58 protein-coding genes and 1 pseudogene (2 of these 59 only partly in view) are annotated in these 57,671 nt (G+C 40.6%); 10 read left to right on the forward strand and 49 right to left on the reverse strand.

The genetic code is table 11. The features are described 5' to 3' along the window. Positions 1-181, reverse strand: partial view of a hemolysin family protein gene (locus HMPREF1519_RS08855; RefSeq protein WP_014632682.1) — the 5' end (the start) only. It extends 1,151 nt beyond the left edge of the window; the window shows 181 of its 1,332 coding nt (coding positions 1-181); the start codon lies at positions 179-181; its stop codon lies off the left edge, out of view. Between the two features lie 111 nt (positions 182-292). Between HMPREF1519_RS08855 and HMPREF1519_RS08860 the strand changes: the two genes are divergently transcribed. Continuing rightward, positions 293-1,075: an ABC transporter ATP-binding protein gene (locus HMPREF1519_RS08860; RefSeq protein ID WP_002884789.1), complete on the forward strand. Its 783-nt coding sequence runs from the start codon at positions 293-295 to the stop codon at positions 1,073-1,075. Between the two features lie 250 nt (positions 1,076-1,325). Here the strand turns inward: HMPREF1519_RS08860 and HMPREF1519_RS08865 are convergent, their stop codons facing one another. After that, positions 1,326-2,324 (reverse strand): hypothetical protein, encoded by a 999-nt coding sequence (locus HMPREF1519_RS08865; protein WP_022495912.1) that lies wholly within the window; start codon positions 2,322-2,324, stop codon positions 1,326-1,328. Positions 2,325-2,580: 256 nt separating this feature from the next. On the opposite strand from HMPREF1519_RS08865, the gene HMPREF1519_RS08870 reads away from it, so the two are divergent. Continuing rightward, positions 2,581-2,901, forward strand: coding sequence for a hypothetical protein (locus HMPREF1519_RS08870; protein WP_022495911.1), 321 nt, complete (start codon positions 2,581-2,583; stop codon positions 2,899-2,901). Positions 2,902-2,950: 49 nt separating this feature from the next. Here the strand turns inward: HMPREF1519_RS08870 and HMPREF1519_RS08875 are convergent, their stop codons facing one another. From HMPREF1519_RS08875 to dinB, 14 genes are all read right to left on the reverse strand, one after another. Next, positions 2,951-5,017, reverse strand: a complete 2,067-nt coding sequence (locus HMPREF1519_RS08875) for a cation:proton antiporter (RefSeq protein ID WP_022495910.1) — start codon at positions 5,015-5,017, stop codon at positions 2,951-2,953. An 8-nt stretch (positions 5,018-5,025) separates the two neighbouring features. Further along, complete coding sequence (locus HMPREF1519_RS08880; protein ID WP_022495909.1) at positions 5,026-5,268, reverse strand: hypothetical protein; 243 nt, start codon at positions 5,266-5,268, stop codon at positions 5,026-5,028. Continuing rightward, positions 5,265-5,813 (reverse strand): tRNA (mnm(5)s(2)U34)-methyltransferase, encoded by a 549-nt coding sequence (locus HMPREF1519_RS08885; RefSeq protein ID WP_022495908.1) that lies wholly within the window; start codon positions 5,811-5,813, stop codon positions 5,265-5,267. Before HMPREF1519_RS08885 ends, HMPREF1519_RS08880 begins: the two co-directional genes overlap by 4 nt. Next, positions 5,810-6,754: a TIGR01212 family radical SAM protein gene (locus HMPREF1519_RS08890; RefSeq protein WP_022495907.1), complete on the reverse strand. Its 945-nt coding sequence runs from the start codon at positions 6,752-6,754 to the stop codon at positions 5,810-5,812. Before HMPREF1519_RS08890 ends, HMPREF1519_RS08885 begins: the two co-directional genes overlap by 4 nt. Positions 6,755-6,837: 83 nt before the next feature. Next, the gene (locus tag HMPREF1519_RS08895; protein WP_004183329.1) at positions 6,838-7,914 is read right to left on the reverse strand and encodes a SepM family pheromone-processing serine protease; all 1,077 of its coding nucleotides are present in this window, start codon (positions 7,912-7,914) and stop codon (positions 6,838-6,840) included. Continuing rightward, the gene (gene coaD, locus HMPREF1519_RS08900) at positions 7,892-8,389 is read right to left on the reverse strand and encodes a pantetheine-phosphate adenylyltransferase (protein WP_022495906.1); all 498 of its coding nucleotides are present in this window, start codon (positions 8,387-8,389) and stop codon (positions 7,892-7,894) included. The genes HMPREF1519_RS08895 and coaD overlap by 23 nt, the downstream gene beginning before the upstream one ends. Positions 8,390-8,421: 32 nt before the next feature. Then, on the reverse strand, positions 8,422-9,021 hold the full coding sequence (gene rsmD / locus HMPREF1519_RS08905) for a 16S rRNA (guanine(966)-N(2))-methyltransferase RsmD (RefSeq protein WP_081721233.1): 600 nt from the start codon (positions 9,019-9,021) through the stop codon (positions 8,422-8,424). A gap of 90 nt (positions 9,022-9,111) precedes the next feature. Then, positions 9,112-10,065, reverse strand: coding sequence for a thioredoxin-disulfide reductase (gene trxB / locus HMPREF1519_RS08910; RefSeq protein WP_255296714.1), 954 nt, complete (start codon positions 10,063-10,065; stop codon positions 9,112-9,114). 32 nt (positions 10,066-10,097) lie between these two features. After that, on the reverse strand, positions 10,098-10,322 hold the full coding sequence (locus HMPREF1519_RS08915) for a DUF4059 family protein (protein WP_022495904.1): 225 nt from the start codon (positions 10,320-10,322) through the stop codon (positions 10,098-10,100). A 212-nt stretch (positions 10,323-10,534) separates the two neighbouring features. Next, positions 10,535-11,278, reverse strand: coding sequence for an amino acid ABC transporter ATP-binding protein (locus tag HMPREF1519_RS08920; protein ID WP_022495903.1), 744 nt, complete (start codon positions 11,276-11,278; stop codon positions 10,535-10,537). Then, positions 11,278-12,024, reverse strand: a complete 747-nt coding sequence (locus HMPREF1519_RS08925) for an amino acid ABC transporter permease (protein WP_118189357.1) — start codon at positions 12,022-12,024, stop codon at positions 11,278-11,280. The genes HMPREF1519_RS08920 and HMPREF1519_RS08925 overlap by 1 nt, the downstream gene beginning before the upstream one ends. 597 nt (positions 12,025-12,621) lie before the next feature. Beyond that, positions 12,622-13,452, reverse strand: a complete 831-nt coding sequence (locus HMPREF1519_RS08930) for a transporter substrate-binding domain-containing protein (RefSeq protein WP_014634974.1) — start codon at positions 13,450-13,452, stop codon at positions 12,622-12,624. Between the two features lie 214 nt (positions 13,453-13,666). Continuing rightward, a complete protein-coding gene (locus HMPREF1519_RS08935; protein WP_014634975.1) occupies positions 13,667-14,557 on the reverse strand; it encodes a hypothetical protein in 891 nt (296 codons plus the stop codon). Between the two features lie 100 nt (positions 14,558-14,657). Further along, a complete protein-coding gene (dinB, locus tag HMPREF1519_RS08940; RefSeq protein WP_014634976.1) occupies positions 14,658-15,767 on the reverse strand; it encodes a DNA polymerase IV in 1,110 nt (369 codons plus the stop codon). Between the two features lie 267 nt (positions 15,768-16,034). On the opposite strand from dinB, the gene pflB reads away from it, so the two are divergent. The 3 genes from pflB to HMPREF1519_RS08955 all read left to right on the forward strand — a co-directional run bounded on the left by pflB (position 16,035) and on the right by HMPREF1519_RS08955 (position 19,930). Then, entirely contained in the window at positions 16,035-18,347 is a 2,313-nt protein-coding gene (gene pflB / locus HMPREF1519_RS08945; protein WP_022495898.1) for a formate C-acetyltransferase, read from the forward strand. 262 nt (positions 18,348-18,609) lie between these two features. Then, positions 18,610-19,392 carry a carbonic anhydrase gene (locus tag HMPREF1519_RS08950; RefSeq protein WP_037611920.1) on the forward strand — a complete coding sequence of 261 codons (783 nt, stop codon included), beginning with the start codon at positions 18,610-18,612 and terminating at the stop codon, positions 19,390-19,392. Between the two features lie 85 nt (positions 19,393-19,477). Beyond that, complete coding sequence (locus tag HMPREF1519_RS08955; protein ID WP_037611921.1) at positions 19,478-19,930, forward strand: GNAT family N-acetyltransferase; 453 nt, start codon at positions 19,478-19,480, stop codon at positions 19,928-19,930. Positions 19,931-19,946: 16 nt separating this feature from the next. Here HMPREF1519_RS08955 and HMPREF1519_RS10605 read toward each other — a convergent pair whose 3' ends face one another. The 4 genes from HMPREF1519_RS10605 to HMPREF1519_RS08975 form a co-directional block, all read right to left on the reverse strand. Beyond that, positions 19,947-20,609 (reverse strand): hypothetical protein, encoded by a 663-nt coding sequence (locus tag HMPREF1519_RS10605; RefSeq protein WP_037611922.1) that lies wholly within the window; start codon positions 20,607-20,609, stop codon positions 19,947-19,949. Between the two features lie 87 nt (positions 20,610-20,696). Beyond that, a complete protein-coding gene (locus tag HMPREF1519_RS10135) occupies positions 20,697-21,209 on the reverse strand; it encodes a hypothetical protein (protein ID WP_156024878.1) in 513 nt (170 codons plus the stop codon). A gap of 94 nt (positions 21,210-21,303) precedes the next feature. After that, a complete protein-coding gene (locus HMPREF1519_RS08970; protein WP_037611923.1) occupies positions 21,304-22,248 on the reverse strand; it encodes a serine hydrolase domain-containing protein in 945 nt (314 codons plus the stop codon). Next, positions 22,248-23,003 (reverse strand): CppA family protein, encoded by a 756-nt coding sequence (locus HMPREF1519_RS08975; protein ID WP_037611924.1) that lies wholly within the window; start codon positions 23,001-23,003, stop codon positions 22,248-22,250. The genes HMPREF1519_RS08970 and HMPREF1519_RS08975 overlap by 1 nt, the downstream gene beginning before the upstream one ends. 173 nt (positions 23,004-23,176) lie before the next feature. Between HMPREF1519_RS08975 and HMPREF1519_RS10430 the strand changes: the two genes are divergently transcribed. After that, complete coding sequence (locus tag HMPREF1519_RS10430; RefSeq protein ID WP_081721234.1) at positions 23,177-23,848, forward strand: CPBP family intramembrane glutamic endopeptidase; 672 nt, start codon at positions 23,177-23,179, stop codon at positions 23,846-23,848. A gap of 89 nt (positions 23,849-23,937) precedes the next feature. Here the strand turns inward: HMPREF1519_RS10430 and gla are convergent, their stop codons facing one another. Next, entirely contained in the window at positions 23,938-24,801 is an 864-nt protein-coding gene (gene gla, locus HMPREF1519_RS08985) for an aquaglyceroporin Gla (protein ID WP_037611925.1), read from the reverse strand. Positions 24,802-24,921: 120 nt separating this feature from the next. On the opposite strand from gla, the gene HMPREF1519_RS08990 reads away from it, so the two are divergent. After that, positions 24,922-27,189: a Xaa-Pro dipeptidyl-peptidase gene (locus HMPREF1519_RS08990; protein ID WP_037611926.1), complete on the forward strand. Its 2,268-nt coding sequence runs from the start codon at positions 24,922-24,924 to the stop codon at positions 27,187-27,189. A 199-nt stretch (positions 27,190-27,388) separates the two neighbouring features. On the opposite strand, the gene HMPREF1519_RS08995 is transcribed toward HMPREF1519_RS08990, so the two are convergent. The 3 genes and pseudogenes from HMPREF1519_RS08995 to HMPREF1519_RS10435 form a co-directional block, all read right to left on the reverse strand. Continuing rightward, on the reverse strand, positions 27,389-27,685 hold the full coding sequence (locus HMPREF1519_RS08995) for a bacteriocin immunity protein (protein ID WP_014634985.1): 297 nt from the start codon (positions 27,683-27,685) through the stop codon (positions 27,389-27,391). 367 nt (positions 27,686-28,052) lie between these two features. Next, complete coding sequence (locus HMPREF1519_RS09000; protein WP_003094909.1) at positions 28,053-28,445, reverse strand: hypothetical protein; 393 nt, start codon at positions 28,443-28,445, stop codon at positions 28,053-28,055. Positions 28,446-28,480: 35 nt separating this feature from the next. Further along, positions 28,481-28,615, reverse strand: a pseudogene (locus HMPREF1519_RS10435) (Blp family class II bacteriocin); the annotation flags it as partial. A gap of 253 nt (positions 28,616-28,868) precedes the next feature. Between HMPREF1519_RS10435 and HMPREF1519_RS09010 the strand changes: the two are divergent. Continuing rightward, positions 28,869-29,609, forward strand: a complete 741-nt coding sequence (locus HMPREF1519_RS09010; protein ID WP_014634987.1) for a response regulator transcription factor — start codon at positions 28,869-28,871, stop codon at positions 29,607-29,609. 581 nt (positions 29,610-30,190) lie between these two features. Then, positions 30,191-30,940 (forward strand): sensor histidine kinase, encoded by a 750-nt coding sequence (locus tag HMPREF1519_RS10715; RefSeq protein WP_014634988.1) that lies wholly within the window; start codon positions 30,191-30,193, stop codon positions 30,938-30,940. 86 nt (positions 30,941-31,026) lie between these two features. Here the strand turns inward: HMPREF1519_RS10715 and HMPREF1519_RS10785 are convergent, their stop codons facing one another. The 24 genes from HMPREF1519_RS10785 to HMPREF1519_RS09150 all read right to left on the reverse strand — a co-directional run bounded on the left by HMPREF1519_RS10785 (position 31,027) and on the right by HMPREF1519_RS09150 (position 55,489). Continuing rightward, a complete protein-coding gene (locus HMPREF1519_RS10785; RefSeq protein ID WP_014634989.1) occupies positions 31,027-31,428 on the reverse strand; it encodes a hypothetical protein in 402 nt (133 codons plus the stop codon). Positions 31,429-32,402: 974 nt separating this feature from the next. Continuing rightward, positions 32,403-32,633 carry a bacteriocin class II family protein gene (locus HMPREF1519_RS09035; protein ID WP_037611928.1) on the reverse strand — a complete coding sequence of 77 codons (231 nt, stop codon included), beginning with the start codon at positions 32,631-32,633 and terminating at the stop codon, positions 32,403-32,405. Between the two features lie 160 nt (positions 32,634-32,793). After that, entirely contained in the window at positions 32,794-34,539 is a 1,746-nt protein-coding gene (locus tag HMPREF1519_RS09040; protein ID WP_037611929.1) for an ABC transporter ATP-binding protein, read from the reverse strand. Further along, entirely contained in the window at positions 34,532-36,289 is a 1,758-nt protein-coding gene (locus tag HMPREF1519_RS09045; protein ID WP_037611930.1) for an ABC transporter ATP-binding protein, read from the reverse strand. The genes HMPREF1519_RS09040 and HMPREF1519_RS09045 overlap by 8 nt, the downstream gene beginning before the upstream one ends. Positions 36,290-36,352: 63 nt before the next feature. After that, positions 36,353-36,799: a hypothetical protein gene (locus HMPREF1519_RS09050; protein ID WP_037611931.1), complete on the reverse strand. Its 447-nt coding sequence runs from the start codon at positions 36,797-36,799 to the stop codon at positions 36,353-36,355. Between the two features lie 102 nt (positions 36,800-36,901). Then, the gene (locus HMPREF1519_RS09055; RefSeq protein WP_022495882.1) at positions 36,902-37,429 is read right to left on the reverse strand and encodes a VanZ family protein; all 528 of its coding nucleotides are present in this window, start codon (positions 37,427-37,429) and stop codon (positions 36,902-36,904) included. A gap of 1 nt (position 37,430) precedes the next feature. Continuing rightward, complete coding sequence (gene rlmN, locus HMPREF1519_RS09060) at positions 37,431-38,540, reverse strand: 23S rRNA (adenine(2503)-C(2))-methyltransferase RlmN (RefSeq protein WP_096832658.1); 1,110 nt, start codon at positions 38,538-38,540, stop codon at positions 37,431-37,433. Between the two features lie 63 nt (positions 38,541-38,603). Further along, positions 38,604-39,326, reverse strand: coding sequence for a YutD family protein (locus tag HMPREF1519_RS09065; protein ID WP_037611933.1), 723 nt, complete (start codon positions 39,324-39,326; stop codon positions 38,604-38,606). A 54-nt stretch (positions 39,327-39,380) separates the two neighbouring features. After that, complete coding sequence (locus tag HMPREF1519_RS09070; RefSeq protein WP_022495881.1) at positions 39,381-40,736, reverse strand: bifunctional metallophosphatase/5'-nucleotidase; 1,356 nt, start codon at positions 40,734-40,736, stop codon at positions 39,381-39,383. Positions 40,737-41,009: 273 nt separating this feature from the next. Continuing rightward, complete coding sequence (locus HMPREF1519_RS09080) at positions 41,010-41,240, reverse strand: Blp family class II bacteriocin (RefSeq protein ID WP_002884558.1); 231 nt, start codon at positions 41,238-41,240, stop codon at positions 41,010-41,012. Positions 41,241-41,719: 479 nt separating this feature from the next. Further along, positions 41,720-43,063, reverse strand: coding sequence for a DEAD/DEAH box helicase (locus tag HMPREF1519_RS09085; RefSeq protein WP_002884262.1), 1,344 nt, complete (start codon positions 43,061-43,063; stop codon positions 41,720-41,722). Between the two features lie 73 nt (positions 43,064-43,136). Beyond that, a complete protein-coding gene (mraY, locus tag HMPREF1519_RS09090) occupies positions 43,137-44,159 on the reverse strand; it encodes a phospho-N-acetylmuramoyl-pentapeptide-transferase (RefSeq protein ID WP_014632644.1) in 1,023 nt (340 codons plus the stop codon). A gap of 1 nt (position 44,160) precedes the next feature. Then, positions 44,161-46,428 (reverse strand): penicillin-binding protein PBP2X, encoded by a 2,268-nt coding sequence (gene pbp2x, locus HMPREF1519_RS09095; RefSeq protein ID WP_037611934.1) that lies wholly within the window; start codon positions 46,426-46,428, stop codon positions 44,161-44,163. A gap of 3 nt (positions 46,429-46,431) precedes the next feature. Next, positions 46,432-46,752, reverse strand: coding sequence for a cell division protein FtsL (ftsL, locus tag HMPREF1519_RS09100; RefSeq protein WP_002891750.1), 321 nt, complete (start codon positions 46,750-46,752; stop codon positions 46,432-46,434). Positions 46,753-46,754: 2 nt separating this feature from the next. Then, the gene (gene rsmH / locus HMPREF1519_RS09105) at positions 46,755-47,705 is read right to left on the reverse strand and encodes a 16S rRNA (cytosine(1402)-N(4))-methyltransferase RsmH (protein ID WP_037611936.1); all 951 of its coding nucleotides are present in this window, start codon (positions 47,703-47,705) and stop codon (positions 46,755-46,757) included. A gap of 113 nt (positions 47,706-47,818) precedes the next feature. Further along, entirely contained in the window at positions 47,819-48,895 is a 1,077-nt protein-coding gene (locus HMPREF1519_RS09110; protein ID WP_037611937.1) for a hypothetical protein, read from the reverse strand. A 30-nt stretch (positions 48,896-48,925) separates the two neighbouring features. Beyond that, positions 48,926-49,369, reverse strand: a complete 444-nt coding sequence (locus HMPREF1519_RS09115; protein WP_037611938.1) for a Wzz/FepE/Etk N-terminal domain-containing protein — start codon at positions 49,367-49,369, stop codon at positions 48,926-48,928. 141 nt (positions 49,370-49,510) lie between these two features. After that, the gene (locus HMPREF1519_RS09120) at positions 49,511-49,909 is read right to left on the reverse strand and encodes a DUF805 domain-containing protein (protein ID WP_037611939.1); all 399 of its coding nucleotides are present in this window, start codon (positions 49,907-49,909) and stop codon (positions 49,511-49,513) included. A gap of 99 nt (positions 49,910-50,008) precedes the next feature. Beyond that, positions 50,009-50,407 carry a DUF805 domain-containing protein gene (locus tag HMPREF1519_RS09125; protein WP_021143652.1) on the reverse strand — a complete coding sequence of 133 codons (399 nt, stop codon included), beginning with the start codon at positions 50,405-50,407 and terminating at the stop codon, positions 50,009-50,011. Positions 50,408-50,506: 99 nt separating this feature from the next. Next, complete coding sequence (locus tag HMPREF1519_RS09130; protein ID WP_037611941.1) at positions 50,507-50,899, reverse strand: DUF805 domain-containing protein; 393 nt, start codon at positions 50,897-50,899, stop codon at positions 50,507-50,509. Between the two features lie 91 nt (positions 50,900-50,990). Beyond that, complete coding sequence (locus HMPREF1519_RS09135; RefSeq protein ID WP_037611943.1) at positions 50,991-52,241, reverse strand: glutamate-5-semialdehyde dehydrogenase; 1,251 nt, start codon at positions 52,239-52,241, stop codon at positions 50,991-50,993. 1 nt (position 52,242) lies between these two features. After that, positions 52,243-53,046 carry a glutamate 5-kinase gene (gene proB / locus HMPREF1519_RS09140; protein ID WP_004183407.1) on the reverse strand — a complete coding sequence of 268 codons (804 nt, stop codon included), beginning with the start codon at positions 53,044-53,046 and terminating at the stop codon, positions 52,243-52,245. 119 nt (positions 53,047-53,165) lie between these two features. After that, entirely contained in the window at positions 53,166-54,755 is a 1,590-nt protein-coding gene (locus HMPREF1519_RS09145) for an ABC transporter permease (RefSeq protein ID WP_037611946.1), read from the reverse strand. A 2-nt stretch (positions 54,756-54,757) separates the two neighbouring features. Then, a complete protein-coding gene (locus tag HMPREF1519_RS09150) occupies positions 54,758-55,489 on the reverse strand; it encodes an ABC transporter ATP-binding protein (RefSeq protein ID WP_037611948.1) in 732 nt (243 codons plus the stop codon). A 274-nt stretch (positions 55,490-55,763) separates the two neighbouring features. Between HMPREF1519_RS09150 and HMPREF1519_RS09155 the strand changes: the two genes are divergently transcribed. Further along, positions 55,764-56,495 (forward strand): DUF554 domain-containing protein, encoded by a 732-nt coding sequence (locus HMPREF1519_RS09155; protein ID WP_037611950.1) that lies wholly within the window; start codon positions 55,764-55,766, stop codon positions 56,493-56,495. Between the two features lie 353 nt (positions 56,496-56,848). Here the strand turns inward: HMPREF1519_RS09155 and addA are convergent, their stop codons facing one another. Next, positions 56,849-57,671 carry the end of a helicase-exonuclease AddAB subunit AddA gene (gene addA / locus HMPREF1519_RS09160; RefSeq protein ID WP_037611952.1) on the reverse strand. Its footprint extends 2,831 nt past the window's final position, so 823 of the gene's 3,654 nt are visible here — the last part of the coding sequence; the start codon falls outside the window, past its right edge; it ends in the stop codon at positions 56,849-56,851.

Genomic DNA, 57,671 nt, shown 5'->3' on the forward strand with positions numbered 1-57,671 from the left:
TTTCAAGAACCTTGAGTAGGCGAATAAATTTCTTATCGCCTTCTTCTGCCTTTTGCTCTACACGTGAGCGGTTAAGTGATACGAGAGCCATCTCAGATGCTGAGAAAAAGGCTGTAAGCAAGGTTAAAATTAGTAGTAAAATAGATTGAAATAATAAGGACTGACCACTAGAGTCTTCCATTTTTTCTTCTCCTCTAAAAAAAAATTCTGACTTTTATTATACCATAATTTCCCAATAAAGATGTCTATTTTATGCTATAATTAGAGTAATTTATCATCAAAGGAGAGACTTATGTCACTTATACGCTTAGAAAATGTCAGTTTAGCCCGTCAAGGAAAAACACTCTTGTCTGACCTTAACTGGACAGTTGAAAAAGGACAAACCTGGGCTATCCTGGGACTTAACGGTGCTGGAAAATCAACCCTCTTACGTTTGTTGACAGCTGAATTTTTCCCTTCTGAAGGGAAGGCTGAGATACTAGGCTACACCTTTGGTAATGGAGACATCACGGGTCTTCGTCAACACATCGGTATCGTCAGTTCCTTTATCACTGAGCGTCTGCCTCAACATATGACTGCTGAAAAAATCGTCCTTACGGGTAAGTACAAAAGTTCAATCCTCTACAAAGCCTATGGAGACAAAGAGCTACAAGAAGCCAAGGATATGCTGACTTCACTTGGTGCTGGAGATTTGATTGGTCGTAAATACCGTGGGCTCTCTCAGGGAGAAAAGCAAATCTGTTTGATTGCTCGTAGTCTGATGGAAGATCCCGATATCATTATCCTTGACGAAGCAACTGTTGGCTTGGACCTCTTTGCCCGCGAAAAGCTCTTACGTCAGATTGACCGTATCACCTCGCTTCCACATGCTCCACTGGTTCTTTACGTCACCCACCACGCTGAAGAAATCACTGAAAAGATGGACCACATTCTCCTACTCCGTCAAGGAAAAATTGTGGCACAAGGACCAAAAAATGATATCATCACACCGGAAGTTTTAGCTGACTTCTACCAAAATCCTGTTCAAATTATTCCAATTGATGACCATCGTTTTTACATTAACCCCCTTCTATAAAAATCGCTCAAAGAAACAAGTCTCCTAGACATTATCTGGGGGACTTGTTTTTTTATCACTACTCCTCTTTTATTTTCGATACACCATACAAAATTAAGGCTGGAACGATAAGTTGTTCTATAGAACCATATGAAACAATGAATAGCCCAGCAACTACATATAGACGGTTTTTGTTAGCGATGCTTATAGCTCTTGGAAGCATCATAGTAGGAATTATGATTAATGGAGTCATAAGAATGAGTTGTATAAACTAATCAAGACCTGCTAAGGGATTAGGGTCGTTTATAGGATAGTAAAAGACAGAAGTTAAATTAACAACTAAATCCCTAAGCGCTAAAATAAAAGCGGTCCAAAGCCAAATTGAATCAGGGGCTAGATTTGATTGCTTTTGATTATTTGTATAATCATGATTTTTATGTTCTGGGCTCTCCGCATAATTATAAATCTTACGCTTTTCAACGACTGGTTTAGTCTTTTTCTCAACCAGCAGGTCTTTCTCCTTCAACTCAAGTCCATACTTCTTCTGCCATTTTTCAACTAGTGTTAAAGTGTTGCCGTTTACACGATAGGCAAGATAGAACGATACTGCTAGCAGAAACAGAGTGACATCAGTAATGATATGGTCAACCAAGAAGCCATAAATCAGCTCAAGTAAACTAATGGCTATGAGAAGGATTGAAGAGATTCTTAATTTCTTTTGGTTTATTTCAGTCATTAATGTAAGGAACAAAAATATACTTGCACACTCTAGAACAGGATACAGTATGTAAAAAATACCACTAATATCTTTTGTAGTAATCTTTACGTAGTGTGTAGCCCACATTACAGCAACCATTCCTAAGCCAAGAAGAGGAACAGAGGACTGCCAAGCTGACGGGCTTTTAAAGGAGGCTAAGAGCATCGGAAGTTCTGTCTTCTTCATCATAATGACGAGCCAAATTAGGCAAATAACAGTTAAAACTGGTGAAACCGACCAGGGTTTAAAAATGGAAGCCGGTACTATAAAATAGGTAACTAGCTGACAAATATGGAAGGCAAACACAGCTAAGATGCCCTCAACTTTCCGCTTGTCCTTCATAAGCCTAAAAACAAACCATATTAAAATAGCTTGCTGTGGAAGTTGAGAACTTAGCAAGGATACAGAATTGAGCGTTTCATACTCAAAATGCAAACCATAAGACCTAAGCATAGATAGAGCCAACAATACTTCAAAAAAGATAAGTATATAAAAGCAAATTTTTCTAGACATACAACCACCCCGCCTTTCATTTAATCTTAGAGAGAATATTTTTCAATACCATTATAGTCTTTTTATGTAAGCGTTTTATCCTTGTGGTGAACTATTTTCTCTTTTCTTTACTTGATTACAAAACGCTCCTTTTTTGACCGAATAGATTCTATAATTAACCACATAGACATATGATATTGTCTGCGAGGTAGCCTTTTGATAACTTAGTAGGTGTTAAAGTAAAAAAACTTTCAAACAAAGAAAACGAGGTAGAAACATGACTAAAGTAATAGGTTTTGGATTAATCGCTACAGCAATAACAGTTATCACTTACAGTATTCTCGGCTTCCCCAAAATGGAGGTGTCGCTTTGGCCACTATTTCCTGTTGTTCTATTTGCTTTCTTTGCAATAGAGAATCTTATCAAAAAAGATTATAAATCTAGCCTCATGAATACTTTGATTGGGTTAATGATTGCTAATGCAATCTATGACTTGCTCCCTATCTCAAATAGTATTCTGATTGTTGCAGGAATCCTAACATGCCTAGGCCTAAGTTTTCTTTTTCCAAATCACGATACAGATAAAGAGAGACATTAAAAAGAAGCCAAAATTTTTCTTGGCTTCTTTTTGTAATAACATCCATTGTTTAGGCCCGACCTCGAGCCAGATTAATCATATCATAGGTTAACGTGTTGCTAGTTTCTTTGAGAGAGTAATCCTCCAAAGTATTGACTTCCTTACGAAGCTGCTTGGCATAACGGCTAGAAATAAGTTCAGCCTGCTCGTACTCGTTGATAACCTTACGTTCCAAATAGTAGCCACGCAACATTTCATCAATATTGTCTGGATGAAGATGGGTGATAACCCGCTCAACAAAGGCACCTGATTGAATAATCTCAGCCTCTTGAAGGCGACTGCGTTTCAGATAAGACAAGAGATCTGAATGATAAACACCTTCCAGATTACTCAGGGCTTCCAAAATCTGCTCAGTATTTGTCAAATAGAGCTCAGCTATATGGTCACGATTCTCCTCGGTCAAACGAGTAACACCCAGCATCTCATCATGATCAAGGCTAAACCTAAAGGTTAAAACCAAGTGTAAGAGTCTACGAAGGCCACGCACAAAGACAACGAAGGCATAAGAAAGACTGGAAACAAAGCCACGGTTGATACGACGCTCCAACCCCTTGATATAACGTTGATAAAGGTTATATTCGAGTTCAGAAATCTTGCCCTTCTTGTAAGCATATTCCAGGCCTTCACTCTCGATTTCCATGATCATGACACGGATATTGGCCAACTCTTCTTTGACATTATTGGATTCCTGCTCCAAGATTAGATTTTCCAAGCGTTGGTTATAATTGTCAATAGTCGCATAGATAGCCCCTTGATGTTTAGACTGCTTGAGGTCCTTCTCTAGCTCTCCAACAACATCATTGAGAATGGCAATCTGCATATAATGGTTGGTCGTGTGAGCTGGTCCAGTGGCTAACTTAGGTAGGACTAAGATACCAGTTAAGAAACTCAATAAGGTTACACCCGCTACTGTAAAGAGCAAGAGACTATGTTCCAGAGCAGTCATATTGGCAACCGGAAGCAAAAGAATGGTTGCAATCGAAACTGTTCCTTTGACACCAGAAAAGGTTAAAAGAGTAGCACTCTTCCAGATTTTCTTCAATGGTCGTTTGGTCCGCCAAGATCTTTGGGCAAAAACTGCACTAATCATAACAAAGCGAATGCCAAACATAGTCGCTGTTAAGAGGACGATAGCAAGAAGCATCCAGAGATTATCGTAGGTACTACTACGTAGCACTGGAGCTGCCAAGCTCGGCAGTTCCGTACCCAAGAGGAAAAAGACCATGCCATTAAGCATAAAGGTAATGGTTCCCCAAATCGTATGGGAAACATTATCCAGCTTGGCATCAAAAACGGTGATTTTTTTGAAACGACTGGCAAGCGAGATCCCTGCTACTACCACAGCAATAATTCCAGAAGCATGAATTTCCTCAGCGACAAAGTAAGAAGAAATCGGTAATACTAACTCTAGTAAGAGGGCACCTGTAACATCTGCAGCATCCATATTGTCCAAAATGGTCAAAAAGAGGCGATTAAATAAGGCTGTAATCAAGCCAACTAAAAAACCACCAAGCACAGAAATAAGCAAATTCCAGCTCGCACCAAGTAGGGAGAAGGCACCTGTCGTCAAAGCAGTCACTGCCACCTGAAAGGCAACCAAGCCAGAGGCATCGTTTAGAAGACCTTCCCCCTGCAAAATGTAGCTAATCCACTTTGGAAAACTGAAACGTTTAGAAATAGCTGAATAGGCTACTAAATCCGTTGGCCCAAGAGCCGCCCCAATGGCTAGGCAGGCAGACAAAGGCACAGCAGCAGGCAAGACGGCCTTAGCAAGATAACCGATTCCTAGCGTCGAGACAAAGATCACTGGAAATATCAAAAATAGAATCAACTTCCAGTTGCGTAAAATACTAGTAATATCACTCTCTCCACCTTCACGAAACAGCAAAGGAGCAATAATAAATGCTAGAAAAAGTTCTGTTTCAAGCTCAAAAGCTTTCCCTTTAAAAAGTAAACTGATACCCACTCCAAAAATAATTTGAATCAAGGGTAAGGGCAGACGAGGGAAAACACGATTGATAACATTCGATAATATCAAGCTAAAAAGAAGAACAAGCAAAGCTAATGATAAATGCATAGCTCCTCCTACCCTTCCTTATGGCAACAATTTGAGAATAATTCTTTTTGCTTACTAATCTTTTTATCAATAGCAGTCACGTCTTCCTTGGCCAAAAGTTTATGACAACGTTCGACCTCAAGACTAGCTAGTTTCTTCTTAATTTTAGCTGTTTTACGATTATCGACCTTCTTCAAAGTGTCCTCATCGCCCTGTTTATCTATATATTTGGCCTGCATATTTGCAAGTTTTTCTTTAATATCTGTAATCATTGTAATTTCTCCAACATCACCAAAAATGGTGGGGTATTAATTTGATTGAGGGGTTGGTAAAGCATGGCTGTAAAATCACGCTGATTTAAACCGATAACGTACTCAAGCACAGCATCCTTCTCCATATCGCCACCATTATGACCGTAGTAAATCATAATAGCCAAGCGACCACCAACCTCTAAGCGGTCAAGAATCTTCTCAATGGCCTCAAGAGTCGTGTGGGGCTTGGTGATGACACTCTTGTCTGCAGATGGCAGATAGCCCAAATTGAAAATAGCCGCTCGAATAGGCTCCGTAACATAACGATCAAGATTTTCATGACCATCTAAAATGAGTTCTGCATTTTCAATTTCCAAGTCTAACAAGCGTTGACGAGTCTTTTCAAGTGCCTGCTCCTGCACGTCAAAGGCATAAACCTTTTTAGCAAGACCAGCCAGAAAGGCTGTATCGTTCCCATTTCCCATGGTTGCATCAACAGCGACACTCTCATCGTCCAGCACTTCTGCTAAAAAGTCATGAGACAGATGAATCGGACGTTTAATCATGCTTTTTCCTCCTTCTTGCTAGCTACTTTGCATCCTTGCCATGAGTCGCGACGTTCCATCTCTTTGTCAATGGCATTGAGGACCTCCCACTTGTTGAGACTCCACATAGGACCAATCAACATATCTCGTGGCGCATCACCAGTGATACGATGAATGACGATATCCTGAGGGATAATTTCCAATTGGTCACAGATGATGGACACATACTCTTCCTGACTCAGTAATTTAAGACGCCCCTCATGGTAGTCTCTTTGCATACGCGTATTGGTCATCAGGTGGAGGAGGTGGAGTTTAATCCCCTGAATGTCATTGTCTGTCACACAACGGCGAACATTTTCCACCATCATCTCGTGGGTTTCCCCTGGCAGCCCATTAATCAGATGCGACACAATCTCAGCCTTTGGCGCACGCTCACGCACACGCTTAACCGTCTCCACATAGAGATCATAGCTGTGTGCTCGGTTAATGAGCTCTGACGTTTCTTCATAAGTCGTCTGCAAGCCAAGTTCGACGGTCACATGCATACGTTCTGTGAGTTCTGCCAGATAATCAATCACATCGTCTGGCAAACAGTCTGGGCGGGTACCGATATTGATACCAACAACACCAGGCTCATTGATAGCCTGTTCGTAGCGCTCCTTGATAACTTCAAGCGGCGCGTGGGTATTGGTAAAGTTTTGAAAATAAACCAGATATTTCTGAACTTCTGGCCACTTGCGGTGCATGAAGTCAATCTCATGGTAAAATTGCTCACGAATCGGTGCCTCAGGTGCTACAATAGCATCCCCAGACCCCGATACCGTACAAAAGGTACAGCCACCGTGGGCCACTGTGCCATCACGATTGGGACAATCAAAACCCGCATCAATTGGTAGTTTGAAAATCTTTTCGCCAAAAATCTCACGATAGTAATCATTGACTGTTCTATAACGTTTTTTCATAAAGACTATTATAACACTTTGACCTAAAAAAGAGAGTAAGACTCAGACAAAAATCATGGATCTCTGCCTGTCCTACTCTCTTCTTATTTAGTCTTTTTCAAATAATCAATAGCTTCTTGAGCTGTTTTAACAGGGACGATTTTCATCTTGGTTCCCAGTTTCTTAGCAGCTTCCTTGGCCTCTTGATAGTTAGTCTTGGCATCCGGATCAGCCTTTTTCATTTCCTTGGTTACTGGATTATTTGGTACAAAGAAAATGTCTGCACCACTATCAGCCGCTGATTTCACCTTAAGGTAGGCACCACCGATATCACCGACAGAACCATCCTTTTCAATGGTTCCTGTTCCAGCAATCTTACGACCAGCCTTGAGATCTTGACCAGACACCTGATCGTAAATAGCTAGGGTAAACATAAGACCCGCACTTGGTCCACCAACACCATCAAGTTTAAACTTCACATTTTCAGGACTCTTGACCTCGGTATGATCTGTCAAACCGATACCAATACCATTTTTACCATTGGCAATCTTGATAATCTTACCAGTAGCAGTCTTTTCTTTGTCATCTGTCGTATAAGTGACCTTGACTTTTGAACCCAGCTTAAGACCTTGAACGTATTTTATCAAATCAGCAGAGTTATCAAAAGACTTGCCATTGACAGCTGTCACCGTATCCGCAATATTAAGGACACCCTTGAAGCTAGAATCATCAGCCACCTGAAGCACATAAACACCCATATACTCCAAGCTAGCCTCCTTACCAGCCAGAGTCAAGCCCTGATAAATCGCTTGGTTTTGGGAAGTCTCCATGTAAAATTGGTTGATACGCATGAAATCTTCATCAGAGTAATTTCCAGTTGCCTCTTCAGCTGTTTGAAGCTTTGCAAAATCATTAAGCTGAGCATAGAGCATCAAGGCCAAAGTCGCCTTGGTTTGGGCCACCGCCACAAAATTGTAGGATCCTTTTGAATCATCAGCTTTCTTATCTACAGTCAAGACTTCCTTAGTATCAAAAGCACCACCCGGAAGCTCAACATAATAATTATTTAGCGGAAAAAAGAGGGCAAATAGGAGGAAAAGTACCGTAAAAATACTTAACAACCACCACTTAATCCGCCAAATTTTCCCTAATAGTGATTTAGATTCGTTCTTGTTTGCCACGCTTGGCCTCCACTTCCTTAACAACTGCTTGAGGAACATAGAAACTAATGTCCCCCTCAAAATAAATCAACTCACGCACACGACTTGAAGAGACTGGTGTTACCTCATGACTGGCAATCAAATAAACTGTTTCTAACTCAGGTGCCAACCCCTTATTGAAATAATCCATATTGGCCTCATAGTCAAAATCTGTCGCATTACGAAGACCTCGGACCAAATAAGTCACCCCAAGATCACTAGCGACATCTACAGCCAAACTATCGTGAGCCGTTATAACCTTGACATTGGGAAAATCTGCCACGACCTCTTCCAAGATACGCTTGCGAGTCTCCACGTCCCAGAAGCCCTGCTTATTTTTATTATAAAAGAGACCGATATAAAGCTCATCAAAGAGCTTGCTGGCTCTGGCAATAATATCCATATGCCCATTAGTAATCGGATCAAAAGACCCCGTAAACATAGCAATCTTTGTCATAGCATTCCTTTCTACAACTTCCCTATCAAAGGCTAACGCACGTATACGGTCACCTTACTGATACCATAGGTTTTCTGCTTCCAAATCCCAAAGTTTGAAATTTCTTCAGGTAAGTCCACAGCCTTATCAGTTTCACAAACCAACATAACTTCCTCAGCCAAGAGCCCTTGCTCCTCTAACTGAGTAATATTAGCCACAATCTGCTCTTTGGCATAAGGCGGATCTAAAAGCACCAAGTCAAATTGACCCGTCAATTGTGTCAATGCACGCGCTGCATCCATCTTCAAAAGTTGAAACTGCTTCTCACTCTTGGTCATCTTGATATTTTCCTGGATAATAGCTTGTGCCCGACGATCCTTTTCCACGAGGACAGCAGACGACATACCACGACTGATAGCCTCAATAGCCAGGCTACCGCTCCCAGAAAAGAGATCCAAAACACGCCCTCCATCAAAGAAAGGACCAATCATATTGAAAATGGCACCCTTGACCTTGTCCGTTGTTGGACGAGTCGTTTTGCCTTCTAACGTTTTAAGCGGACGTCCGCCAAATTCACCTGCTACAACACGCAAGTCAGTCACCTCGTTTTTACTGATTTTTAGTAAGACTTTTCTATTATACCAAAAAACCACACATAGATGTTGCTCCAAAGGAGGCTAGAATGGCTAAAGAGCATCAAACAAACACAAAAAACTCGAGAACCTCCCGAGTTTCCATTCATGTTACTTATCACCAAGTGCAGTCACGTAGTTGTAGGCTTCGATACCAGCTGTGGCACCATCCCCTACGGCTGTTGTAATTTGGCGAAGGTCTTTCTGGCGGACATCCCCAATGGCAAAGATACCAGGAATACGTGTCGCCATCTTATCATCTGTAATTACCCAACCATCTTGGTCAGTGATGTCGAGACCTGTCAAGTAATCTGAAACTGGATCAAGTCCCACATAAACAAAGACACCGCCAAATTCGTGGTTAGTCACCTCACCAGTTTTGACATTCTTGATATCAACACTGCGAACCTTGATGTCATCACCCTTGATTTCTTCAACGACTGAGTCCCAGATAAACTTGACTTTCTCATTGGCGAAGGCACGGTCTTGAAGAACCTTTTGAGCACGCAATTCATCACGACGGTGAACAATGGTCACGCTATTGGCAAAGCGTGTCAAATAAATTCCTTCTTCAACGGCAGAGTCTCCACCACCAACGACCAAGAGGTCTTGATTACGGAAGAAGGCACCATCACAGACCGCACAGTAAGATACCCCACGGCTGTTGTACTCTTCTTCGCCAGCAACACCAATGTGGCGATGTTTGGCACCAGTCGCAATGATAACTGTCTTGGTTTGGTACTCTTCATCACCAGTTTTGACAACTTTATAGTCACCCTTGTCTTCGATACCAGACACGATACCATAAAGATTTTCAACGCCCAATTTTTCCAAGGGTTCGAACATCTTCATTGACAATTCTGGACCAGAAATACTTTCAAAACCAGGGTAATTTTCAATATCAGACGTGTTATTCATCTGTCCACCAGGAGCACCTTGCTCCAAAGTTGCCACTTTAAGGTTGGCACGTGCTGCATAGAGTGCTGCAGTCATCCCCGCAGGACCAGCTCCAATAACAATTGTATCGTACATGAGTAACTCCTTATATGATTTTCTTGTAGAGATATCTTACACCTAATGTGCCAACAAAGCTAGAATTATGCATTCAGCACGATAAGAATCGCCATAAAAGCAAATGCCAAAACGGGAATCGAAACCATCGACATCATAATAGCATCATAGAGGGCACCTTGACGCTCCTTAACAGTTTTGTCTGCACGACGTAAGGCACGCCATCCAAGCCAAATGGCACCAATCACCAAGCACATAAAGAAAGCAATCACAAGGCCTAAGAGGTAAAATTTAAAAATATTTAATAACATAAAACATCCTAAAGTGAGAAATAGAAAAGGCTGAGATAACATTCTCCAACCTCTGAATTCGACTAGTAATAACTGCGCGATGCAGTATCTGACTTGACACTTAGTCACCTTTGAGGTTTTCAAAAGCTCCTAATCATCCTAGTGGGAGTTTAACTATGGACTAAAATGTAGCCCCATCCCATTACCTTTTCTATTGTAACAAAAATCCCATCTTAAAGATATTGTTTTGAATAAGAAGCGAAAAATTCTTTTGTTCGTTCTTCTTTCGGATGGTTAAAGATTTCATCAGGTGTTCCTTGTTCAAGGATATGCCCTTTTTCAAGGAAGAGTACCTTGTCAGCCACTTGATAAACAAAGTTCATGTCGTGACTGACCAAAATCATGGTTTGACCTGACTTAGCTGCATCAGCGATTGATTTTTCAACCTCACCAACCAACTCAGGGTCAAGGGCAGATGTTGGTTCGTCAAGCAAGAGCACATCTGGCTTCATAGCAAGGGCACGGGCCAAGGCCACACGTTGCTTTTGACCACCTGACAAGTGACGTGGGTAGTGATTTTCGCGATTTGAAAGTCCAACCTTAGCAAGCTCTTCTTTGGCAATCTTAGTAGCTTCTTCGTCAGAAAGTTTCTTAACAATCTTAAGACCTTCCTTAACATTATCCAAGGCTGTACGACGTTCAAAGAGGTTGAACTGTTGGAAAACCATGGCCAACTTACGGCGAAGCGTAAGAATTTGTTCTTTAGTGATAGTCTTGAAGTCTACTTTAAAATCATCAATGGTAATAGTGCCAGAATCAGGTTGTTCCAAATAGTTCAAGCTACGAAGGATAGTTGACTTACCTGCACCAGAGGCACCGACAAGCGCTACAACTTCACCTTTTTTAATATCGAAGTTAATGCCATCAAGAACCTTTTGGCCTGAAAATTCCTTGGTCAAATTTTTGATGCTAATCATTAGCGGTCCCCTCCAATTCCAGAAATGTCAGTCGCTTCAGGCGCCTTAATAGCCATATGATTTTCAACCGAACGACCAATATACTCAATCAAGATTGAGATTACCCAGTATACAAGGGCTACTGAGATATAACGTTCAAAGTAACGGTAGTCAGCACCACCCAAGATTTGAGCCTGTGCATACATTTCAACGATACCCGCACTAAAGGCAAGTGATGTTCCCTTAGTCAAACCAATCAAACTGTTAATCAAACTTGGTGTCGCAATAACAGCGGCATTTGGAATAATAACACGACGGTAAACCTGTGCCGATGTCATCCCAAGAGAACGGGCTGCTTCGATTTCCCCCGCATCAACAGCTTGAATTGCTGCACGAATGGTTTCACTCATGTAGGCTGCTTCGTTAAAGGCAAAGGCTGTAATGGCAAAGATAGCTGGTGGAATCTCATTAATGTTCCAATCTAAACCAAACTCACCATTCAAGTAACGAAGGAAGAGTGGAATACCATAGTAAGTCAACATGAGTTGTACAAGGATTGGTGTCCCACGTAAGAAGCTTACAAAAACTGCTTGAATCGGATAAAGGATACGTACTCGATTGATCTTAACGACCGCAAAGACAAGGGCCAAAATCAAACCGAAGAAAGCACCTGCAATGGTCAAGCCCAAAGTTAAAGGCAAGCGTTCCACAATCTTAGGAACAGCATCGAAGACTGCCTTCCATGAGAAGAGTTTACCAGCTGGCATCCAAGATGAAATCCACTTGAAGACAATCGTAACCAGTTGCAAAATATAACCCCAAAGAATTTCTACTAGCCAAGACAAGGGAATGGCTAAAGTAACTGCTACTGCCAAACCAACCAAACCCATGATAACTTGGAGATACCAAGGTGACCGATTAAATGCTTCTATACTCTTTTTCACAATGTCGCCCTTTCTTTCTAAAAAAGTAGGTTAGCCTAGTGCTAACCGTCCAATTATCTTATCATAAATTCTATAGTATTCATTTTAGCACGACTCAGAAAGTCTGTGAAATAGTCTTTTCTTATCATAGTGATAAGAAAATCGTATCACTGATAGCAATACCTTATTAAGACTAAGAAGATTTGAACTAATTCCTTATTTCACGAACAAAGTGAGCATAAACCGAGGCTTTCCGACGTGAGAAAAACACCTGAAACTTTAAAGTTTCAGGTGTTCGGAAGTTTTGAGACCTTAGGCTCAAAACTTAGTCATGGAGCTTCGACGAAGGTCGCTGACGTCCGTCATCACCTCAGGAAAGCCTCAAAAGAAAGCTTTGTGTTCAATTCAAAGCTGAGACAGCAGTCTCAACTTTTAACAGTCTTATTTCAAATCACTGACGTAATCGCCACCGAAGTATTCCTTGCTGAGTTTGGCAAGGGTTCCATCCTTCTTAAGCTCTTTGATACGCTTATTAACAAAGGCCTTGAGTTCCTTACCTTGCTTATCATTTGAGAATAGAAGATATTCAAGACCATCAGTCTTCATACCAATATCGTCTTTAATCTTGTTTACAGCTAGCTTATAGCCTTGATCTTTGACAATGTACTCAGACGAAATGGCATCGTAAAGGATAAAATCAATTTTTCCTTCTTGAATGTGTTGAATACGTGTTGAAAGACCCGTTGAGCTAGAAGCATAGTTGATAGTAATTGGTGTCTTGTCCGCATTGGCATGGTTCCAATTTTCAAGCAACTGAGCATAATTAGAGCCAGGAAGCACCTCTGTCGTCTTACCAGACAAATCATCTAGGCTGGTAAACTTGGTACCCTCAGCACTAGTGATGGCATAGTTAGAACGTGAAATCGGATCTGAGAAACCATATTTCTGAGCACGTTCTTCATTGTAGTTGAAGTCGTTAGCCGCAATCTGATAACGTCCAGAATCCACCCCTGTCAAGATGGAATCAAAAGGTGTCGTCACAAACTTGACCTCATACTTGTCCGAATCCTTGAAAATAGCCTTGACCAAATCAATATCATAACCCTTGAAGTCGTCGCCTTTTTTGAAAGTGAAAGGCGCCGTATCAGAGTCTGTCGCAACAGTAATCGTCTGCTTTTCACCAGATGCCTTACTGTCACTCTTGTTCCCACAAGCAGCCAAAGTCAAAACCGACAAGCCAAGAATCCCTAAACCTGTAAGCCATTTTTTCATATCTATAATCCTCGATACTTTCATTAATAGTTAGTGATAACAGTTTATCATCTTCCTACAAACTCGTCTAATAATAAAATCCTAAGAGGTGATAGATAAAGGTTATAGGGGAATCGATACAACGAACAATAAGAAAAGAGCTGCCACTGGTGTGACAACTCTTCTCGCCCAAAAAAGCTTTCTGTACATGTTTAACATCAAATGCAATAAAACTCTATTTTTCCTTACTTGATGACTTACTGCTTGAATCGCTACTGTCTTCAGGTTGATAATCTGATAAATTCTTATGGATGCGTTCAGCGTAAACAGCTCTGCTTCCTGATTCATCATGATCGACCAAAGCTTCGGCAAGCTCTTTATAATCTTCTATAGAAATCGTCCAGTTGCCTCCATCATCTTTGGTAAGCTTGAAGGTCTTTTCTAGATTATCAGCACCTGTCAAAGGTGTATAGGCCATTTCTTTATCAATATCCTTAAATTGTGTCAAATCTCCGTTAAAGTTTTCACCATAAAGGAATTTCGTTGTGAGATCTTTGGCTTTACCTTTTTCCACATCGTTGTTATCAGCTTGATTCCATTGTTTCAACTTGTCAATGTCGTTGTCATAGAGACTCATAAGGAGAGTACGAACAGCAGCTGCAGCACCATAGGCACTAACAGAGCGTGAAGTAAAGGTAACTGTCGCTTCATTTCCTTTAACTTTGACATCCTTCAGCTTATAGTCCTGAATCTTACCAATCATATTACGACGGACCTTAAGGAACTTAGAAAGCACTTGGGTTGGAGTCTTGGCATCATAGCCTTCAATGTATTTAAATGTATACTTTTCTTCCGGTGTATAGCCCTTTTCTTCGATAGTATCTGCAACTTGTTTTTCAAAGACTTTCGTTTCAGTCCAGGTTTCGTAATTTTCACCGTATAGTTTTGAAAAACCGTTACTAGATTTTCCAAGCATAGTATCAATTAAGACTGTCGCATCAGCCTTGGCACGTTCTGTCGGAGTTGGTGTCGCTTTTTTCTTCTCAGCTGGCTTATTGGAAGCACAAGCTACGAGAAGCAAGCAAGCTGCCAGAATCAGTCCTAAATAGGTAAGAACTTTTTTCATTAAGATTATTCCCTCATTTCTTTTAGTTACTATTTAAGATAGCATAGGTCTGATGATTCTTCAAGGTCACTTTCCAAAAGAAAAAATCAAAACTCTACTATTATAATGACTCTAAATCATCTAGGTCCAATTGCCTGCCTTCTTGATCTTCCAGACCCGTCAGCGTCACACCGAGCAGGCGAACACCGCTGCTATTTTCCTCCAATTGATCAAAAATGGTATGGGCAATTCTTTCGATGGTGTCGAAATCCTGAGTCGATTTGTCCAAGGTCATACGCTTGGTTAAGGTCGAGAAATCCGAATAACGGACCTTGATGACAATAATTCGACCAACTTTTTTATTTTTCTGAGCACTTTCAGCTACCCGCCTAGCATTCTTAGTCAACTCAGCCTTGATGTCATCTTCATTATAAAGAAGCTTGCCGTAGGTTCGCTCACTTCCGATAGATTTACGGACGCGATTGGGCCTGACAGGACTATTGGAAATCCCTCTGGCCTTTCGAAAGAGATCAAATCCAAAACGTCCAAAACGATCAATCAGCGTCATCTCAGGAATCTTCAGAAGATCGGCACCGGTGTATATTTCCATATCATGAAGACGTTCAACTGACTTTTTACCTACCCCATGAAACTTTTCAATAGGGAGCTTTTCCAAAAATTCCTGAGCCTCCTCTGGAAGCACCACCGTCAAACCAGCAGGCTTTTGAAAATCAGAAGCTAGTTTGGCGATAAATTTATTGTAGGAAACGCCTGCTGAACAAGTCAGATGAAGTTCCTGCCAGATATCATACTGGATAAGTTTAGCTACCTTAACCGCCGATTTGATACCAAGTTTATTTATCGTCACATCAAGATAGGCTTCGTCGATAGACATAGGCTCTACCAAGTCGGTATAGCGTTTAAAAATCTCACGAATCTGCATCCCTACCTCTCGGTAATGACTATAATTTCCTGAGATAAAGACAGCATTAGGACAACGTTCATAGGCTTCCTTAGAAGACATGGCTGAATGGACACCATATTTTCTAGCCTCGTAATTACAGGTTGATACCACACCACGTCCCCCTGTTTTTCTAGGGTCGTGACCGATAATAACCGGTTTGTCCTTAAGACTGGGGTCATCCCTCATCTCGACCTGAGCAAAAAAGGCGTCCATGTCAATATGGATGATTTTCCGACTGGTATCATTTATTAGAGGAAACTCTAACATGGCTCCCTGCCTCCTTTCTCAGATTTATCTCATTGTAAAGCTTTTCACATAAAACTTTGGGACTACAAAGCATTCTCCCCTTATGATACCAAAATCTACCAAAAAACAGAAATTTATAATACAGATTTGTCGTTTTCAAAACTGTATTATAAAAGAATGTCTCTAAAAACACAGTTTTAAAGTTGTGTAAGCGGTTACTGTGTGATAGAATACTTCTAGAGAATGTAACAGATAATTTTGTTACTAGAATTATAGGAGATTCAAACTATGGCAACGGTTAAAACCAACACAGATGTTTTTGAAAAAGCGTGGGAAGGCTTTAAAGGAACTGACTGGAAAGAAAAAGCTAGCGTTTCACGTTTCGTTCAAGCAAACTACACACCTTATGATGGTGACGAAAGCTTCCTTGCAGGACCAACTGAACGCTCTCTAAAAATTAAAAAAATCGTAGATGAAACTAAAGCAGGCTATGAAGCTGAAGGACGCTTCCCAATGGATACTCGTCCAACTTCAATCGCTGACATTGACGCAGGATACATTTCAAAAGAAGATGAACTTATCTATGGTATCCAAAATGATGAGCTCTTTAAATTGAACTTCATGCCTAAAGGTGGTATCCGTATGGCGGAAACTGCTTTGAAAGAACACGGTTATGAACCAGACCCAGCTGTACACGAAATTTTCACAAAATACGTGACTACAGTTAACGATGGTATCTTCCGTGCTTACACTTCAAACATCCGTCGTGCACGTCACGCTCACACAGTTACTGGTCTTCCAGATGCTTACTCACGTGGACGTATCATCGGGGTTTACGCTCGTCTTGCCCTCTACGGTGCTGACTACTTGATGCAAGAAAAAGTTAACGACTGGAATGCTATCAAAGAAATCGACGAAGAAACTATCCGTCTTCGTGAAGAAGTTAACCTTCAATACCAAGCACTTCAAGACGTTGTTCGCCTTGGTGACCTTTACGGTGTAGATGTTCGTCGCCCAGCCTTCGATACTAAAGAAGCTATCCAATGGACAAACATCGCCTTCATGGCAGTATGTCGTGTGATCAACGGTGCCGCTACATCTCTTGGACGTGTGCCAATCGTTCTTGATATCTATGCAGAACGTGACCTTGCTCGTGGTACTTACACTGAATCAGAAATCCAAGAATTCGTTGATGATTTCGTTATGAAACTTCGTACAGTTAAGTTTGCTCGTACAAAAGCTTACGACCAATTGTACTCAGGTGACCCAACATTCATCACAACTTCTATGGCTGGTATGGGTGCTGACGGACGTCACCGTGTTACTAAGATGGACTACCGTTTCTTGAACACTCTTGACAATATCGGTAACTCTCCAGAACCAAACTTGACAGTTCTTTGGACTGACAAATTGCCTTACTCATTCCGTCGCTACTGTATGCACATGAGCCACAAACACTCTTCTATCCAATACGAAGGTGTAACTACTATGGCTAAAGACGGATACGGTGAAATGAGCTGTATCTCATGTTGTGTATCACCACTTGACCCAGAAAACGAAGAACAACGTCACAACATCCAATACTTCGGTGCTCGTGTTAACGTACTTAAAGCCCTTCTTACTGGTTTGAACGGTGGTTACGACGATGTTCATAAAGACTACAAAGTATTTGATATCGATCCAATCCGTGATGAAGTTCTTGACTTTGACACTGTTAAAGCTAACTTCGAAAAATCTCTTGACTGGTTGACTGACACTTACGTAGATGCCCTTAACATCATCCACTACATGACTGATAAGTACAACTATGAAGCTGTTCAAATGGCCTTCTTGCCAACTAAACAACGTGCTAACATGGGATTCGGTATCTGTGGTTTCGCAAATACTGTTGATACATTGTCAGCAATCAAATACGCTACAGTTAAACCAATCCGTGACGAAGATGGCTACATCTACGACTACGAAACAATCGGTGAATACCCACGTTGGGGTGAAGATGACCCACGTTCAAACGAATTGGCAGAATGGTTGATTGAAGCTTACACTACTCGTCTTCGTAGCCACAAACTCTACAAAGATGCAGAAGCTACAGTTTCACTTCTTACAATCACTTCTAACGTTGCTTACTCTAAACAAACTGGTAACTCTCCAGTTCACAAAGGGGTATACCTCAACGAAGATGGTTCAGTGAACTTGTCTAAATTGGAATTCTTCTCACCAGGTGCTAACCCATCTAACAAAGCTAAAGGTGGATGGTTGCAAAACTTGAACTCACTTGCAAGCCTTGACTTCGGTTATGCAGCTGACGGTATCTCACTTACTACTCAAGTATCGCCTCGTGCCCTTGGTAAGACTCACGACGAACAAGTTGACAACCTCGTAACTATCCTTGACGGATACTTCGAAAACGGTGGACAACACGTTAACTTGAACGTTATGGACTTGTCAGACGTTTACGAAAAGATTATGAGCGGTGAAGATGTTATCGTACGTATCTCTGGATACTGTGTAAACACTAAATACCTCACTCCAGAACAAAAAACTGAATTGACACAACGTGTCTTCCACGAAGTTCTTTCAATGGACGACGCTTTGGGATAAAATAACTAAAGAGCTCGCAATAGCGGGTTCTTTTATTTTTGCCAAAAACTAGTTTTCATTATATTTTTCTAAATCTGCTATCATTTACATTTGACTTTTCATCAGATTAGCTATAAAATTAGAGCGTTTCCGTTTGGTATCTCCAAACGCTTCCTTCTCAGAAGCACCTTAGAGAAACGATACTCAATGACTGTTAAACGGATGGTTTCTAATAACACGTAGACTATCATTGTTATAAGATTAAAGAGTATAAGGAGGACAAATGAATAAGAAAAGTTTTAAGCTAATTGGATTAGTGTTTCTCGTAGCAAGCACTGTCCTGCTCGTAGCCTGCCAGTCTGATACCAAGACCGAATCCTCAAAGCCCAAGGACGTTCAATGGGGGTATACTGGCTCTACTGGTCCAGACCATTGGGGTGACCTTTCTAAAGATTATGAACTCAGCAAAAATGGTAAAGAACAATCTCCGATCAATATCACCGGTGCTGAGGACGTTGATCTTCCAGAACTAAACCTTAATAATCAAGAATCAGAAGCTCAAGTTGAAAATAACGGGCATACGATTGAAGTCAGCTTTAAAAATCCAAAGAATACCCTAACGATTGGTGATGATGTCTATAAATTACAGCAGTTCCATTTTCACGCACCTAGTGAGAATGAAATTGATGGTCATACTTATCCTCTAGAGGGGCACTTCGTCTATAAGACAGATAATGGGAAAATCACAGTTGTCTCGGTTCTCTATAATTATGGCGATGAAAATCAAGCCTTAAAACAAATATGGGATAAAATGCCTCAGGCGGCCAATACAGAAACTGAGCTTCCTCAGGCTATCTCACTATATGATTTCTATCCTGAAGACAAGGACTACTACAACTTCGAAGGTTCCTTGACAACACCGCCATGTACTGAGGGTGTTAACTGGATTGTCTTCAAGAATCAAGAAACCGTTAGCAAGGAACAAGTGGAAAAATTCACCCAAACCCTTGGATTTGAAAATAACCGCCCTATCCAAGATACAAACGGTCGACAAATTAAAGAATAAAGCAAGATAAAAAGCTTGATGATAACTCCTCGCATCGGGCTTTTTTTCGTTGACAATTAGTTATAGACTTTGTTACACTTGCCCTATGATTATCAAACATACAAGAGATACACTCTCAGAAACTTACCTCGATGCCGTAGCCATCCGAAACACTGTTTTTGTTAAGGGGCAAGGTGTTCCTCGCTCCATCGAGATTGATGCGAATGAAGCCTACTGCATCCACTTTGTTCTATATGATGACAAAGGCAAGGCAGCAGCAACCGTACGCCTACTACCGAATAAAGACTTGACTCAGCTTACGCTCCAACGTATGGCGGTACTCGATGCCTACCAAGGTCAAGGTCTGGGGAGCATTCTCCTAAAAGAAGCTGAAGATTTTGCACAAGAACAAGGCTTCCAGACTATTTCTCTCCATGCTCAACTCGGTGCACTTAAGTTCTACCGCAACAATGGCTATCAAGAAGTCGGTAAGATCTTTGAAGAAGCTGGTATCCAACACATTACTGTTGAAAAATCCTTACTAAGTAAAAAAGCTTAAGCAGTTGACCTACTGCTTAAGCTTCTTCTTTTGTCGCAAATATAGGATAACCATGCTCGACAGCCAGAACTGTTACATTTTCTCTAGCTTTTAATCTCTTTGTGATTTTTTTCCAGCTACGATTTCCCATAATGATAACGATTATCGTTACCATATAAACTAAAAAAGCAGGATATCTAGCAAAGTCGGTAAATGTCAATTTTAGGGACTCCAGAATTTTCCTGAGTATAAAGGCGTAACCAATCACAATATGAGTGAGTCCACAAAAGTACCCTAAACCTATAAGCAAATACTCTATTTGAAGCTTCTTGGAACGCCTCTTGTAGAGCAACTTATAGTCTTGACCATACTTTTCAAACACAGGAAAATGAATGTCAAACCCTCTTCTCATACGAAGGACTCTTAAATCGGGTTGGGCACGATACCCAAGGCAATGAATCAGTTTGTATAGTAGCTCTCTTATCAAAATATAAAAAGAAATAATAAGGTTAGATAACAAGCTAATAAATACCAAAACTACAAAAGAGCCTACATCTCTATCCGTCGTCAAAAAAATGATCACCACTGTAAAACACATACCACAGACAAAGAGACTACTCCCGTTAAGCATGCAAAAGAGCAGACTCAGAAACCGAGGGACAAATCTACTTTGTTTAGGTGGCTTAAGCGACCGTTGCATTATGAACTCCTTCTTCATGATTCCAATCAAAACATGGTAATTTTTGATTAACTTGGTGAGCCCTTCGCATAAGCATCACTTTAGTCTTTATTTCTTTAGAAAAATAGGGTAAAAATACTCCTCTGAGATAACTTTTAAGTTAAAATAACGGACAAAGTGACTTTTCAGATGTATGAGCCATCTTACAGAAAAAATCAAAACACCACATAAGAGCAAGAAGATTATATAGCCAACTTTTCCTAAGGTGAAGCTATAACCGATTAGAATAACTAAGATGATTAAGAGATAGAGTCTACCAAGAGTCGCTAGGAAATAAAGAAATTGATGTCTAAGAGAGCGCTTATCATATAGTATTTTGTAGGCATTTGTCGTTTTTTCAAAAAATACTATATATGACGTTCTACCTCGGTAATCCTCTTCTCCAAAGGGGCGGGCATGGTAACCACAGAAATGAAAAAGTTTAAATATGATACCATTCCCCATCCTATAAAATGTCACAACCAAAAGTACAACAGCAATAACTTTTGGAATATTCACCTCTTGCCCGACCTGACCAACACCAAATAGATGCTCCAACCATACAAATGTAACATAAGACAAGACTATCAAACATATCTTCAAAAAGATAAACAATTGTGTCGCCCCGACACTAATCTCACCTTCTAGAGGATTAAAAGATGCCCCTCTTCTATTTTTATTTGTCAGAATGTACCAACTCCTCCTTCATGATTTCAATCAAAGCGTCTCTATCCTTAATCCATTGAGCTCTCTCATCCTTGTAGTAAGTGCGATTACTTAGGAAAATCGCCGCACGTTGAGCTGGGATGTTAATCAGAACAAAGGTACCTGTATAACCAGTATGAAGAATCCACTCTCCTTGAAGGTCCCAAGCGATACTACGTTCCTTATTAGATTGACTGATATTCTGCGTCATATTTTTAGCAAAATCATCCGTCAAATAATGGTTAACAAAAATCTCTAAGTCTTTTAAGGTTGAAAAGAGACCTGCCGACCCTGTGTGTTCTTTGAGAACTCGAGCCTTGGGATCATGAACAGTCCCTCCCGGAACCCCCTCAACAGTTGGAACAGCATGGTCAACTGGCCCAAACCCTGTTTCAAACATACCAAACGGTTGAAAAATCTCGGAGTCAAAGAGCTTATCCAGTGTTGTTCCAGAGACTTTTTCAAGCATCAAACCTAGTAGAATAAAATTAATATCTGTATACAAGAAAGGTTTATCAGCCTTAACTTTGATGGCATTAATAGCAGCAATCAAGCCAGCTTGGTCTAAGTCATCACGATTTGGAATAAAGGGATCAATGCCACTACTGTGAGAGAGAAGTTGACGAAGAGTTAACGTTTTATCCGCTATCGCAGGATAATAGGTAGATAGCTTCTCGTCTAAGTCCAATTTCCCCGCTTGTAAGTAGAATAGACAGAGAGTCCCAACTCCTACTACCTTGGAAACACTAGCTAGATCATAGGTCAGTCCTGGAACTACCGGATGATTTCCATCCTGAGTTCCCAGATAATGCTCCTGCCAATCTTGTCCGTCATAAAGTGCAAGGCTGGCACCTGGAAAGATGTCAGCCTTGATGTAGTCTGTAATTGTTGACAATGTTTGTTGAAAATTAGTCATTACTTTGTAAACCAAACCTCAATATTGCTCATGTCAGTGAGTGCGAGCAAGTTCCCTCTGCTGTCTAGGTAACTAGAGAACTGTTCTTTTTCAAGTTTATCATGCAAGGCAACCAAGTCATAGTCTTCTGCTACCTTAAACTCTAGAATTTCCAAATCCCAAGTCTGGTCTGGGCTCACTTGGAGGTCAGGACCTTCTGCTTTTTCAAAGTGGATAGACAAAGGCAATTCTTCGCCAAAAAGATTATCGTAGAAGAAAGCTGCTTGAGCTGTATCAACAACGTTCAAGGTCAAAGACTCAACCGTAAAATCTGACACTCCTTTGAAATCTTCTTTTTCTTCAACATCTGCGTATTCAACTGTCTTAAGAGTAGACAAGTCATCTTCAGCATGCATCAAAATAAGACCATTCTCAGGTGAGATTGTTTCAAAGGCATAGCCCTTTTCCCCTTGGAAAATAGACTTGGCTTGATGATCATCACGCGCCAAAAGGTACTCAATCTCAAGTGGATTTGAAACTTTAATGACCACTTTATTAATTTTCTTAGGACCTTCAACAGCGCGACAACGATAAGCTGGTGACTCCTCAATCACAAAAAGTGAGTTACGGTCTGCCCAATCTGTGAAGACCGCAAGGGCATTTTCCTCAGTCAAAAGCTTAAATCCTAATGTATTTTGGTAAAAATCAATATTTTCTTGTCTATTATTCACACGAAAGATTGGTGTGTGAAACTTAAAATTCCCTGATTGCGTCATGACAACCTCCATTCTTCTCTATTTTATCCGAAAAGAGCCTGTGTGACAAGGATTTTCCTAAGAAAAAACAGGATTGTAATTTTTTCACTTTATTTTACACAAATTATGAAAGTCATTACATTATCTTCACTTTTGAGCTAGCATTTCCCTCATTTTAGAGTATAATAGAGTCTATGAAAACTCTTGTCAATAATCTGGCATTTAGACATGCCTATCAGGGATTTTTTTTACTGCTGATGATAGCTATCCCAAACATTACCTTAGGTATGACAACCTTATATAACAATCAGACTGGGTTGACCTTCACTAGCCTTGAAAGCTGGGGGATTATCGCTGTCAACCTCATTATTTTTTATATTAGCTATCTTTGGGCTAAAAGCGAAAGATTGATTCACAGCTTTAGCTTAAATCGAAAGGATATTAAAGCCATTATCTGGGGCTTTGCCATTATCTTCTTGATGGGACTTATCGGAAGTAACCTCATGTTACTGACCCACACCAGTTACCATGCAGAACTTCAAAAGACCCTCACAACTATTCCTATCCTACCTGTAGCGATTGGTATGATGACTACAGCCTTCTTACAAGAACTGCTCTTTCGTAAGTGGATTTTCACTTGGTTGTCTCCTTATTCGACAGTTGCTGTTTTAGTGAGTACCGGTCTCTTTTGTCTCTTCCACATGCCTACCAATCTTGCCCATCTCCTCCTTTATATCGGAATGGGTTTGGCCCTCTCTATGGTCTACCAAAAAAGAGAGAACTTATCTACAAGTATCACACTTCATGTTTTGTGGAACCTTTACACCTTAGGTGCTACAATTCTGGTTATGACTACTCCTATGTAACTGAGAATGCTTTCTCAGTTTTTTTGTTACGTTCAAAATTTTAAGCATAAAAAAATCTGAAGCATTGGCTTCAGATTTTTTATTATTGATTAAAGATAGAGGGCTTTGAACAAGTATACTCCCAAAAGTCCTGCAAGGATTGGCGCCACAACTGGAACCCATGCATACCACCATTTAGAATCACCTTTGTGCTCACCAAGAACTGATGTTGGCAAGATGTGGTGAAGAAGACGTGGCATCAAGTCACGGGCTGGGTTAAGGGCTGGTCCTGTAGGTCCACCAAATGAAAGAACCAAGGCACAAACCAAGAAACCAACACCGATGTGAGCTGTTTCAAGAGCTCCGTGGAATTGTCCGTCAACCATTTCTTTAGTGTAACCAACAGCAAGAGCTTGTTGAGCAAGCTTGTGACCAAAGTAGTTATTCGTCAAAGCAAGGGCACCAAAGAAGAGAAGGAATGAACCAGCGAACTCGTTAACAAAACCGTTAAGGAGAGCACGGTTACGATTTTCTGGTGTGTCATCATGAGTGTCAACTGCTGAAATCGTTGAGAAGGTACCAAGAATATTGTTTGGATTCTCAGTTTGTACATAGTAAGGTTGGTGAACCCAAACCACGATAGCTTGACCTACAAAGGCACCAAGAAGTTGTGCAATAAGGTATCCAGGAACACCTACCCATGAGAACAAGCCAGATGCAGCAAGTCCAAGTGTGAAGGCAGGGTTGATGTGGTTACCAGAAACATCACCAAACATAAGGGCTGGCATCATAACACCAAAACCATAACCAAAGGCGATTACAATCCAACCAGATTTATTACCTTTTGTTCCCTTAAGCTCAACGTTGGCAACAGCACCATTACCAAGGGCTACAAGAAAAGCAGTCGCGATAAACTCAGTGAGGTATTTCAAGACCCATTCACTGCTGAGCGCTTCTTTTAGAAAATCATTCATTTGTCTCTTTATTTCCTTTCGATTTTACAATAATTTAGACATCTATCATTTTATCAAGTATAATGTCTGATGTAAAGATATTTCTGAAATGTTTACGTATTCTTTTTGAGGTTTTTAAATATGAAATTTAACCAGTTTAGTTACATCCCTGTTAGTCCTGAAATGGCTTGTCAGGAACTCCGTTCTTTGGGCTTTGAAGTCTCTCTAGATGCCAGTGTCAAAGCCAATTTTGAGGCTTTTGTTCGCAAGCACTTCCTTTTCTTCGAAGATACTGATTTGGCTTTGAAAAATTGGATTGCTGATACAGAGACTGATCTCCTAACCTTCTTCCAATCAGACCGTCCTTTGACTGCTGACGTCTTTGGTTTGGTAGCTCTTCAAATGCTAGGATTTGTCCCTAATGTAGACTTTACAGATAGTGTTGCTTTCCTAGAGGAAATGGCTTTCCCAATTACTTTTGATGGTAGCCTTAATAACCTCCATCAATTGCTAGCAACACGCACACAGTCTGGCAATACCTTAATTGATCAGTTAGTAGCTCAGGATTTAATCCCTGCAAGTAATAACTACGTCTTCTTTAATGGTAAGAGCTTGGCAACATTTGACACTAATCAGCTTCACCGTGAGGTGGTTTATGTCGAAACACCTGTAGATACCGATAAAGATGGGCAGTTAGACTTGGTCAAGGTGACTATCTTACGTCCTGATGTGGACTTCCCGGTTCCAGCCATGATGACCGCAAGCCCTTATCAACAAGGGACTAACGAGCCTGCTTCAGATAAGCTTACCCACAAGATGGAGGGAGATTTACTCGTCAAACCAGCAGGTGAAATCTCCCTTAGCCAACCAGAAATCAAGACACCAGAGGCAGACCTTACGCCTATCAATCCTGTCACGAAGGCTCAGGAGCGTTTTGCTCACACAGATACCTACACGCTTAACGATTACATGTTGGCTCGTGGTGTGGCTTCTATCTATGTGTCGGGTGTCGGTACCTTCAATTCTGAAGGCTTCATGACCTCTGGAGACTATCAGCAAGTTCTGGCCTATAAAGCTGTCATCGACTGGCTCAATGGTCGTGCACGCGCCTTTACTAGCCGTAGTAGACAGCATACCATCATTGCAGATTGGGCATCTGGTAAGGTGACTACTACCGGACTTTCATACTTAGGTACCATGTCCAACGCCCTTGCAACAACTGGTGTCGACGGTTTGGAGATGGTTATCGCTGAAGCGGGTATTTCTTCTTGGTACGACTACTATCGTGAAAATGGACTCCTCGTCAGTCCTGGAGGATACCCTGGTGAAGATCTCGACACCTTGACTGAATTTACCTATTCTCGTGCCCTATTAGCTGGAGAATACCTACGCCACCAAAAAGACTACCAAGCCTACCTCAAAGAACTAAGCACAGCCATTGATCGTAAGCATGGTGATTATAGCCAGTTCTGGCATGACCGTAACTATGTGCAGTTCGCAGACCGTGTTAAAGCTACTGTTGTCCTTACACATGGTAGCCAAGACTGGAATGTCAAACCAATTAACGTCTATCAAATGTTCAATGCTCTTCCTGACACTCTTGAAAAGCACCTCTTCTTCCACAATGGTGCCCACGTTTACATGAATGCTTGGCAGTCTATTGACTTCCGAGAAAGCATGAACGCCTTGATTTGTCAGAAACTCCTTGGTTTGGATAACGGCTACACACTGCCTACTCTTATCTGGCAAAACAACCAGTCTGAACAGACCTGGGAAGTTCTCGATAACTTTGGACACGACAATGGTAAAAACATTCAGCTTGGTGAGGCTGAAGCTAGCATCGCTAACCATTATGAAGAGGAAACCTTCGCCAAATACGGTAAGACTTACCAAAGCTTCAAGGATGACCTCTTTGCAGACAAAGCCAATGCCATTACCTTGGACTTTGAACTGGACCAAGATATCCAAATCAATGGTCGTGTCCACTTAGAGCTCAAGGTTAAGTCTAGCACAAACCGTGGTCTCATTTCGGCCCAAGTTCTAGAAATGGGTAACAAGAAGTATCTCGCACCTATTCCCGCACTCAAACGCATGAATCTAGATAACGGCCGTCTCTTCAAGGAAGAAGCCTTACGTGAATTGCCATTCAAGCAGGCAAAATACCGTGTCATTACCAAAGGACACCTTAACCTGCAAAATCGCAAGAACCTCCTTAGCATTGAGAATGTCACTCCAAATGAATGGATGACTATCGGTTTGGACTTGCAACCAACCATCTACAAACTCAATAAGGGTGACAAACTCCGACTTGTTCTCTATACCACAGACTTTGAACACACTATTCGTGACAATAGTGACTATGAATTAACTGTGGACCTAAGCCAAAGTCAGATGACATTACCTTATTAGCTTTTTATCACAAAAAATCCCATAGGATAATGACTCCCATGGGATTTTTTGATTGTGTGGAAACAAACAAGATTTCGGCTTCAATTTTTACGATTCATTTTAATATTATTTAAACAAATGATGTAGCCAAGACAATGGAATAATACAAATTCTCAATGGACAACTCAACCTTAAAACCAAGAAATCCTCCCTAATGACATCAATAGCCATAACGAATCGCTAGCAATTTTCGCAACTCTGCCATTCGCTCCTCGATACAGGGAGACAAGGTTAGCTGGTCTTTTCTGACCACTTCGGATATTTCCAGTGACATCCTGCTTAAGATATAGGGAGTGGCTGAACGAGAGTCTGCAAGTTCCGTTCGGTAGGAGTACAGGACCTGCTTCAAATCAGCATAATCTGGCTTATCTCCAATAGTTTCAATTACCTCATCGATGATAGCTACTGCTTGTTCTCGTCTCTCTTTGCCTCCTGCAAACCATTTAAGTCCTGTCATTAAGAAAACCTCCTTATTTCTTTCAACTAATTTTTCAATCACATCTTTAGTATAGCACACTGATAGTCATTTAAAAGCCAGCGTCCCAAAAAGTGGCTATATGTCCCGAGTAGTAAAAAAAAGACTGAATATCATTTTTGATTCAGTCCATGTCTTATTGAAAAAGCTTTAACTAATTCTTTCTATACTGCCTATAGACTCCAAATAAAAAGAAAAAGAATCCTATTGATGCTAACAAAAGTTGATAGATATTTCCTGATGACAATAGTACTTTGCTATATAAATATATCATCGCAATAGTCGAAAAAATGATTAGGTATTTCTTCATTTGTATCACCTAGCTTATACTCCTTATTTTGTCAATTACTTACTTCTCTATATTATGGTTGATATACTTGATGCCCCATAAAAATAGTACGAAACCCAATAATGAAAAAAAACCTACAAATATAGCGATAACTTTTTGATAATAGAAATCTGTTGTCAAAAAACGAAGGCAACTAAGTGTCAGTAACAAGAAACAAGCTAGGGAAGCTTTTAATTGATTTAACACAGTTGGTTCTTCTCTTCTTGTCATTATTTTTCGAATGAGCAATATATCAACCACAACCACTAAGAGGGCTGCTACGATGTAGACCAATTGGAATACGGATGATAAGTTATGAAGTAATTGACTAAAAAAAAGTACCAGTAAGGATATGCTAACTACTTGGGCAATGACAAATAGCACTATATCCCTTTTTGAAACTCTATGTGTCATTGTTGTTCTCCTTAACAGCCAAGTAAGGCTACTCCACCTCCAATAGTTGCACCTACGGCGACAGAGGCCCCACACATTCCCCATCGTTCCCAATTGACTCGTCCTCCTTCAACACTAGCAAGTGTTTCAAGGTCGAGGGTGTTAAAGTTTTCAATTGTTTGAGTTCCCATGGCAACTACCTCCTAAAATTTTTATCGTGTGATCTCTCAATCACATCTTCAGTATAGCATTCAAGTGTCTCTATCAGAGCTAGCGTCCCAAAAAGTGGCTATATGTCCCGAATGGTAAATTCATACTATAAATATCACATGATATTTTAATCTTCTTTTCATCTAATTGTATAACTAAGTCATATTATGATATAATATTACATATTTATGAGTATAAAAACAACAGCATACAAAAATTTGGAGGGAACTACAATTGGATATATATATCTTAGAGGACAATCTCATTCAACAAGGACGACTGGAGATGGTATTGTCTCAAGAGTTAAAAAAATACAATAAAGACTTATCTATTGTACACACCTTTGATAAGCCTCAGCAATTTATAGAAGCGATTGATTCAACAACTTCTAACCAGCTCTTTTTTCTTGATATCGAAATTAAGGGAGAAAAATTAAAAGGGCTCGATATTGCTAAAATCATTAGGGAAAAAAATCCCTACGCTACTATTATCTTTGTCACTACCCACTCAGAGTTTATGCCACTAGTTTTTGATTACCAAGTATCTGCCCTAGACTATATTGATAAAAGTCTCTCTGAAATAGAATTTAGGAAAAAGATAACCAGAGCTTTAGCTATAACTATGAAACCACTTGGAATAGAGAATGACGAGATTTTTGATTTTCAAACACAACATACAGCTATTCGCATACCTTTAAACCAAGTTATCTATATTGAAACTTCTCCGCAAAAGCATTATGTGATACTCCATGGTACAAACAATCAAATGACCTTTCGTGCAAATCTAAAGGACCTTGAAAAAGCTAGTCCTTCACTCGTATCTTGCCATCGTTCGTATCTCATTAACCCTAACAACATTATAAGAATCAACAAATTAAAACGTGAAGTCGAAATGACTGATGGTAGTATCTGTCCTTTTTCACGTACCAAAGCTAAAATGCTGATGGATACTTTTAAAAGAAGGAACCTTCAATGATTATTTTTTTATTTTTGCTTACTGTTGTCTCTGAATGTTTCAATATTTGCCTGTTTCTTTACTTAATAAACAAAAGAGTTTCAATTAGGCATTTTCTTATTATCTTATTTTGTCGCATAGCATATACCAAAATATGTAACAGTCTATCCTGGAAATTCTTATTCTACTTTAACGAAGAAATATTCTATCTTTTATTATCTTTTTTTATATCACGAAAGCCCTACTTACAATCAAAGCTTAAAATATTCAATGCTCTTTTCCCCACAACTCTTAATAATATCAGTTTTAGAGTAATCATTTTCTTTATATTTCCTTTGTTTGGAATCAGTGTTGAAACAATAAAAGTTAATTATCTTATAGCTGTCTCATCTTCTTTCCTAACTATTTTACTATCCTTTCTTTTAATAAAATTATTCAAGGAAAGCTTTGGAGTTATACAGAAAAGACGATTAGCCCCTCTCATATCAAAGAGTATCATTATTGCTGATATCATTATGATTGCTTATACATTTACCCAGCAATATCTCGTCTACCTCGAAAACACTACTCATACATCCACTCTGATAATCAGGAAGTTAATTGTGGTTATTTATCTAGTCTTGTTCTTTATCATGCTTATCTTCTTAGATAGAAATATCCGAGCAACAATACAAAGTCAGTTGGACTTTCAAAAAGATATTCAACTATCGCATCTTAAGAATTATAACAAACAGATTGAAAACCTCTATCAGTCGGTTCGAAGTTTTCGTCATGATTATGCCAATATTTTAACAACACTCAAACTTGGTATCGAACAAAATGATATGGCTATTGTGAAAGAAGTCTACGACTCAGTTCTAAAAGATTCCGATAAGCATTTAAAATCGAAAACATTTGATTTAACTCGCTTAATAAACATAGGAGATAACACTATTAAAAGCCTACTTGCATCTAAGTTCCTAGAGGCAGAAGAAAATAACATTGATGTCTCTCTAGATATTCCTGAAACTATCAAACTTGAGGGTATGGAGATGGTCGATTTTATTACTGTCATATCTATCTTTCTAGACAATGCGATGGAAGCATCGATTCAGTCTGACATACCAAAAATGCATATTGGCTACTTCAACCATGGTAATAAACAGCTCTTTATTGTCCAAAACTCGACCCGGGAAGAATTCATTTCGATTACCTCACTTTTTGAGAGAGGTGTCTCAAGTAAAGAAGGTAATCGAGGTATAGGTTTGGCCAACGTTAGGAATATCCTAGACAACTATCAAAATATTTCTTTAAAAACTGAAAGTATGACTTTTGCATTTACACAGGAACTTAATATATCGAAAAAAGCTTGACTAGTTTCAAGCTTTTTCTGTTGCTCCATCTTACTATTTATGAAAGTATCTTCTAGATTACCTACAGAATAATCAAGCAAAATCATTTATTGTTTAAAATAGTTTTTGACTTGCAAGTAAGATAGAAAATCACAGAGAATTAACAAAAGCATTAATACGGCTAGTACTATACGGTCTGTGATATCACTGAATGTAAGTAATGTGTAAAACTCTACACAAAGCACTAGAAATGAGATGACCAGAAAGACAATGAAGGACTGCCGTATTGTTAACGGATTCACTGAATCTGGACGCTTCTTAAGCATACGGCAGAGCAGACCATTTACCAAAATGACTACTAAAGCTAGCGCTCCGACTGCTAGCCAAATCTCTGGAGAGGTCTTGCTTTTGTAGAGAGAAATACTGGTACTTATAAGGAAAACTGCTAGTACAGCAGTGACGACCCTAAAAAATCGCAATACTCTCGAACTAATATTCTTTAACTTCATGATAAAACACTTAAGCTATGAATAACCTCAGTCAGCCTTGTAAACCGAATAAGCTATTACATTAAACTTTATTCCTTTCTGTATTTTTTTATACTGCTGTAAGATCTCAAGTAATCCCTTAGCGATTAAATTCTACTGGAGATGTAATACAATAGCGTCATTAGCACTGATATTTTAAATAAGCGAATATACATATCTTTGTTCTTTCTATTACAAAGATAAGCAATCAAATATAATACAATTTCCGCTATCATTAGCAAGAATAATTTTACTTCGGGAACATCAAAAATAAGCATTTGCAAGCACCTCACGTTCAAAGGAGCAAAAGGTTACTTTTTAAACTGTGCCCATTTTTTAAAAAGCAGACTATAAAGAAGCAAGGTTAGCCCAAACAAGTTAATGGTATGGTGGACTGCATCCAAACTTCTAAATAGATTAGCGAGGCCCATTCCTATGAGAATGGTGGCCAGTAAATACGGTTTTGAGTTTTTGAACATACTTTTCTCCTTAAAGTGTTTTTAGCTATCTGTTCACAAGCTATGAATTTTATTATAGATTGAAAGCTGACAAAAAAGTAGTGACATAAATGTCACTACTTGTCTGATTTTATATCCTTGATAATCGTACACATAAGAAAGAGAAAAAGACATAACCCAATAAGATTTAGGCATTGAAGTCCAAAACTCAGTTTTTCTCCCAAGTTATGTAAGGCAACAAGGATGAAGCCCATAGACATCATTAGAGACACTAGGCGTTTTTTAGTCATAAGTACAAATACCTCTTCTTTTATATCGAAATTTTCAACCACTATTCACAGACTAGCAATTGACAAGGTATCTCAATTAGGATTTCTTTTTAGCGGAATTGGTAGCTTTGCGTTTTTCAAGAAATGACATAATAGGCTTATCCAAAAAAGTCATCAAGGCCATGAAAACCATCCCTAAAATATAACTTTTCAAATCAAACATAATCCATCACCACCAGCATGTTGCTCCATAACCAACACCCCCTACGATAGCACCTCCAGCTGCTCCTGCGACAGCACCTTGCCAAGTACGTGTTTTGATACCTAATCGTAAACCATTACCAACTCCTGTAGCTACTCCTTGTTTAGCAAAACCTCCCCAGCTACATCCGCCACCTTCAACGTTTGCAAGTGTCTCGAGATCGAGTGTTTCAAAATTGTTCATTGTTTGTGTTGTCATTCTAACAACCTCCTAAAATATTATTTTTTAGCTTTTTTCTCTCAAGCTATGGTTTTATTATAGGGTCGAAAACAACAAAAAAGTAGTGACATAAATGTCACCACTCGATTTTGATTTTTAAGAAATCTTTTCGAATATAGAATCTATGGTCTAGACTAGCTTACTCTCCTTCCATTGCACCTGCTTGTAGGCTGTACATCTTGTGGTAGGTGCCCCCGAGGGCTAGGAGCTCCTCGTGGCTACCGTGTTCGATGATGCGGCCCTTGTCTAAGACATAGATGCAGTTGGCATCTTGGATTGTCGATAGGCGGTGGGCAATGGCAATAGTTGTGCGTCCTTGACGCATTTTTGCTAGAGAGTTTTGGACAATAGCCTCTGTCTCTGAATCAATATTGGCTGTCGCTTCATCCAGAATCAAAATCTTAGGCTGGCTAGCAACGGTCCTAGCAAAGGCTAGAAGTTGGCGTTGTCCGGTTGAAAAGCTAGACCCTCGTTCAGAAACTGGAGCATCATAGCCTTCTGGAAGTTTGTCGATAAAGTGATTGGCATCCACAAACTCAGCGGCTGCTTTAATTTCTTCATCGGTTAAATCCTGATACATGGCAATATTTGATTTGACTGTACCATGATAGAGAAAGGGTTCCTGAAGGACAAGACCAATGTTCTTACGCAGCTCTGCCTGACTATAATCGCGAATATCCACACCGTCAAGAAGAACTCGGCCTGATTGGAACTCATAGAAACGCATAAACACGTTAATAATAGAGGATTTTCCGGAACCTGTAGAACCGACAAAAGCGATGGTTTCTCCTTTATTGACAGAAAAGGAAATATTATCCAAAATCTGGTGCTTGCCATCATAGGAGAAGGAGACATTTTCAAAGCGAATATTCCCCTCGGTAACCTTAGCATCTGTGTCTCTCTGCTCAGGCTCATAGGTGCGCTCGTCAATCAAGGCAAAGACCCGACCGGCTGAGACCATAGAAGTTTGCAAGGTTGAGAAGTTCTGTGTCACTTCAATCAAGGGATCAAAAAGACGGTTAATGTACTGGATAAAGGCATACATGGTCCCCGCTGTGATACCCAGATAGATGCCACGATAGCCAAAATAAGCCATGAGAACAGCATAGCCCAGGAGCTTCAGTAAGCTCATGGCTGGGCGTAGAAAGAGAGAATCCAGTGACATGGAACGGCTAGCATAAATCAGATGTTCCTCATTAATAGCATCAAACTCTTTTTTGAGGCGTTTCTCTTGGTTAAAGGCCTGAATGATGCGAATTCCTTCGATACTCTCTGACAGTTTGGCATTTATATCTGAAAGCAAGGCTCTGGTCTTTTCAATGATAACCACTGATTTTTTGCGGTAAAGGTTAACCAAAAGGACAATCAGAGGAAGAAAGAGCACAATAAGCCCGGTTAGACGAATGTCCAACATCATCATAGTGTAAAGGGTAGTAACAAAGATAAAGATAGCCGAAATAAAGCTAGACAGAATCCCTGAGAACATCTCACTAATAGTCTCTGTATCATTGGTCAAGCGAGAAACGATAGATCCTGCTGGAGTTTTGTCAAAGTAAGACATCCCCAGTTTTTCCATATTAGCAAAGGCATCCCGGCGAATATCCCTGACAATACTGTAGGACACACGCGCAAAAAAGAGATTTCCCAAATACTGGACTAGCGTCTGCAAGAGATAAAGACCATAGTAAACAATCAGAATTAAGCTTGCTGCCTGATTCATATCATGAAGATAGTGGTCGATAAAATAAGAGGCCACAAGGGGAATAATACTCTTGATAACCGTTGTGGACAAGAGGAAGGCTAAAGCTAGAAAGGTCAAGAATTTGTAAGGCTTGAGATAGGTCAAGAGACGCTTAAACACAGACCATTGGTTTTGATTAGGCATCGGCTTCTCCTCCTTCCATTTCTAACTGTTGAGACTCATAGGTCTTGGCATACCAACCACCCTGAGCTAGCAAATCCTCATGACGGCCACGTTCAATGATACGACCATCCTGCATGACTAAGATAAGGTCAGCATGCACCACCGCACTCAAACGATGGGCGGTAATGATAGTCGTCTTGTCCTTACGGGTATGTTTGAGATTGTCAATAATAGCATGTTCTGTCTTGGCGTCCACTGCCGATAGAGAGTCGTCCAAAATCAAAATATCTGGATCCAAAATCATGGCCCGACTCATGGCCAGACGTTGTTTTTGACCGCCTGATAGGCTGACACCCTTTTCACCAATGATTGTTTCAAAGCCTTCAGGCATGTCCTTGATGTCATCATAAACTTGAGCCAACTTAGTCGCTTCTTCTACCTTGTCAAAGGAGAGATCAGGATTACCAAAGCGGACATTGTCTAAAATGGAACTGGCAAAGAGAAACTGGTCTTGAGGAACGTAACCCATCAAGCTACGCAAGTCTGATAGGCGATAGTCTCGGATGTCATGACCATTCAAATAGATGGCTCCTTGATTAACATCGTGCTCCCGCAAGAGCAACTTGACAAGGGCGGTCTTTCCTGAACCAGTCTGCCCAACCAAGCCAAGGGTTTGCCCCTTGTCCAAGGTGAAATGAACATCTCTCAAAGTATCCTCATCCTCAAAGGCAAAGCGGTCAATCGCATATTCTAGGCGACCATTTTCAATACTTGGGAGAGGGTGCGCAGGATCTTGAACATCTGATTCCTGCTCCAGAAGATTTTCAATACGTTGGTAGGATACATTTCCCCTCTGTGTGATATTAAAGAGGAAGCCAATGGCCATCAGAGGCCAAACCAGCATGTCCAAATAGGTAATGAAGGTTACCAAATTTCCGACCGTTATCTGACCAGCCTGAATCATAAAGGCACCGACAAGAAGGGTCAAAACATAGGATGAGCCAACAAAGAGTAAGACCAAAGGATCAAAAAGGCTATCATACTTCATGGTATGCATATTCTTTTTGAAGGTCATCTTATTAGTCTCTTGGAAAGATTGGAGCTCTGCTTCCTGATAGCCAAAAGACTTGGTTACCTTGATACCCGACACCGACTCTTGAACCTTATTATTAAGTTCGGAAAAGGCTGCCTGGGATTCTCCAAAAGCTTTATGGGTCTTGCGGCCCAAACGACTGGTCGCAAAAGCCATGAAGGGTAGAGGTAAGACAGCCACCAGTGTCATCTGCCAGGAAATGCTGAAGAACATGGTGATTAGGGTTACCAAGGCTGTGATAGAGGCATCCACGGCTGACATGACACCCCCACCAGCCAAGCGGGTTAAAGAGTTGATATCATTGGTTGCATGGGCCATGAGATCCCCAGTTCGGTACTTTTGATAAAAAGAAGGCGACATCTTGGTAAAATGCTCAAAAAGGCGTGAACGCATAATCTGGCCTAAGCGATAAGAAGTCGCCAAGATATACATGCGCCAAACATAGCGCAAATAGTACATCCCCAGAGCTGCCAAAAGCAAATAAACGAGATTCAAAAGCAAGATTTGATTGGTCAATTTTCCCGATGTGATAGCATCAATGACCCGCCCCATAACCATAGGAGGAATTAGATTGAGAACCGAAACCAGACTCAGTGCCAAAATCCCAACAATATACCGGCGTTTTTCTAACTTGAAAAACCACCAAAGTTTTGCAATGATTGATTCTTTAAAAGACAAGTTACTCCTCCTATCCTTACAAATGGTTAATAATAGACCTCGTATAAATCTCTTATGTTAAGGTTACTTCCAATAGCGATAGATTGTGCCATCTTCTAACTGAAAGTGACCAATATAAGATAACTTCCCAAAATCAGTAGACTCTGGCAATTGATAAGCAAAGGAATCAAAATTATATACCTTGTTCCCACCATCCATAGAGTAGCTATCCTTATCATGGATAACGGATTCATCTTTCTTAGGGCTCCAAATGCGTCTGATTTCATCAGATGTCTTATACTCTCTGACAAAATTGTACAATTCAAAATTAGTAGCCTCACTGAGATAGCGACCATCGGTGTTGTAGTTGGCTAATTGAGGCTCTCTCTTAGGCTCAGAATAATTCCAAACCTGTCCTCTTTCTCGCATGATATCGGCATCACGGCCACTTTGATAAGTATCTGCCTTAACCATCGTCATTGTTGCTCCTAACGTTAATACGGTGACTACTGTCATCATTAAGTGTTTCATTATTTCTCCAAACGTGTTTATTCATTTTTCCCTCTTTTGAATATGTTGTATTTGTATGATAGAAAATAAGTGAAACCTGAGACGCGTAAGCTCCCAGGTTTTTTACTCTTTAAAATGCGTTTGAATCAGTTTTACAAGAAGGTGGTAGACACCCAGTGCCACCAAACCACCCAAAGTATTGGTCCATAAATCATCTAACTCAAAGACACGATTAGCATCAATGAGAAGGTCTAGAATAACTTGTCCAACCTCAATCGTCAAAGACATGACAAAGGTCGCTAAAAGGACCTTTTTCCAAGACCTGAATCTGGGGTACAAGGCTAAAAGCCCTAAAATCAGCGGACTAAGCAAGAAAATATTGGTCACATTTTGCCCAAGGACAAAGACAATCTCTTTAAGACTATCTAGCTGATAAAAGTTGGTCAAACTATTGAATGGGGTTAATAGGACCACGACACGACCAAAATGTTGAATACCAGGGGTTTCAACACCTTCAACTAGCCCGTACTGGGGTGTCCAACATAGGAGCACTAAACAAAGGAGATAAGCACAGACCAAAACTCGGCTTAGCTTTCTTCCTTTTGGTGTCAGTTCTCCATCCTTATCTACCCAAGTCTTAAGCCGAAACATCTTACTTACCTTCTGATTTACCAGAAGCTTCTGCCACTGCCTTTTGACGGTCGCGTTTCATAGTGTTTGAACGCAATTGTCCACAAGCAGCATCGATATCTGTACCGTGCTCTTGACGAACCACGCAGTTAACCCCATTTTTCTTGAGCACATCGTAGAAGGCAGCCACACGTTCTTTCGTTGAACGGCTATATTGGTCGTGCTCTGATACTGGGTTATATGGAATCAAGTTGATGTATGACAACTTACGGATTTTCTTAGTCAAATCAGCCAACTCTTGTGCATTTTCAGGATGGTCATTGACCTCATTAAGCATGATATACTCAAAAGTTACACGACGGTTGGTTGTCTGGATGTAATACTCGATAGCTTCAAAGAGTTTTTCAAGTGGGAACGAGCGGTTGATACGCATGATGCTTGAACGAAGGTCATTGTTAGGCGCGTGAAGTGATACGGCAAGGTTAACTTGAACTCCTTCGTTAGCAAATTCCTTGATTTTTGGTGCCAAACCAGATGTTGACACGGTAATGTGACGCGCTCCAATGGCAAGACCATTATCATTGTTAATGGTACGCAAGAAGCGAAGCACATTGTCATAGTTATCAAATGGCTCACCGATACCCATAACAACCACGTGGCTGACACGTTCACCGTCACCACGATCGTCAAAGTATTTTTGTACCAACATGATTTGCGCTACAATCTCACCAGCAGTCAAGTCACGTTGTTTCTTAATCAAACCACTGGCACAGAAAGTACAACCAATGTTACATCCAACCTGAGTTGTCACACAGACAGACAAACCATAGTGTTGACGCATCAAAACCGTCTCAATCAACATACCATCTGGCAATTCAAAAAGATATTTAACGGTACCATCTTTAGATTCTTGAACGATACGTTGTTTCAATGGGTTCACACAGAAATTCTCATTCAATTTAGCAATGAAATCCTTAGAAATGTTGGTCATTTCTTCGAAAGATTGCACACGCTTCTTGTAGAGCCAGTCCCAAATTTGAGTAGCACGGAATTTCTTTTCACCGTGTTCCATAGCCCAATCAATCAACTCATCACGAGTAAGACCATAAATAGAAGGTTTGTAGCCTTCCATATCCTCTAACTTCTGACGTTTACGGCGTTCTGGTTTTGCTTGTGTTGTTACTTCTGACATAGTTTAATTTCCTTTTTTTCTGATTGTGAAATGCTGACCATCTGACTTGGTCTGGCTTTGTTTCTTCGATAGGGTGTTTTGACCTTTAGATTTTGGAGCTTGCTTCTGACTCTTCTTGAGGTTAGGCTTACGCTCACGACCACCATCCTCAGATCTAGATTTGAACTTAGGACGACGCTTGATTTTCTCAAAGCTTGGACCCTCTTGATCCCTATCTCTTCGTTTGGACTTGTCTGGCTTTTGCTTCGCAGAAGCTTTTTGCCCCTTATTCTTTTGAGAAGCATTGCGCTCTCTAGATTCCTGAGAAGCATTACGACGATTATTAGAACGACGGCGCTTGCGACGAGGCTCCGTCTCCTCTTCAAAGACGATTAACTGCGGCTCTTCATTTTTCAAAATAAAGTAGGCACAGCCAAAGGCACAGTATTCACGCAAATACTCAGACAATCGGCTAATGCGGTCTGTCTTACGCGTATTAGGTCGCTCGTCCTCGTAAAATCCCTTAAGGCGAAGCTGATCATTAGACCAGTCCCCAACGATATAATCATACTTGAGCATGATTTCAGAAAAACGTTGCCCAAAACGGGTAGCGTCTAAAGCATCCTTGTGATTTTCAAGAACTGTAAACTGACAGGCATCTGATTTCAGAAGGTCAGCCACATACACAAAGTCTGGCCCTGGATATTTATTATAATTAAACATTTCTGGCAAGATTTCTTTACGCATGTGCCATCCTTTCTGATTTCTCTTATTTTCTATCCTGATGCTGTAATAATGTCTCTATATCTTATCCCAATTGGCACCATTTTTCCCTAAATACTTGGCCACAAGTTCCCTTAACAAATCTGGAAAAAGAAGAGTAACTTCCTTTTCCTTAATTGTAGGAAAGTAAGAAGCAAAGTAGTACTGGTCCACAAGGACCAAACTAAACTTCTCATTGGTATCTACAACCCTTCCATTATACAACAAATTACCGTTTTTGTAAGCAAAATTCCCTGTGATTACTTCACCAAATGTCTTCCCTCTAAATCCCATACCTTTAATAGCCTGATTTTTAAGGAGTTCAGCCTTAGTAAAAACTTCCTGACAGATTTCTTTGAGCTCTTGGCCTGTCACGACTAGACGAGCCATCCGCATCTGATGAGGAAGGGCTTCTTGCAGGTCTGCCATGGTTACTTGAGGACCCAAAGTCTTCATGATGAGTCCAGTATTTAAAAGCGTTAATTGGCTATGAGTCTCCTGACAAACAGCCTGTAAAACCAATTGACAGGTCTTATCAAAATCTAGTTCTCGACCTAGATTAGCTACTTTTTTCTGAGCTAAACGACGATGGCCTTCCTCACGCATGGCCTTGATAAAGGCTTCGTCCTCCTTGTCTAAATCCAAGATGTAGGACTTGGTGGGGATAGCCTCAATCTGACATTCTATCAATTGCCCATTTTCCACAGTAAGGTCAATACAGCCAAGATAATAGCCATATCTGTCAGCAGCTGCCAAATAGGTTTCATTAACTAATTTGCCCTCTTCAAAAAGGTGATGCGTGTGGCTCCCAATGACAAGGTTTACCTGCGGATAAGTCTCTGCAATCTGCTCATCATAACGTACACCCAGATGGCTGAGAACGACGACTATGTCTGCATCCCTTACCTCAGGGCGAGCCAAATCCTCTTCCAACCGAACCATAGGCTCTAACACCTGCCAACCGTTGGGAGCATAGGTAATGTAATATGGGAAGGTGTAGGCCAAGAAAGCAATGTTTGTACCTGCTTTAGTTTTGTGGATAAGATAGGGCTTAGCCCATTCAGGCTGGCTCCCCTCATCCTTGAGATTTCCTATAATTGGCTGAAACTTGGCCTGCTCATAAAGACAGTTTAGCTCATCCTTGGCCAGACCAATCCCCTCATTATTTCCAATAGTCGCATAGTCTATCCCCAACTCATTCATCAGGGCTACATTAAAACGCCCGGCTGTCGCATCAGATAAGGGATGGGACTTATCCACATTGTCCCCAAGATCTACCTTAATCAGCTCTCTATCTGTCTGACTCAAATCATCCACAGCTCGCTTGAGTTGTGGATACTGTTCAAAATGAGAGTGTAAATCATTAATATGAAGAATTCGAATCGTGTCTTTCATGACTCCTATTGTAGCACTTTTGCTATAAAAAAACTTGACAATCATTTTGCCAAGTTTTTACATGCTATTTTTCAAACAGGAACGTATTCCTAGTTAACTTTCTTTTTAACATATTCTTCTGCGAGATGATAGACGTCATCTGCTAGGGATATACTGACATAGATGCACACAATTGAGAAAATTTCTCCTCTAAAGTGTTGCCAAGCAAAGAATATAAGCCCATAAATTAGGAGAGCAAGTACTATTTGGCCAAAAAATTGACTCAGTAATCGCCTAATAACGACAAATAAGTCCATAAGTAATCCCATCTTTAATACCATAACCAATACCCTTTAAGGCTGCACCTTGCCAAGTACCTGTTTGAATACCACCTTTAATGGCTCCTCCAACAGCCCCGACGCCTACGGCAGCTGTAGCTCCCCAAAAACTACATGCTCCACCCTTAACAGTAGAAAGATCTTCGGAATTAAGTGAGTTAAAATTGTTAATGATTTGTGTTGTCATTAAAACAACCTCCTTTAAAATATTTTTTAGCCTTTTCTCAAAAGCTATGATTGTATTATAGATAGAAAGCCAACAAAAAAGTAGTGACATAAATGTCACTACCTGATTTTGAGAGTTGACTCAACTAATAACCTCAAACTTACACATTATTTTACTTTAAACGGAAAGCTTCTTAAAAATGTCTGTGATAAAACTATTTAAAATCTGTCATAGTTTCAGTTCTTAAGACAGCCAATTATTTTGCGAGTGTAGTGAGCATATACTGAGACTTGTCGCTGTGATAATGACGACTAAGACTTTGTAGTCATAAGCGTTGGGAAGTTTTGAGACCTTAGGCTCAAAAGAAAAATATATCTTCAAACTAAATAAGGTCTTTTGAGTTTCCAAAAAGTTTGATAATAATCAAAAAAGCTGAAACACTTTGGTTTCAACCTTTTGAATTTTTAAATTAAAATTTGCTCTCACCTAGAAGCCAATGCTTAGAAGCTTTGCTTCTTAGCTTTACGCTCAGCACGCCCCTTAGCACGGTTAGCCGCACGACGTTCACGTTTGCGTTTTTCGTCAACCTTCCACTGAATTTTCTTCTTGTAGCCAGGCTTGATTTTTTTCTTTTTCTTCTTAACCAAACCAATCATTTCCGTATCAAGTTTTTGATAGGCTTTTTCACGGTTGGCACGACGGTCACGGTCATAAGTATCTTGAAACTCACCGTCCTTATAGACTTTCGGCTCAAAGGTAATCCCCATCTTTTCAAGCTCACGAATATCTGAGTCGTCACTTGGTTGATAAAGGGTGATGGCTGTTCCTGACAAACCATTACGTCCTGTACGCCCTACACGGTGAACAAAGAAGGACAAGTCTTGAGGGATAGCATCATTGATAACATGGCTAACTCCTTCAATATCAATCCCACGCGCTGCAAGGTCAGTCGCTACAATGTACTCAAAATCAAGCTTCTTGACTTGATTCATGATACGCTTACGTTCACGTGGTGGAATACCTCCATGAATTTTGGCAACCTTAAGACCATTTGACACTAGGTAGCTGTGCAAATCGTCAGCACGTTCCTTGGTATTAACGAAAATCATTGCCAGATATGGCTGCATTCCCTTAAGCATCTCAAGAATCTGTTCATTCTTGTTTCGCCCCTTGGTAGATACCAACCAGTTATCAATGGTATCTGCAATAACTGTTGAAGTTTTGATTTGTTCCATGACTGGATTAGTCAAATACTTCTTCAAGAATGGCTGCAATTTTTGAGGAATGGTTGCTGAGAAGACCAAAATTTGAACTTCCTTAGGCAGACTTGCCGCAATCTTGTCCACAGTATCCAAGAATCCCATGTCCATGGTCATATCAGCTTCATCAACAACAAAGGTATGGGCCTTGTGGATAGCCAAGTCACCAGATTTAACTAGGTCATAGATACGCCCTGGTGTCCCGATAACAATATGAGGTTGGGCTACCTTGAGTTTCTCAATCTGACGTTGCTTGTCTGTACCACCCACATAATTGACTACACGAATTTCAGTATCAGAGTGTTTGGCAATCTGTTTTGTCGCTTGGTAAATTTGTGTCGCCAATTCACGTGATGGCGCTGTGATAACAACTTGAACATCACCACTCTTTGGATTGAGCTTCTCAAAAATTGGCAAGAGGAAAGTATGTGTTTTCCCTGAACCCGTCTTTGATTCACCCACTAAATCACGGCCTGAACGGACTACAGGAATCAATTTCTGTTGAACAGGTGTTGGCTCCTTAAACTTAATCTCGTCAAGAGCCTCCTGAATAAATGTTTTAAAATTAAAATCTTTAAATGACATGTTTATTTACTTCTTTTCTATCTAGTCTATCCCTATCATTATAACAAAAAAAGAGCATTTCTGCTCCTTTCATTTATTTCATAACGTTTCCAAGAACCATCCAAAGGGTAATGGCACTTGCAAGTGCTCCAACTGCCCAAAGGAAAGCATCAACCTTCCACTCTGACCATTTGTCGCCCTTACCTGAAAGACCTCCCAATTCGAGGTGATGGTGGAATGGTGTCATACGGAAGATACGACGACCTTCTCCATACTTACGCTTAGTGTATTTGAAATAGCTGACCTGTAGCATGACAGAAGCTGTCTCAAAGACATAAACCACACCAATCAAGAGTAGGGTCCATTCTACACGTAGGGCAATAGAGATAACCGCAAGCATAGCCCCAAGTGACAAGGAACCGACATCTCCCATAAAGACCTTGGCTGGCTTGTGGTTAAAGACGAAGAAGCCAAGAAGTGCCCCAATCATAGTGATAATGATAGTCAAGATAGCGAACTCACCCTTGACAAAAGCAATAATCCCATAGGCAATCAAGCTGATAACTACAGAGATAGAAGCTAAACCATCAATACCGTCTGTCAAGTTCACTGCATTTGAGAAACCAACAATCCAGAATAGGACAAAGAGAACATAAAAGACACCGAGGTGAATGGTTAATCCACCAATAGCTAGGCTATCTGTCCCACTAGGGAGTACGTGGATAAAGTAGAAAAGCAAACCCGCAATAATCTGCAAGGCCATCTTTTGCCAAGGTTTAAGTCCCTCATTGATTTGACGGAAAATCTTAAGGAAATCATCAAGGAAACCGATGATTCCATAAATCAAAATCACAAAGAGAATCCCTACTGTGGCACCATAGGCTTGGTGCCCCTCGCTAAAGACGTGGAAGTTGAAAATCAAGCTAACCAAGATGGCAACCACTAGGAAGACTGTCCCTCCCATAGTTGGCGTCCCAGCCTTAGCCAGATGCTGCTTCACATCTTCATGCATTTGTTGGCCACCGATTTTCTTGATTTTGTAGTAAGTAATAAAGTGAGGCATAGCGAGCACCGTCAACACAAAGGCGGCCACGCCTGCTATCAGACTCATAGTCATCTTAGTCTCCTAAAGTAATGGTAATCTTCTTGGTTTTAGACAGGGCTTTTCCTGCCGCAACACTTTGTTTGGTAACAGTCCCTGACTTGCCACCCTTGTAAGTAATTTTAATACCTTTCCATTTGGCAAAGGTTTCAACGTTCTTCTTGGTCCAACCATACATGTCTGGAAGTTCTGTGAAGTCATTGGTCATGATAAGAATCTGTTCATTAGCCTTAATATTGGCTTTGGCATCTACAGAAACCTTCTCAATCTTATCACCAACACCCAAAACAATCGGATGAATCAAGTTTTGACGAAGGGTGTTAGCTGTCTCACCTGGACGCTTACCGATAATATCGCCAGTTTGATAGCTCGTTTCTTCGGTCTTTTCACTACCTTCAGAAACAGAAGTATCTAGGGTGTCTCCCATAGACATGGCTTCTTCCAAAATCGGGTTAACCACAGTCGCATAGAAATTATTATCCCAGGTCTTAGGCTCTTGAACAGTCACATACATGATGTATTCTGGATCATCTGCAGGAACCATGGCCACAACTGAGTTGAGAGTTTCATTGGAACCAACCTTATACGTTCCAGTCTTTTCATCGGCAACTTGGGCCGTACCAGACTTAACCGCTACATCATAGTTACCAACCTTGATAATAGGTGCCCCTTCAGATTTATTGTAAAGGGTACCGAACTCTGGATCCGTACCAACGGAAATCATATAGTTACGCGTTTCAGAGGCAGCCTGCTTAGGAACTGGCTTACCGATAACTTCCTTCTTAGCTGTACGAGCTGTACCTTGGTTAACATCGGCAACTTGTTTGATAAATTGAGGTTCCAACATGATACCGTTGTTTGAAATGGCGGTAAAGGCTCGAAGCATTTGGACCTGAGTCACTGAAATCCCTTGTCCGAAGGATGATTGTGCTATATTAACAGAGTTTCGAGAGACAACCCCTGAAGATTCACCGACCATCCCAAAACGGGTTGGAAGACCAAATTTGTAAAGAGATAAGTAGTTAGACCAAACTTTGTCTCCCATCTCTTGTTCTAACATGGTCATACCAACGTTACTTGAATAAGAGAACCCTTGGGCAAATGACATGGTACGACCTGTTGATATACCTTCATTGATTGACCAGTCATTAATTTCAACGTCGTCAACCTTAATACCATTAGCATTACTGAAGGTCGCATTCGGGTTGAAGCTTCCATTGTTAATAGCAGCTGACACGAGCATGACCTTCATGGTTGAACCAGGCTCATACTGGGCTTCGTAAAGACGGTTAACCCAGTCATAGTTCTTCTTAGCCTGTCCTTCAAGGGTATCAGAATTATAGGTCGGACGTTGTGTCGTCGCAAGAATCTCACCTGTCTTAGCATTAACAACTGTCGCTGAAGCATTTACCCCTTGCGTCTGCTCCATAAAGGTATCCATCTGCGTTTCTAGGAAGGTTTGAAGAGGTGCTGACAAGGTTGTATAGATGTTCTTACCATCAATAGCTTCCTTGGTAATGGTTTCCGTACCTAGAAGCGTGTTACCGTTTTTATCCTTCTCATAGATGGCTTCACCATCTGTCCCAGTTAAGAGGCTATTGAGCGAGCGCTCCAAACCAGTTTGACCAATCAAAGAATAAGAGCCGTCTTTTTTATTTTCAACAGCTTCAGCACGACCAAGAAACTCTGACGCGAAGGTTCCATTAGGATACATTCGTGACGTTGTTGCTTCAAAGGCCATCCCCTTAATTCCCGCATCTTTAAAGGCTTTTTCTAGTTCTTCTTTAACAGAGTAGGTAATTCCCTTCCCCTTTAGTCCAAAGGAAACCTGGTAGGCACCCTTAGTACGCAATTGGGCCAAGGAATCACTCTTTTCAATTCCTAGCTTATCCTTTAAAATATCAGCAACCTTGTCAAACTGACTATCTTGGACATAGAGTTTTTCTTGAGTCGCTGACACATAGCTGGTCGACACGATAGCGTAAATGGCATAACTGGTTGAATCCTCAGCCAAAACATTTCCATTTCGGTCGTAAATTGTCCCACGCTTGGCAGCCACTGTGGTCTTAGTGTTATAAGATTTAGCAGCCTGCGTCGACAAATCGACACCAAACTTACTGTCTGTCCCGATAATCACCACAAAGTTGATAATAAAGACGAAAAAGATAAAGATGCTGAGAACCATAAGGTTCTGACCAACGTGCTGTCGATTCTGGGCTGGCTTTCGCCTATCCCTAACGACATAGTTTAGAAATAAATGTTTAAGTTTTCTTAATCTGTTCATTGGTTACTTCACACTCTTAATACTATCGTTATTAATAGACAGGCCTGCCTTATTAGCAATCTCTTTAATACGGTCAGAGTTAGTCAACTCATTAACCGCCTGCTTAGCATTGTTAAGCTCTGTTTTTTCATCACTAATCTTGCTATTAAGGTCTGTGATTTGTTGCTTGATAGCCTGATTACGCCCTTGTAAAAATACAACAGCGATACTCATCACAATAGCTGTCAAAACAATTGCCGAATAGAAAGCCTTTTCCATACGCGTCATAAAACGAATATGGTTTCTAATGGCTCTATTAACAATCTGATGTTCCTTATTTTCCATAATTATTTCCTGATTTTTTTAGCCACACGCAATTTAGCAGAATGCGAGCGGTTGTTAGCTTCTAATTCTTCCTGACTAGGTAGGATTGGCTTACGATTAACTAAGGCTACCTTAGGTTGGAGGTCTTCAGGAATAAAGGGTAGACCTTTAGGCACATCTACCGTACTGGCTTCCTTGAAAAGCTGTTTAGTCAATCGATCCTCCAAGGAATGGAAGGTAATGACCGAAATACGACCATCTACAGCAAGTAAATCCAAGGCCTCTTGAATAGATTCATCCGCAGCACCAAGTTCATCGTTCACTTCGATTCGAATAGCTTGGAAGATTTGTTTGGCTGGATGACCCTTCTTCTTTAATTCCTTAGCAGGCTTAGCTGATTTAATGATTTCTGCCAGTTCCGTCGTCGTCTCGATAGGTTTTACCTGACGCGCTTGCTCAATCTTACGTGCAATTTGTTTAGAGAACTTGTCCTCACCATACTTGAAGAAAATACGCACCAAATCGTTGTAAGGATAGGTATTGACCACATCATAAGCGGTCAAGCTCGCCTCCTCATTCATGCGCATATCCAGCTTGGCATCCTGTTTATAGGAGAAACCACGCTCACGCTCATCCAACTGTGGGCTAGAGACACCCAAGTCATAGAGAATGCCGTCAATTTCAGACACCCCCAAGGCTTCAAGGTTGGACTTGAGATTACGGAAATTATCCTTGATGAAAGTCACCATGCCCTTATCAATATAGTCCTTAAGACGCACTTGAGCATTATCAATAGCCTTTTGGTCCTGATCAAAGCAGTACAAATGACCCTTTTCAGATAATTGCGACAAAAGATAAGACGAATGTCCTGCGCCACCCAAGGTCGCATCAACATAGATGCCGTCGCGCTTGATATCAAGCATATCAACAGTTTCGTGTAAAAGAACGGTTACATGGTGAAATTCATTAGTCATAACTTTTATTATAGCACAAGAATGGAGAAATTGTCTCGTTCTGTAAGTTGACAGGATAGTAAAAAAGCCAGACCCAAGGCCTGACTCTTTAGTTCCTATATCATTTGATAAGATTAATCCACTCTGTAAAAATAACTTTCCTCAGAAGGCATCCCATTCGTCGCTAGGATACGGTCTTTACTGTTATCCCCCGCATCACTCCCATCACTAATCCCTTTGGGACATAGCCGAATTGGTGTATTACCTGTTGGATTGGAATCAACATAAGTTAAGCTATAGATACCTGACACATATTGATTGGATGAGACTTTGTCTATAGGGTAAGTAGAACCCCAGAGATTCAACTGTCCATCCGAAGTAATGGTAATAGTCTGTCCATTTGAAGATTTCCATGTCCCTACAGCTGATTTGTAGTTGCCGTTTTTGAGTTCATCAGGCTTGAGGGCTGTTGAACTTGTTTGAGTTTGTGACGCTGCGCTAGAACTACTATTAGTAGAGGCACTGCTCAGATCCTTCCAATCCCAATTCGAAAGATCAGCCTTCTCTGCACCCGAATCACTGTCATCTTTTACAAGAGATTGACCATCACTACTAAAGTGGTAGCCAGAACCACCACCAGCCATAGCACCAGCACTACCATAGTAGCTAAAGGTGTTATCCTTGAGGTAGGCCAAAGTCATGCGCTCACCCAACATGCCCAGTTGTGGACCTTCTGTCAGACGAATCACCTGACCACTATCCTTAGAGATAGTGTAAATATCCGTAATCATATGCTCTTTAAAAAGTTTCCCCGGCTTAAAAGCAAGAATCAACTCATCAACACCATTGCCATCCAAATCATGGTAAGTATAAACCGTTGAGGCAGGACTTGTTTGAGAATTAGCATAGGTCACAACGAGAGAATTAAGCGAGGCATCCGTTTGATTGTTAGCCACAGCCGTTTGGTACTTACTAATGATGCTATCATAGGCAGAGGTATCTACCTTTTTCTCTTGACTAGAGCTTGAGCTAGTACTTGTGCTAGAGCTTGAGCTAGTACTTGTGCTAGAGCTTTCACTACTACTTGATTGTGACTGCTCTACTGATGAAGATGAAGTCGTCGCAGTCAAGCCATTTTGCTGGTTTGAACAAGCTGCTAATAGGACTAAACTAGATAATCCTGTTACTAATGCTAAAACTTTATTTTTCATTTCTAATCCTAAATTCCTTTTCTCTAACCCTTATTCTGTTGTCCCAGAGCTAACATCTGCGCTGTAGGCAGGTGCTGTATAGCTTGAAGACTCACTATGTGACTCTGTATAAGTTGTTGGTGGCACATAGTTATATTGGGGCGCTTGATAAGTCTCTTGTGCTGAAGATGGTATTGGCGTTGACGCTACCGCAGGAGTAGAGCTTGCCTCTGTCTGACTAGCTACTTCTACCGTTGAGCTTGCTGATGACGATTCACTTGAGGTTGAAGAAGATGACGAAGAACTTGAGCTCGATGACTTAGATGAAGCCTTGGGTTTACTAGACGATGACTGTTTAGTGGCTACCTTGACTTGGACCTTTGCATGATTGTGTGCAGGTTGCAAAAAGACAATTGCCAAAGCCAAAAGAATAGCCGGTAGAGTAAATGCCAAAATAAGGTAACGTTTTTCTTTTAAATGACGAAGTAGTTTCATAGAATATTCACATTTCTTAAATATATTTTTAGTATCGATTAGTCTCAGATAAGATTATATCAGAAATATTAAAATGTGCAACATTAACATAAAGCTTTTTTGACATCAGAAAAACCAACTTAAAGAGTTGGTTGATTGTCATTATTGCTGTGGATTATTGAAGTTGTTGAATGGGTATTCCACTTTAGTTGGCTTACATAGCAAAACAATTAGGATAATCCAACCTACAAATGGGATAAATGTAACAAAAATATACGGCCAATTGTAGCCAGCATCACGCAAACGACGAACCGTTAGAGCAATACTAGGTAAAAACGCAGCAACACCATAGGCAAAAAAGATGAGTAGTAAAATAACTGAAATAGTAAATACATCCATTGATCCTGTTGCAGATAGTATTCTTTCAAACACTCCATCGAGCAATAAATAAGCAAAGAAAATCAATACATGTGCCGAAAATGCAAACCAGTAATCTGAAGGTGTTGAACGGCCCGTAAAATCATCATAGCCCTTCCAAAATTTTTTGTAGGCTTCAATCATAATAAAATCCCCCTTGTTTATGTTACTCTCAGTATAACAAGAGAAGAGAAGCTTGACAAATCAACTAAAAAACAGCCTAGCCAGGCTGTTAAGTCATTATTATTGCTGTGGATTATTGAAGTTGTTAAATGGATACTCAACTTTAGTTGGTTTACATAGTAAAACAATGAAGATAATGGGACCTACAAATGGAATAAATGTAACAAAAATATACGGCCAATTGTAGCCAGCATCACGTAAACGGCGAACTGTTACAGCAAGACCAGGTAAGATGGCAGCAACACCAAAGGCAAAAAAGATAAATAGGATGATGAATGAAATAACAGCAAAAAAGCTTGATTCTGTAGCACCTGCAATGCCTCCAAAGATTGCCAGCAACACATAAAAAGCAATAACTGTTAACATATTTGCCAAATATGCAAACCAGTAATCTGAACGTGTTGAACGTCCCTCAAAATCTACGTAGCCCTTCCAAAACTTCTTATAAGCTTCGATCATAATAAAATCTCCTCATTTTTTGATACTTATAGTATAGCAATAAAAAAAGAATTTGACAAATTGACTAAAAAACAGCCATACTAGGCTGCTAAATACTTATTATTGTTGTGGATTATTGAAATTATTAAATGGGTATTCCACTTTAGTTGGCTGACAGAACAAAATTAAAAGTACAATCCCACCTATCACAAAGGCAAAACGTAAAAAAATCAAAGCCCAGTGATAGCCTGCATCACGCAAGCGACGAACTTGAAGAGCAATAGATGGGATAAAACTAGCAGGAAAATAGGTCATTACAAGCAGATACAGTAAGGTGAGAATAACATGGTAAGGACTATCGGGACTATCAAAAACAATTACAACTATAAGTATGCTAAATAAAATGATAGTTACAATCGTATTCGCTAAAACTACCAACCAATAGTCTGAGCGGCTTGAACGTCCTGTAAAATCGAAATAGCCCATCCAATACTTCTTATAAGCTTTAAACATGACAAAATCTCCTCATTCTTGATACCCCCAGTATATCAGAAGCTTTATACTCTAGCAAATAGACCAAAAAGCCCCATGAGGAGCTTTTTGTTTATTCTCTAATTTGACCTCGGCCGTTGATATAGAACTTAGTTGAGGTTAGGGCCTCAAGTCCCATTGGGCCACGGGCGTGCATTTTTTGGGTTGAGATTCCGATTTCAGCACCTAATCCAAAGACGAAGCCATCTGTGAAGCGGGTTGAGGCATTAACATAGACAGCTGCAGCGTCTACGTCGTCTTGGAATTGCTCCGCACGACTGATATCCTGAGTTACGATAGCCTCTGAATGCGATGTTGTGTAGGTATTAATCCAATCAATGGCATCATCAAGGCTGTCTACCACTTTGACAGACATGATATAGTCAAGAAATTCTGTCGCAAAATCTTCTGGTGAAGCTGGTACGGCTTTTTCCATAAGTTTCAAAGCCTTTTCATCCGCACGGAATTCAACAGCCTGAACTTTTGAAATAGCTTTTTCCAAGTTAGGCAAGAAGTCTTCCGCAATATCAGCATGAACGACGAGAGATTCTGCAGCATTACAAACACTTGGTCGTTGGGTTTTGGCATTGATAACAATCTGTGTCGCCATATCTAAGTCAGCATATTTATCCACATAAATATGACAGTTCCCAACACCCGTTTCGATGACAGGAACCTTGGCTTTTTCTTTAACCGTTTGGATGAGACGGGCTCCACCACGAGGGATGAGCAAGTCTACATACTTGGTCGCCGCCATGAGTTCTTCTGCTACCTCATGAGAGGTGTCTTCAACCAGCTGAACAGCATTTGCTGTGATACCTGCATTTTCCAAAGCCTTACGGGCTACTGTAACCAAGGCCTTGTTGGAATTGATGGCATCACGTCCTCCTCGGAGAATGATAGCATTATTGGTTTTAAAGGCAAGGCTAAAGGCATCGATTGAGACATTGGGACGGCTCTCAAAAATCATAGCGATAACACCCATAGGAACACGCTTTTGAACGATTTTGAGACCATCCAGATTCGTATAGCCACGAACCACTTGACCGATTGGGTCCTGAAGATCTGCCACCTGACGGACACCCTCAGCAATCCCTGCAATACGGTCTTCCGTTAAGAGCAAACGGTCTTGCATAATCTCTGAAATACCATTTTCCTTGGCATTTGCCATATCCTTAGCATTTTCAGTGATAATATAGGCACTCTCAGCTACTAGAGCTTTAGCTACCTGATTTAGAAGGTCGTTTTTAGCTGCTGTTGATAATTTAGCAATCTGACGACCTGCCACCTTGGCCTGTTGGCCTAGTGTATCGATATATGTCATCTTAGTCCTCCTGTTTAAAGAGTGTACCAATCTTGGCTCCTTCTAGGACACGAAGGATGTCACGTGGATTTTCACCATTCATCAAAACCATTTGGCTATGATTTTCAAAAACCATCTGGGCGGATTTAATCTTACTCATCATACCACCCGTACCAAATTTACTACCGGCACCACCAGCTGAGGCCAGAATTTCCTCGGTAATCTCTGGGACATAGCTACGAAGGGTTGCATCCTCATAGACATTTGGGTTCTTATCAAAGAGCCCATCAATATCTGACAGCATGATGAGTAGGTCTGCACCAACAATCTTAGCAACGATAGCAGACAAGCGGTCATTGTCTCCAAACTTAGTCGCATGATCCATTTCATCTACGCTGACAGCGTCATTTTCATTCACAACTGGGACAACCCCAAGCTCGAAGAGGCTCTCAAAAGCATTGATGGCATTGGCCAAACTCTCGGGATACTCAACCACATCACGCGTCAAAAGCAACTGAGATACCTTGGTCTGATAATGTGAAAAGACCTGAGAATATAGGCTCATCATAGCCACCTGTCCTACACTTGAGACAGCCTGTTGCTTACCGACTTCAGCCGGTCGCTTGTCTAGGTCTAGGACATTGAGACCAAAGCCCATGGCACCAGAGGATACGAGGACAACCTCAATACCTTTATTATGCAAGCTAGAAATGACAAAAGCTAATTGATCGATTTTTTCAAGATTAATTTTCCCTGATGGTAAAACCAGAGAACTAGTCCCGATTTTGATAACCAGGCGTTTTACTGAGTCAAAATTTCGTTTCATGTTTATGATTATACACTAAATTCAGGTATTTTAACATATATAATGCATAAGTTTACATATTAAGGATTTTCAGTAAAAAAGAACCCCTCCAATCGGAGAGACTCTTTAAACAGTTTGTTCTAGGCAAAAAACATGGCTCTAATACGTTTCCAACGTCTGCGATCAACAAAGAGATAAACGATTAGGACAACTAAAGCTATAAGCCCAGATACTATAGCATTAACTACTAGGGCAATCCAGAACTTGCTTGCAAAGAAGACAATACCTCCTAGCAAGGCAGCGATGAAAATTGTAAGAATAAAGATACCCATATAGAGCCACTGTCCGCCACCTCGATTGAAGAGCTGGGTAACTTCCTGCCAATTCACTTCCAACAATTTAAGGTCACGTTCAAAGTAATAGCCACCTACAAGATAGGTTGTTACGAGAAAACCAAGAGTGAAACTTGCTACCAAAATAGGATGGAGATGTGCAAGGAAGATTAAACCAAGTCCTCCTAGTAAGAGGGATACACCGACTTGCAAGGCATAGAAAATCCAAAACTTTTGACGAAGATAGTCACCCGTATTAATTGGTAGGCTACGAATAAAGTCAAAGTTTGTCCCCTCTAAGGATGTTGCTACACCAAGAAAACTTGTTGGTTGAGCTGAAAAGAAACCAAAGGCAATTCCGACCAAAAGCAGGAGTCCGAAATAGTCTGGGCCCAGATCTTTCAAAAATACCGCACCCCCACCTAACATGATCATATATAAGACCGGCACCACATAGGTATTGATAATGAGGGTTGAATTCCCCAAAGTAGATAAATGATGGCGGATCAAGACCTGTCTTTGGCTTCGAGTAACAGCTTTGGCCTGAGGCTTTCTAGCCTTTTGGTTATAAATGGCTTCGTGGAAATAACGAGGCATTCTGACTTTATAAAACCAAAAGCCCAAGATAAGCACTGAGATAAGAGGAAGATAAAAATTTAGTAGGGCCTCCAGAGATAGAGGAGCAGCTACCACATCATAGTAACCTCTTAGATAAGGCAACAAAGGAAAATCGATATGTCCAGCACCCTTAACATAACCATTAAGAAAACCAACCATCATGATAGGGAACATAATCAATAGGGTTGACAGGGTCATCAAAATAGTCGAATAGAGCTTTTGACGAGAACTGCGAACAATCAGCGTTCCAATACTATTAGACAGAATCACTGAAAAAACGAGATTGATAAAGAGAGAAACGATAAAGGATAGCAGCCCCACGACTATCCCCAGTGGGCCAATAAATTGCCAGTAAGCTAGAATGAGGAGGCTAAGGATAGGTACCATGAAGGTCATCCCAACCATAGAACCTGACAAGGTCTTGGCCAAAAAGACTTCTGATGGCTTTAAGGGAAGAGGCAGATAAGCCTTGTTATCCTTACTATCGTAAAAGGTACTATAGAGAGCCGTAAAAGTCTGGAGAAGCCCCATGATTGAAAATGTCAAAAGATATAGGGTTAAGACTCCAGGATTGGCCTTATAATCGACACCTACAAAAAGATAGCTATATACAACCGTAAAAATAATTAAAATCAAGAGTTGTTGTCTAAGCATGGCATTAACGATGGAGAAATTAGCCTTTTTCTTTTTCTCCTGACGTTTCTGTAGGTTAGTTACTGCTTGAGGATTTGCATAGAGGAGATTAATTTTAAAAAGCTCCCAAACATGGTTCCAGTTCATGACTACACCTCCTCGATCTTACGTCCAGCCATTTCCAGATAAATGGTTTCCAAATCCTTGTCAGGGTACTGAGACTTAAGTTCAGCTAGAGACCCTTGGAAGATGAGTTTTCCTTTCTTCAAAATAGCAATACGATCACAGAGCTGCTCAGCTACACTTAGAACGTGGGTTGAAAAGAGCACACTATTACCCTCCTTAGCATGGTTACGCATGGCTTCTTTCAAATCATAAGATGCCTGTGGATCCAGACCAGTCAAAGGCTCATCCAAAACCCAAATCTGCGGATTAACCAGAAGAGCACCGATAACGACAACCTTCTGACGCATACCGTGAGAGAAGGAAGAAATGAGGTTATAGCGACTTTCCGTCAAGTCAAAGGTAGCCATAAGATTAGTCAAACGTTCCTCAACCTGACTAGCTTCCAAATCATAGATACGTGTCAAAAAGTACCAATAGTCATTAGCAGTTAAGTTTAAGAATAAGTCTGGTGAATCTGGCACATAAGCGATTTTTTTCTTGATAGCATCACGATGTTGGCTGAGGGCCATATCATCGACGTAAACTTCACCGTAGCTAGCTTCAATAATAGACGTCAAAATGGAAATGGTCGTAGTCTTACCTGCCCCATTGTGACCAATCAGACCAAAAATTTCCCCATCTCGAATTTCGAGGGTAAGATCTGAGAGAGCATCTTTATCTTCATAACGTTTCGTTACGTGTTCAAAACGAATCATCTTTTATCCTTTCTTGAGAATCTATTTAACAATAGTTTCATTTTACACTTTATATTAGATTATAAATTAGAGTTATTACCTTGTTTTTTATGAACAATACTCTAAGAACACTGGCAATAGATTTAGATAAGGCTATTTCCTTACCTTCTCATTTATTGTATCACTTCAAAGGTACAATTTCAATAAAACGTTTGTAAAAACGAGACAATTTTGCATTCGATCTTTGATAATGCTAAACTTATAGTATTTAGAATAAATAGGAGGAAAATCACTGGTGCCAACTGGAATTATCATCAACTCGCTATCTATTATCTTAGGAGGAATCGCTGGAGGACTCTTCGGGGACTATCTCAGAGACGATTTCAAGGACAACCTTAACCTTATCTTTGGCCTAGCCTCTATGGTTATGGGGATTAGTGCTATTATGAATATGGTTAATATGCCTGCAGTTATCTTTGCAGTAGTTATCGGTACCATCATCGGGCTGGCCCTAAAGTTTGGGAACCTCATCAACAAGGGAGCTGGGCTTATGGAAAAAGGCTTGTCCAAGATTACACCAAGCAAACAAACAAGGTTAGCTCACGATGAGTTTTATGCGCAGCTCTTGACAGTTATCGTCCTTTTTTGTGCAAGTGGTACAGGAATTTATGGGAGCCTTGAGTCTGGGATGACAGGTGATGCTTCCATCTTGATTTCCAAATCTATCCTAGATTTCTTTACGGCCATGATTTTCTCTTGTAGTCTAGGCTACATCGTCTCCATGATTGCCATTCCACAATTTATCGTTTTCTTCCTCCTCTTTGTGAGTGCTGGTTTCATTCTTCCTCTAACAACAAAAGCTATGATTGGTGACTTTAAGGCTTGTGGGGGCTTTCTCATGATTGCGACTGGTTTTCGTATTATGAGACTTCGCCAATTTCCAACCGCAGATATGATTCCAGCCATGATTCTGGTTATGCCGATTTCCTGGGCCTGGGTCAATTGGGTGGTGCCTTTGATTAGTTGATATTAGGATTAAAATAAACTAAAACCGTCAGTCTAATGTTGGCGGTTTATGTCTTTCTTTTATTACTATGGTGCCCTTCAACTATTAGAAAATAGTAGTATTTATTGTGTATATTTCTAATTTTTCTAACCTTGTTTAGATTAAGATGAGTCTGTTATAATAGCCCTTGTAGGCCTAAGCAACCTACAAGATACTTTTTTTCATAACTATTTCCATCCTCTAATATTTTAACGAACTTACAATACTGATGGAAATCTATCGAAAAAGGCTGGTGTGTGCACACCGGTCTTTTTTGGTGGAATTGAAAGACAAAAAACCACTCTTTCACTATGAAAGAATGGTTATGCTATAGCTTATACTTCTACAACTTCCAAGTTTTTTCCACCCAGGAGAATAAGGTATTTATCAATCTTATCTATTTGATAGGCTTGGCTGAGTGCTTTAGCATAGAGGCTCATTTGCCCTTTGTAACGTTCCTTAAGCTCACCAGGTTGAGTGAAGCGGTCTGTCTTATAGTCAAAGAGGACAATACGGTCTTCAAGAAGAAGGTAGCCATCGATGATACCACGGACGACAAAGTCTTCTTTACTAGTGGGATCTTCTGCCAACATAGCAAATGGTGCTTCACGACGCAACTTATCACGGTTAGCTAGAATGAGCTCCCCAAGTTCGGTGTCAAAGAAGCCTAGTAGCTTTTCTAACTGCAGGCGCGCCTTGACTTGATCATCTGCCGATACTCGACTCAAGGCCTGTGTCAAATCTTGGAGGGTCACCTTGTCAGAAAGACTCAAGCGTTGCATGAGTTCATGGGTGGCTGAACCAACTGCAGCTCCAGTGACCTTCGTTTTTTGCCCAAAATCTGGAAGCTCAAAGCTAGTGGATGTCTCAAGAGGTTGCACTTCCTCTTTCTTGTCCATAATATCCACCCCTTCGGTATCCATGACAGGTTCGTAGAAGGCTTTGAGCTGGCTCGGCGTACGCACAGATGGCAGGTCAATCGCTGGTGCATAAAGTTGGTTGAGCTTTTCAACACTTTCTAAGACAGTTAGGGCACGTTTAATGTCTTCCGTCTGACGATTGTTAGAGAGATCATCAGCATCTACTGCTGCTTTAACTTCAACCTGACCAATAGCCTCTGGGGTCAAGTCCTCAGCCTCAACAAAGCGAACAGTAAAC

It is taken from the genome of Streptococcus sp. SR4, from assembly GCF_000517725.1.
GTDB classification, from domain to species: Bacteria; Bacillota; Bacilli; order Lactobacillales; family Streptococcaceae; genus Streptococcus; species Streptococcus salivarius_F.

Excerpts from the sequence above, each read along its gene's own strand:
- HMPREF1519_RS08860 (WP_002884789.1), top strand. The coding sequence starts at position 293 with ATGTCACTTATACGCTTAGAAAATGTCAGTTTAGCCCGTCAAGGAAAA.
- HMPREF1519_RS08865 (WP_022495912.1), bottom strand. The coding sequence starts at position 2,324 with ATGTCTAGAAAAATTTGCTTTTATATACTTATCTTTTTTGAAGTATTG.
- HMPREF1519_RS08870 (WP_022495911.1), top strand. The coding sequence starts at position 2,581 with ATGACTAAAGTAATAGGTTTTGGATTAATCGCTACAGCAATAACAGTT.
- HMPREF1519_RS08875 (WP_022495910.1), bottom strand. The coding sequence starts at position 5,017 with ATGCATTTATCATTAGCTTTGCTTGTTCTTCTTTTTAGCTTGATATTA.
- HMPREF1519_RS08880 (WP_022495909.1), bottom strand. The coding sequence starts at position 5,268 with ATGATTACAGATATTAAAGAAAAACTTGCAAATATGCAGGCCAAATAT.
- HMPREF1519_RS08885 (WP_022495908.1), bottom strand. The coding sequence starts at position 5,813 with ATGATTAAACGTCCGATTCATCTGTCTCATGACTTTTTAGCAGAAGTG.
- HMPREF1519_RS08890 (WP_022495907.1), bottom strand. The coding sequence starts at position 6,754 with ATGAAAAAACGTTATAGAACAGTCAATGATTACTATCGTGAGATTTTT.
- coaD (WP_022495906.1), bottom strand. The coding sequence starts at position 8,389 with ATGACAAAGATTGCTATGTTTACGGGGTCTTTTGATCCGATTACTAAT.
- HMPREF1519_RS08915 (WP_022495904.1), bottom strand. The coding sequence starts at position 10,322 with ATGTTATTAAATATTTTTAAATTTTACCTCTTAGGCCTTGTGATTGCT.
- HMPREF1519_RS08920 (WP_022495903.1), bottom strand. The coding sequence starts at position 11,278 with ATGATTAGCATCAAAAATTTGACCAAGGAATTTTCAGGCCAAAAGGTT.
- HMPREF1519_RS08925 (WP_118189357.1), bottom strand. The coding sequence starts at position 12,024 with ATGCCAGCTGGTAAACTCTTCTCATGGAAGGCAGTCTTCGATGCTGTT.
- HMPREF1519_RS08930 (WP_014634974.1), bottom strand. The coding sequence starts at position 13,452 with ATGAAAAAATGGCTTACAGGTTTAGGGATTCTTGGCTTGTCGGTTTTG.
- HMPREF1519_RS08935 (WP_014634975.1), bottom strand. The coding sequence starts at position 14,557 with ATGAAAAAAGTTCTTACCTATTTAGGACTGATTCTGGCAGCTTGCTTG.
- dinB (WP_014634976.1), bottom strand. The coding sequence starts at position 15,767 with ATGTTAGAGTTTCCTCTAATAAATGATACCAGTCGGAAAATCATCCAT.
- pflB (WP_022495898.1), top strand. The coding sequence starts at position 16,035 with ATGGCAACGGTTAAAACCAACACAGATGTTTTTGAAAAAGCGTGGGAA.
- HMPREF1519_RS08950 (WP_037611920.1), top strand. The coding sequence starts at position 18,610 with ATGAATAAGAAAAGTTTTAAGCTAATTGGATTAGTGTTTCTCGTAGCA.
- HMPREF1519_RS08955 (WP_037611921.1), top strand. The coding sequence starts at position 19,478 with ATGATTATCAAACATACAAGAGATACACTCTCAGAAACTTACCTCGAT.
- HMPREF1519_RS10605 (WP_037611922.1), bottom strand. The coding sequence starts at position 20,609 with ATGCAACGGTCGCTTAAGCCACCTAAACAAAGTAGATTTGTCCCTCGG.
- HMPREF1519_RS08970 (WP_037611923.1), bottom strand. The coding sequence starts at position 22,248 with ATGACTAATTTTCAACAAACATTGTCAACAATTACAGACTACATCAAG.
- HMPREF1519_RS08975 (WP_037611924.1), bottom strand. The coding sequence starts at position 23,003 with ATGACGCAATCAGGGAATTTTAAGTTTCACACACCAATCTTTCGTGTG.
- HMPREF1519_RS10430 (WP_081721234.1), top strand. The coding sequence starts at position 23,177 with ATGAAAACTCTTGTCAATAATCTGGCATTTAGACATGCCTATCAGGGA.
- gla (WP_037611925.1), bottom strand. The coding sequence starts at position 24,801 with ATGAATGATTTTCTAAAAGAAGCGCTCAGCAGTGAATGGGTCTTGAAA.
- HMPREF1519_RS08990 (WP_037611926.1), top strand. The coding sequence starts at position 24,922 with ATGAAATTTAACCAGTTTAGTTACATCCCTGTTAGTCCTGAAATGGCT.
- HMPREF1519_RS08995 (WP_014634985.1), bottom strand. The coding sequence starts at position 27,685 with ATGACAGGACTTAAATGGTTTGCAGGAGGCAAAGAGAGACGAGAACAA.
- HMPREF1519_RS09000 (WP_003094909.1), bottom strand. The coding sequence starts at position 28,445 with ATGACACATAGAGTTTCAAAAAGGGATATAGTGCTATTTGTCATTGCC.
- HMPREF1519_RS10785 (WP_014634989.1), bottom strand. The coding sequence starts at position 31,428 with ATGAAGTTAAAGAATATTAGTTCGAGAGTATTGCGATTTTTTAGGGTC.
- HMPREF1519_RS09035 (WP_037611928.1), bottom strand. The coding sequence starts at position 32,633 with ATGACAACACAAACAATGAACAATTTTGAAACACTCGATCTCGAGACA.
- HMPREF1519_RS09040 (WP_037611929.1), bottom strand. The coding sequence starts at position 34,539 with ATGCCTAATCAAAACCAATGGTCTGTGTTTAAGCGTCTCTTGACCTAT.
- HMPREF1519_RS09050 (WP_037611931.1), bottom strand. The coding sequence starts at position 36,799 with ATGAAACACTTAATGATGACAGTAGTCACCGTATTAACGTTAGGAGCA.
- HMPREF1519_RS09055 (WP_022495882.1), bottom strand. The coding sequence starts at position 37,429 with ATGTTTCGGCTTAAGACTTGGGTAGATAAGGATGGAGAACTGACACCA.
- rlmN (WP_096832658.1), bottom strand. The coding sequence starts at position 38,540 with ATGGAAGGCTACAAACCTTCTATTTATGGTCTTACTCGTGATGAGTTG.
- HMPREF1519_RS09065 (WP_037611933.1), bottom strand. The coding sequence starts at position 39,326 with ATGCGTAAAGAAATCTTGCCAGAAATGTTTAATTATAATAAATATCCA.
- HMPREF1519_RS09070 (WP_022495881.1), bottom strand. The coding sequence starts at position 40,736 with ATGAAAGACACGATTCGAATTCTTCATATTAATGATTTACACTCTCAT.
- HMPREF1519_RS09080 (WP_002884558.1), bottom strand. The coding sequence starts at position 41,240 with ATGACAACACAAATCATTAACAATTTTAACTCACTTAATTCCGAAGAT.
- HMPREF1519_RS09085 (WP_002884262.1), bottom strand. The coding sequence starts at position 43,063 with ATGTCATTTAAAGATTTTAATTTTAAAACATTTATTCAGGAGGCTCTT.
- mraY (WP_014632644.1), bottom strand. The coding sequence starts at position 44,159 with ATGACTATGAGTCTGATAGCAGGCGTGGCCGCCTTTGTGTTGACGGTG.
- pbp2x (WP_037611934.1), bottom strand. The coding sequence starts at position 46,428 with ATGAACAGATTAAGAAAACTTAAACATTTATTTCTAAACTATGTCGTT.
- ftsL (WP_002891750.1), bottom strand. The coding sequence starts at position 46,752 with ATGGAAAATAAGGAACATCAGATTGTTAATAGAGCCATTAGAAACCAT.
- rsmH (WP_037611936.1), bottom strand. The coding sequence starts at position 47,705 with ATGACTAATGAATTTCACCATGTAACCGTTCTTTTACACGAAACTGTT.
- HMPREF1519_RS09110 (WP_037611937.1), bottom strand. The coding sequence starts at position 48,895 with ATGAAAAATAAAGTTTTAGCATTAGTAACAGGATTATCTAGTTTAGTC.
- HMPREF1519_RS09115 (WP_037611938.1), bottom strand. The coding sequence starts at position 49,369 with ATGAAACTACTTCGTCATTTAAAAGAAAAACGTTACCTTATTTTGGCA.
- HMPREF1519_RS09120 (WP_037611939.1), bottom strand. The coding sequence starts at position 49,909 with ATGATTGAAGCCTACAAAAAATTTTGGAAGGGCTATGATGATTTTACG.
- HMPREF1519_RS09125 (WP_021143652.1), bottom strand. The coding sequence starts at position 50,407 with ATGATCGAAGCTTATAAGAAGTTTTGGAAGGGCTACGTAGATTTTGAG.
- HMPREF1519_RS09130 (WP_037611941.1), bottom strand. The coding sequence starts at position 50,899 with ATGTTTAAAGCTTATAAGAAGTATTGGATGGGCTATTTCGATTTTACA.
- HMPREF1519_RS09135 (WP_037611943.1), bottom strand. The coding sequence starts at position 52,241 with ATGACATATATCGATACACTAGGCCAACAGGCCAAGGTGGCAGGTCGT.
- proB (WP_004183407.1), bottom strand. The coding sequence starts at position 53,046 with ATGAAACGAAATTTTGACTCAGTAAAACGCCTGGTTATCAAAATCGGG.
- HMPREF1519_RS09145 (WP_037611946.1), bottom strand. The coding sequence starts at position 54,755 with ATGAACTGGAACCATGTTTGGGAGCTTTTTAAAATTAATCTCCTCTAT.
- HMPREF1519_RS09150 (WP_037611948.1), bottom strand. The coding sequence starts at position 55,489 with ATGATTCGTTTTGAACACGTAACGAAACGTTATGAAGATAAAGATGCT.